The 55990-nt window shown below is 65.8% G+C and carries 52 protein-coding genes, 3 tRNA genes and 2 pseudogenes (1 of these 57 only partly in view); 22 read left to right on the plus strand and 35 right to left on the minus strand.

Annotation, left to right across the window (positions count from 1 at the left end; all coding sequences use genetic code 11):
• Window positions 1-444: 444 nt before the first annotated feature.
• On the plus strand, window positions 445-876 hold the full coding sequence (locus AC5FRZ_RS15255) for a DUF8023 family protein (RefSeq protein WP_493565009.1): 432 nt from the start codon (window positions 445-447) through the stop codon (window positions 874-876).
• Between the two features lie 28 nt (window positions 877-904).
• Here the strand turns inward: AC5FRZ_RS15255 and AC5FRZ_RS15260 are convergent, their stop codons facing one another.
• Window positions 905-1036, minus strand: coding sequence for a hypothetical protein (locus AC5FRZ_RS15260; RefSeq protein WP_493565010.1), 132 nt, complete (start codon window positions 1034-1036; stop codon window positions 905-907).
• A 94-nt stretch (window positions 1037-1130) separates the two neighbouring features.
• Between AC5FRZ_RS15260 and AC5FRZ_RS15265 the strand changes: the two genes are divergently transcribed.
• From AC5FRZ_RS15265 to AC5FRZ_RS15285, 5 genes and pseudogenes are all read left to right on the plus strand, one after another.
• The gene (locus AC5FRZ_RS15265) at window positions 1131-2765 is read left to right on the plus strand and encodes an Env/VP5 family phage fusion protein (RefSeq protein WP_493565011.1); all 1635 of its coding nucleotides are present in this window, start codon (window positions 1131-1133) and stop codon (window positions 2763-2765) included.
• A 195-nt stretch (window positions 2766-2960) separates the two neighbouring features.
• The gene (locus AC5FRZ_RS15270) at window positions 2961-3533 is read left to right on the plus strand and encodes a DUF8063 family protein (RefSeq protein WP_493565012.1); all 573 of its coding nucleotides are present in this window, start codon (window positions 2961-2963) and stop codon (window positions 3531-3533) included.
• Window positions 3533-4323, plus strand: a pseudogene (locus tag AC5FRZ_RS15275) (hypothetical protein). Before AC5FRZ_RS15270 ends, AC5FRZ_RS15275 begins: the two are co-directional and overlap by 1 nt.
• Window positions 4316-5491 (plus strand): annotated as a pseudogene (locus AC5FRZ_RS15280) (hypothetical protein). The pseudogenes AC5FRZ_RS15275 and AC5FRZ_RS15280 overlap by 8 nt, the downstream one beginning before the upstream one ends.
• A 171-nt stretch (window positions 5492-5662) precedes the next feature.
• Window positions 5663-6160: a PD-(D/E)XK family putative nuclease gene (locus AC5FRZ_RS15285; protein WP_493565013.1), complete on the plus strand. Its 498-nt coding sequence runs from the start codon at window positions 5663-5665 to the stop codon at window positions 6158-6160.
• A 1119-nt stretch (window positions 6161-7279) separates the two neighbouring features.
• Here the strand turns inward: AC5FRZ_RS15285 and AC5FRZ_RS15290 are convergent.
• The 10 genes from AC5FRZ_RS15290 to AC5FRZ_RS15335 all read right to left on the minus strand — a co-directional run bounded on the left by AC5FRZ_RS15290 (window position 7280) and on the right by AC5FRZ_RS15335 (window position 14669).
• Window positions 7280-8968: a DUF7845 domain-containing protein gene (locus tag AC5FRZ_RS15290; protein WP_493565014.1), complete on the minus strand. Its 1689-nt coding sequence runs from the start codon at window positions 8966-8968 to the stop codon at window positions 7280-7282.
• The gene (locus AC5FRZ_RS15295) at window positions 8965-9483 is read right to left on the minus strand and encodes a DUF8129 domain-containing protein (protein ID WP_493565015.1); all 519 of its coding nucleotides are present in this window, start codon (window positions 9481-9483) and stop codon (window positions 8965-8967) included. The genes AC5FRZ_RS15290 and AC5FRZ_RS15295 overlap by 4 nt, the downstream gene beginning before the upstream one ends.
• A gap of 127 nt (window positions 9484-9610) precedes the next feature.
• The gene (locus AC5FRZ_RS15300) at window positions 9611-9808 is read right to left on the minus strand and encodes a sigma factor-like helix-turn-helix DNA-binding protein (RefSeq protein WP_493565016.1); all 198 of its coding nucleotides are present in this window, start codon (window positions 9806-9808) and stop codon (window positions 9611-9613) included.
• On the minus strand, window positions 9805-10659 hold the full coding sequence (locus tag AC5FRZ_RS15305) for a DNA adenine methylase (RefSeq protein ID WP_493565017.1): 855 nt from the start codon (window positions 10657-10659) through the stop codon (window positions 9805-9807). Before AC5FRZ_RS15305 ends, AC5FRZ_RS15300 begins: the two co-directional genes overlap by 4 nt.
• Window positions 10656-10919: a DUF7563 family protein gene (locus AC5FRZ_RS15310; protein ID WP_493565018.1), complete on the minus strand. Its 264-nt coding sequence runs from the start codon at window positions 10917-10919 to the stop codon at window positions 10656-10658. The genes AC5FRZ_RS15305 and AC5FRZ_RS15310 overlap by 4 nt, the downstream gene beginning before the upstream one ends.
• Before the next feature lie 191 nt (window positions 10920-11110).
• A tRNA-Ala gene (locus AC5FRZ_RS15315) sits at window positions 11111-11182 on the minus strand.
• Between the two features lie 179 nt (window positions 11183-11361).
• Window positions 11362-11673 carry a 30S ribosomal protein S10 gene (gene rpsJ / locus AC5FRZ_RS15320; RefSeq protein WP_012808023.1) on the minus strand — a complete coding sequence of 104 codons (312 nt, stop codon included), beginning with the start codon at window positions 11671-11673 and terminating at the stop codon, window positions 11362-11364.
• 3 nt (window positions 11674-11676) lie between these two features.
• On the minus strand, window positions 11677-12939 hold the full coding sequence (gene tuf / locus AC5FRZ_RS15325; protein WP_170092723.1) for a translation elongation factor EF-1 subunit alpha: 1263 nt from the start codon (window positions 12937-12939) through the stop codon (window positions 11677-11679).
• Window positions 12940-13188: 249 nt separating this feature from the next.
• Window positions 13189-14139, minus strand: coding sequence for a homoserine dehydrogenase (locus tag AC5FRZ_RS15330; protein ID WP_170092724.1), 951 nt, complete (start codon window positions 14137-14139; stop codon window positions 13189-13191).
• Window positions 14136-14669, minus strand: a complete 534-nt coding sequence (locus AC5FRZ_RS15335; protein ID WP_012808026.1) for an amino acid-binding protein — start codon at window positions 14667-14669, stop codon at window positions 14136-14138. The genes AC5FRZ_RS15330 and AC5FRZ_RS15335 overlap by 4 nt, the downstream gene beginning before the upstream one ends.
• Before the next feature lie 352 nt (window positions 14670-15021).
• Between AC5FRZ_RS15335 and AC5FRZ_RS15340 the strand changes: the two genes are divergently transcribed.
• The 4 genes from AC5FRZ_RS15340 to AC5FRZ_RS15355 all read left to right on the plus strand — a co-directional run bounded on the left by AC5FRZ_RS15340 (window position 15022) and on the right by AC5FRZ_RS15355 (window position 22237).
• The gene (locus AC5FRZ_RS15340; protein WP_493565019.1) at window positions 15022-16881 is read left to right on the plus strand and encodes a tail fiber domain-containing protein; all 1860 of its coding nucleotides are present in this window, start codon (window positions 15022-15024) and stop codon (window positions 16879-16881) included.
• A 243-nt stretch (window positions 16882-17124) separates the two neighbouring features.
• Window positions 17125-19974, plus strand: coding sequence for an ATP-binding protein (locus AC5FRZ_RS15345; RefSeq protein ID WP_493565020.1), 2850 nt, complete (start codon window positions 17125-17127; stop codon window positions 19972-19974).
• Window positions 19971-21830 carry an ATP-binding protein gene (locus AC5FRZ_RS15350; RefSeq protein WP_493565021.1) on the plus strand — a complete coding sequence of 620 codons (1860 nt, stop codon included), beginning with the start codon at window positions 19971-19973 and terminating at the stop codon, window positions 21828-21830. The genes AC5FRZ_RS15345 and AC5FRZ_RS15350 overlap by 4 nt, the downstream gene beginning before the upstream one ends.
• A gap of 50 nt (window positions 21831-21880) precedes the next feature.
• A complete protein-coding gene (locus AC5FRZ_RS15355) occupies window positions 21881-22237 on the plus strand; it encodes a VOC family protein (protein ID WP_170092728.1) in 357 nt (118 codons plus the stop codon).
• A gap of 201 nt (window positions 22238-22438) precedes the next feature.
• Here AC5FRZ_RS15355 and AC5FRZ_RS15360 read toward each other — a convergent pair whose 3' ends face one another.
• Window positions 22439-24628, minus strand: a complete 2190-nt coding sequence (locus AC5FRZ_RS15360) for an elongation factor EF-2 (protein WP_170092729.1) — start codon at window positions 24626-24628, stop codon at window positions 22439-22441.
• 248 nt (window positions 24629-24876) lie between these two features.
• Here AC5FRZ_RS15360 and AC5FRZ_RS15365 point away from each other — a divergent pair, with 248 nt between their 5' ends.
• A complete protein-coding gene (locus AC5FRZ_RS15365; RefSeq protein ID WP_170092730.1) occupies window positions 24877-25629 on the plus strand; it encodes a DUF5781 family protein in 753 nt (250 codons plus the stop codon).
• Window positions 25630-25635: 6 nt separating this feature from the next.
• Here the strand turns inward: AC5FRZ_RS15365 and AC5FRZ_RS15370 are convergent, their stop codons facing one another.
• The 11 genes from AC5FRZ_RS15370 to AC5FRZ_RS15420 form a co-directional block, all read right to left on the minus strand.
• Window positions 25636-26412: an energy-coupling factor transporter transmembrane component T family protein gene (locus tag AC5FRZ_RS15370; protein ID WP_493565022.1), complete on the minus strand. Its 777-nt coding sequence runs from the start codon at window positions 26410-26412 to the stop codon at window positions 25636-25638.
• A complete protein-coding gene (locus AC5FRZ_RS15375; RefSeq protein ID WP_170092731.1) occupies window positions 26406-27110 on the minus strand; it encodes an energy-coupling factor ABC transporter ATP-binding protein in 705 nt (234 codons plus the stop codon). The genes AC5FRZ_RS15370 and AC5FRZ_RS15375 overlap by 7 nt, the downstream gene beginning before the upstream one ends.
• Window positions 27107-27691 (minus strand): biotin transporter BioY, encoded by a 585-nt coding sequence (locus tag AC5FRZ_RS15380; RefSeq protein ID WP_208627307.1) that lies wholly within the window; start codon window positions 27689-27691, stop codon window positions 27107-27109. Before AC5FRZ_RS15380 ends, AC5FRZ_RS15375 begins: the two co-directional genes overlap by 4 nt.
• A gap of 170 nt (window positions 27692-27861) precedes the next feature.
• Window positions 27862-28476, minus strand: coding sequence for a 30S ribosomal protein S7 (locus AC5FRZ_RS15385; RefSeq protein ID WP_012808036.1), 615 nt, complete (start codon window positions 28474-28476; stop codon window positions 27862-27864).
• 1 nt (window position 28477) lies between these two features.
• Window positions 28478-28906, minus strand: a complete 429-nt coding sequence (locus tag AC5FRZ_RS15390) for a 30S ribosomal protein S12 (protein ID WP_012808037.1) — start codon at window positions 28904-28906, stop codon at window positions 28478-28480.
• Between the two features lie 223 nt (window positions 28907-29129).
• Window positions 29130-29555: a NusA-like transcription termination signal-binding factor gene (locus AC5FRZ_RS15395; protein WP_170092733.1), complete on the minus strand. Its 426-nt coding sequence runs from the start codon at window positions 29553-29555 to the stop codon at window positions 29130-29132.
• Complete coding sequence (gene rpoA2, locus AC5FRZ_RS15400; RefSeq protein ID WP_170092734.1) at window positions 29555-30742, minus strand: DNA-directed RNA polymerase subunit A''; 1188 nt, start codon at window positions 30740-30742, stop codon at window positions 29555-29557. Before rpoA2 ends, AC5FRZ_RS15395 begins: the two co-directional genes overlap by 1 nt.
• A complete protein-coding gene (locus AC5FRZ_RS15405; RefSeq protein WP_170092735.1) occupies window positions 30742-33660 on the minus strand; it encodes a DNA-directed RNA polymerase subunit A' in 2919 nt (972 codons plus the stop codon). Before AC5FRZ_RS15405 ends, rpoA2 begins: the two co-directional genes overlap by 1 nt.
• 2 nt (window positions 33661-33662) lie before the next feature.
• Complete coding sequence (gene rpoB, locus AC5FRZ_RS15410; RefSeq protein WP_170092736.1) at window positions 33663-35489, minus strand: DNA-directed RNA polymerase subunit B; 1827 nt, start codon at window positions 35487-35489, stop codon at window positions 33663-33665.
• A gap of 3 nt (window positions 35490-35492) precedes the next feature.
• Entirely contained in the window at window positions 35493-37055 is a 1563-nt protein-coding gene (locus AC5FRZ_RS15415; protein ID WP_153554591.1) for a DNA-directed RNA polymerase subunit B'', read from the minus strand.
• Window positions 37055-37282: a DNA-directed RNA polymerase subunit H gene (locus AC5FRZ_RS15420; RefSeq protein ID WP_153554592.1), complete on the minus strand. Its 228-nt coding sequence runs from the start codon at window positions 37280-37282 to the stop codon at window positions 37055-37057. Before AC5FRZ_RS15420 ends, AC5FRZ_RS15415 begins: the two co-directional genes overlap by 1 nt.
• Before the next feature lie 326 nt (window positions 37283-37608).
• On the opposite strand from AC5FRZ_RS15420, the gene AC5FRZ_RS15425 reads away from it, so the two are divergent.
• The 8 genes from AC5FRZ_RS15425 to AC5FRZ_RS15460 all read left to right on the plus strand — a co-directional run bounded on the left by AC5FRZ_RS15425 (window position 37609) and on the right by AC5FRZ_RS15460 (window position 41691).
• Window positions 37609-37681 (plus strand) — tRNA-Asp (locus tag AC5FRZ_RS15425).
• A 43-nt stretch (window positions 37682-37724) separates the two neighbouring features.
• Window positions 37725-37797: transfer RNA gene (locus AC5FRZ_RS15430), tRNA-Asp, on the plus strand.
• Between the two features lie 236 nt (window positions 37798-38033).
• Complete coding sequence (locus AC5FRZ_RS15435) at window positions 38034-38687, plus strand: hypothetical protein (RefSeq protein ID WP_170092737.1); 654 nt, start codon at window positions 38034-38036, stop codon at window positions 38685-38687.
• A 55-nt stretch (window positions 38688-38742) separates the two neighbouring features.
• Window positions 38743-39042 carry a hypothetical protein gene (locus AC5FRZ_RS15440; protein ID WP_493565023.1) on the plus strand — a complete coding sequence of 100 codons (300 nt, stop codon included), beginning with the start codon at window positions 38743-38745 and terminating at the stop codon, window positions 39040-39042.
• Window positions 39043-39121: 79 nt separating this feature from the next.
• Complete coding sequence (gene crcB / locus AC5FRZ_RS15445; RefSeq protein ID WP_493565024.1) at window positions 39122-39508, plus strand: fluoride efflux transporter CrcB; 387 nt, start codon at window positions 39122-39124, stop codon at window positions 39506-39508.
• Window positions 39508-39864, plus strand: coding sequence for a fluoride efflux transporter CrcB (gene crcB / locus AC5FRZ_RS15450; RefSeq protein WP_208627315.1), 357 nt, complete (start codon window positions 39508-39510; stop codon window positions 39862-39864). Before crcB (AC5FRZ_RS15445) ends, crcB (AC5FRZ_RS15450) begins: the two co-directional genes overlap by 1 nt.
• A gap of 51 nt (window positions 39865-39915) precedes the next feature.
• Window positions 39916-40365 carry a DUF7382 domain-containing protein gene (locus AC5FRZ_RS15455; RefSeq protein WP_493565025.1) on the plus strand — a complete coding sequence of 150 codons (450 nt, stop codon included), beginning with the start codon at window positions 39916-39918 and terminating at the stop codon, window positions 40363-40365.
• A 144-nt stretch (window positions 40366-40509) separates the two neighbouring features.
• Window positions 40510-41691 carry a tubulin/FtsZ family protein gene (locus AC5FRZ_RS15460; RefSeq protein WP_493565026.1) on the plus strand — a complete coding sequence of 394 codons (1182 nt, stop codon included), beginning with the start codon at window positions 40510-40512 and terminating at the stop codon, window positions 41689-41691.
• Here the strand turns inward: AC5FRZ_RS15460 and AC5FRZ_RS15465 are convergent.
• The gene (locus AC5FRZ_RS15465) at window positions 41688-42425 is read right to left on the minus strand and encodes a protein-L-isoaspartate O-methyltransferase family protein (protein WP_153554599.1); all 738 of its coding nucleotides are present in this window, start codon (window positions 42423-42425) and stop codon (window positions 41688-41690) included. The two genes, AC5FRZ_RS15460 and AC5FRZ_RS15465, sit on opposite strands and share 4 nt — an antisense overlap.
• Before the next feature lie 162 nt (window positions 42426-42587).
• On the opposite strand from AC5FRZ_RS15465, the gene AC5FRZ_RS15470 reads away from it, so the two are divergent.
• Window positions 42588-43100 (plus strand): hypothetical protein, encoded by a 513-nt coding sequence (locus AC5FRZ_RS15470; RefSeq protein WP_493565027.1) that lies wholly within the window; start codon window positions 42588-42590, stop codon window positions 43098-43100.
• On the opposite strand, the gene AC5FRZ_RS15475 is transcribed toward AC5FRZ_RS15470, so the two are convergent.
• Entirely contained in the window at window positions 43087-43707 is a 621-nt protein-coding gene (locus tag AC5FRZ_RS15475; RefSeq protein WP_493565028.1) for a protein-L-isoaspartate(D-aspartate) O-methyltransferase, read from the minus strand. The two genes, AC5FRZ_RS15470 and AC5FRZ_RS15475, sit on opposite strands and share 14 nt — an antisense overlap.
• A gap of 1 nt (window position 43708) precedes the next feature.
• Entirely contained in the window at window positions 43709-44365 is a 657-nt protein-coding gene (locus AC5FRZ_RS15480) for an HVO_0476 family zinc finger protein (RefSeq protein ID WP_170092746.1), read from the minus strand.
• Window positions 44366-44501: 136 nt separating this feature from the next.
• Between AC5FRZ_RS15480 and AC5FRZ_RS15485 the strand changes: the two genes are divergently transcribed.
• Window positions 44502-45689 (plus strand): hypothetical protein, encoded by a 1188-nt coding sequence (locus AC5FRZ_RS15485; RefSeq protein ID WP_493565029.1) that lies wholly within the window; start codon window positions 44502-44504, stop codon window positions 45687-45689.
• 167 nt (window positions 45690-45856) lie between these two features.
• On the opposite strand, the gene AC5FRZ_RS15490 is transcribed toward AC5FRZ_RS15485, so the two are convergent.
• Entirely contained in the window at window positions 45857-46807 is a 951-nt protein-coding gene (locus AC5FRZ_RS15490) for an aminopeptidase (RefSeq protein WP_170092748.1), read from the minus strand.
• A 123-nt stretch (window positions 46808-46930) separates the two neighbouring features.
• On the opposite strand from AC5FRZ_RS15490, the gene AC5FRZ_RS15495 reads away from it, so the two are divergent.
• The gene (locus AC5FRZ_RS15495) at window positions 46931-48013 is read left to right on the plus strand and encodes a type II glyceraldehyde-3-phosphate dehydrogenase (RefSeq protein ID WP_170092749.1); all 1083 of its coding nucleotides are present in this window, start codon (window positions 46931-46933) and stop codon (window positions 48011-48013) included.
• 75 nt (window positions 48014-48088) lie between these two features.
• Here the strand turns inward: AC5FRZ_RS15495 and AC5FRZ_RS15500 are convergent, their stop codons facing one another.
• The 8 genes from AC5FRZ_RS15500 to AC5FRZ_RS15535 all read right to left on the minus strand — a co-directional run.
• Window positions 48089-48577, minus strand: a complete 489-nt coding sequence (locus AC5FRZ_RS15500) for a metallophosphoesterase (RefSeq protein WP_170092750.1) — start codon at window positions 48575-48577, stop codon at window positions 48089-48091.
• Window positions 48578-48691: 114 nt separating this feature from the next.
• Window positions 48692-49906, minus strand: a complete 1215-nt coding sequence (locus AC5FRZ_RS15505; RefSeq protein ID WP_493565030.1) for a phosphoglycerate kinase — start codon at window positions 49904-49906, stop codon at window positions 48692-48694.
• 45 nt (window positions 49907-49951) lie between these two features.
• Window positions 49952-50782 (minus strand): DUF8054 domain-containing protein, encoded by an 831-nt coding sequence (locus AC5FRZ_RS15510; protein ID WP_493565031.1) that lies wholly within the window; start codon window positions 50780-50782, stop codon window positions 49952-49954.
• A gap of 225 nt (window positions 50783-51007) precedes the next feature.
• Entirely contained in the window at window positions 51008-51541 is a 534-nt protein-coding gene (locus AC5FRZ_RS15515) for a DUF7974 family protein (protein ID WP_372480111.1), read from the minus strand.
• 98 nt (window positions 51542-51639) lie between these two features.
• A complete protein-coding gene (locus tag AC5FRZ_RS15520; protein WP_170092754.1) occupies window positions 51640-52983 on the minus strand; it encodes an oligopeptide/dipeptide ABC transporter ATP-binding protein in 1344 nt (447 codons plus the stop codon).
• Entirely contained in the window at window positions 52967-54034 is a 1068-nt protein-coding gene (locus AC5FRZ_RS15525) for an ABC transporter ATP-binding protein (RefSeq protein WP_493565032.1), read from the minus strand. Before AC5FRZ_RS15525 ends, AC5FRZ_RS15520 begins: the two co-directional genes overlap by 17 nt.
• On the minus strand, window positions 54034-55077 hold the full coding sequence (locus AC5FRZ_RS15530) for an ABC transporter permease (protein ID WP_208627330.1): 1044 nt from the start codon (window positions 55075-55077) through the stop codon (window positions 54034-54036). The genes AC5FRZ_RS15525 and AC5FRZ_RS15530 overlap by 1 nt, the downstream gene beginning before the upstream one ends.
• A gap of 2 nt (window positions 55078-55079) precedes the next feature.
• Window positions 55080-55990, minus strand: the 3' portion of a protein-coding gene (locus AC5FRZ_RS15535; protein ID WP_493565033.1) for an ABC transporter permease. Its footprint extends 46 nt past the window's final position; the window shows 911 of its 957 coding nt (coding positions 47-957); the start codon falls outside the window, past its right edge; it ends in the stop codon at window positions 55080-55082.

Consider the following 55990-nt stretch of genomic DNA (forward strand, 5'->3'; position numbering starts at 1 on the left):
CGTAGTCCTCGTAGCAACCTACTGAGTGTCTTTCCTCTCCTGCGTTCCCTATAATTTAGGCTATCTTTTTGATCGAGTGCATGCAGATATGGTATGAATGCCCGCTCTATTCCCCCAACCAATGAGTCCGAATGCCATCGCTATACTTCCCACGGATAGAATCTTTTGACTTTCGAGGAAGACAGGTTCAACAAATAGGGAAGGGAGTATTAGGAGAAAACCGATTGCAGCAATAAATTTGTGGATGTTGTCGTAGGGTAGTTCTGGAACATCCATTTCTTGTCTCGGTTTTCTCCCCAATTATCTTCAATGCTTTGTCCAGTCGTTCCAGCGGTGGGGCGATATCTGATAGCCAGTGACACACTGAATTCCCGTGATTCGGTGCTTTCTAGGAGGTCGACTGCACCCGGCGAACACGGTCGCAATCGGCGACCGGGTGCTACCATGTACGGAAAGATCGACATCGAAGACGCGCTGTTCGGCACGGTGTTCGCCGCGAGCGCGTTCGTGACGAACGGAATTGCGACGATCAACATTCTCGGTAACGACCTGGGCGCGGCCATCTGGACGGTCCAGGGGACAGACATCACCTTCGCGTTCCTGCTGACGCTCGTCGCCCTCGTCGGCGCGTACGCGACGAACCGGGTGAACCGCTCCAGCGGGAAGTCCTACGAGATCGATACGGACCTGGCGAACATCGCCCGCGGGGAAGCGCCGGTCGAGACCTACCTCGCGGTGGGCACGGCGATCCTCGTCCTGGTCACGGGGCTGAACATCCTCGGTGCCCAGGAAGTCATCGCCGGTACCGCTGCATTCGGGCTGGTCGTCGTCGCCGTCGAGGCGTCGGGCTACTACGTCATCAGCTACCTCGGGTGATCCTCGTGCAACTCGATACTCTCCTCGGCTACGGCCTGCTCGGCACCATCGGCGTGTCCGCCTCGACGATCGCTTCGGCTCTCGTCGGCCAGCCGTTCCCCGTCGTCGTCCCGACGATCTTCGCCGCCGCCGTCGTCGCCGCCCACCACATCCGAACCAACGACTCCGGCGACGACCGAGCTCGAAGACGCGACCGACCAGGACGTGCGCGATGCCGTCGGCGAGACCGCTGTCGCCATCGACGGAGGCGAGCCATGAACCGCGGCGCGGTCCTCGTCGCGGTCCTGCTCGTCTCTTCGGCGATCGCCCCCGCCGGCCTCGCCCAGACGGCCACCAGCACCGAAACCCAGACCGAGTGGAAAGAGACGCTGGCCGGCAGTCCCGACCGTGCGGCCGTCGACGTTCGCGATGTCGACGGCCAGATCACTGTCGAGTTCGGCACCGACGGCGCTCCCGGCGGTGGCTACCAGCCACTCGCCCGCGAGACCGTCGATACGGCCGCACTCGACCGCGGCTTCGTCACGCTCGAAAACGACGCCTACGAGAACATCGTCGTCACCGCCACCCTCGAAGATGGCGCGACTGGCCAGCCCGAGATCGTCGACGGCTCCGAACAGCCCATCACAGCTACCCAGAAAGTCCTCGGACTGGCCGCCGACACCGATCTCACCTGTGACCCTGCCGAGCGACTGCACGGCATCACCTCGCCGTTCGAGGCTCAGCCCGTCGAGTGTTCTTCTCTTCCCGGGACGACGACCGTAAACACGACGAATACAGACGCTGAGCAGGTGAAGATCGACATCCACGAGGGTGCGTACAATCAAAACGCCGCTTCTCAAAACTACCTCACGACGGTCGATAATCGCCTCACCGATGCCCAGACGATGGCGCTCGTCATCGGTAAAAATGCCTACATCCGGGCACTCAACAACCACAGTAGGGAAGCCGTCGCTACCTCGAAGGCCAAAGATGCCATCGACGAGTACTACGCCAAAATCCAACTCAACCTCATCAACCAGTGGCGGCTCCAGACTTCTCACGGCCAGTACATGTCTGCTGTCGCTGCTAACGAGTCTGGTGTGGATGACCGCTTCGCCAAGCGGATCAACCACACCAACACCCCCGGCTCTCGTGGGACCTACACCCTCGACTCGGTCGATATGGTGGAGTACGGCCATGGCTCCGAAACTGTCACTCTCGCCAATGGTACCTCTGTCAGCGTGCCGACGACGCGCGCTGAGTACCAGATGAGCTATACCGGCGGTGCGAGCCAGCGATATGCTGTGTTCAGCGTGACAGGGATGGAGACAAACGACGATGACGTTGAAGTCCATGGTCTCAACGTCGATGTCCCAAACTCCAACTACGACCAGATCAACTACCTCTACTCTGACGAGTATCACGACGCCTGGAACCAGACAACTGAGCAAAATGCTGCTGCCAAGGCTCAGATAGATACTCTCGTCAACAACACCTACAGCGAATATCAGGCTGGCGATATCAACAACAGCGATCTCGTCGACCCGTACGTATTCCAGCACGAGATGAAGGCCGATGGCAACTATCAGGGCTGGGCCGCCGCACAACTGACCATGCTCGGGACGAACTCGCCCGAGGCGATGGACTCGATGGGGCGGTTCAGCGTCTCAACGGCTGACGGGGACCACACCGGGGTGCTGATGTCTCAGACAAACCCCGAAAGCGGTCAGTTCGTGGTCAACCAGACCTACGACCCGGCCAACATCTCCGGCACGCAGTACGTGGTCACCGACGACCGGATCGTCGAGCTCGACGACTCCCCTTCGAGATTCGGTCTATCGAGACGACCAACGGGGAGCGTCGACAGAACGTCACCATCGAGAAGACGACCTACGAGACCGCCGACGTGAACACCACTCGAGCTCACCAAACTGTACGAGAACCTGGCCTACGAGCGGGCACAGTGGGAAGCTCGTGAACAGGATCTCGGCGGCGGTGGCGGTGGTGGCTTCCTCGGCGGCGGCTCGATCGACCAGACCGTTGCACTGCTCGCACTGGCCGCGCTGGCCGGTGCCGCACTGCTGGGCAACTCCTAACTCACCACCATGCGCTTTCTGACACTCGTCATGCTGGCAGTCGTATCGCTCGCCGTCGTCGCTCCAGTCGCTGCAACGCCGACGGCTGACAGCGCCGCCAACACGACCGATCTTCCGAACCCCGAGCCCACCGCCCAGGGCTCGGACACCGACCCGACCGACACCACGCGGATCGACGAGAACACCGTGTTGGTCGACGCCGAATACCGGGCCAACGAGAGCGTCGCGCTGCTGACGATCCGCTCGAAGTCAGTCCAGACGCTGACCTTCTCCGACGGCGGTCAGTTCCGACAGGGTGGCAAAGTCCCGGTCATCACCGAGCCCTTCCGCGCCGGTGAGACTGCGACCATCGAAGTCTCGGTCACCGAAGTCGACGGCTACGTCGGCGTCGCCATCTCCACCGAGAACACCCGCCTCTACTCCGAGATCGTCAAGCAGCCCTCCGGCGGTGGGCTCGACATCCTCCGCGCACTGTCGTCGCTGCAAGCGTGGCTCGCTGGCGCGACGATCGCGTTCGTCTGGATGGCGATCGCTGGCTACAACGTGATCCGTCGCGAGAACGGCCGGCCGGAGGTGGCCTGATGCCCGCCCCGACCTTCCAGACGAACCGCGACCGGCTCATGTGGCTCCTCGGCGAGTACAAGCTACTCGTCTCGGGCATGATCCTCGGCGTGTTCGGACTGGTGATCTACTACCAGCCACAAGCTCCCGACACCGCCCGCCTGGATCGCTGGTGTTCTGGTTGGGTGGCTGTTGCTCGGCGTTCCCTGCTACCTCGTGGGAGCGAAGATTGCCCGCTGGCTCCGCAACCGCAACTGGATCGAGGTTCACCACGTCAACGCTGCCGAGGATATCGTCCAGAAGCACTACGTCCCGCCGGAACTCTGGCGCGAGAAAGAGATCGACGGCCCCGATCCCTACCCGATCAACGGCGGCAGCGCGTGGGCCGTCCGCGACTACGAGTACCTCGACGACATCGAGCAAGTCCGGGTGCAGGGCGTGTGGCTCGAAGGCTGCCAGGACACCCAAGCTCATGACCTCAAAGAAGCAGATGGAAGACATCCACGGCTGGCTCATCGATCGCGCCGAAGAGCTTGCTGCGATCCGTGGCCGCTGGTCGCGCGGGGCCGTGGAACTCCAGAAGAAGCTCGTCACCGCCGAGAGCGAAGCCAACGAACGCGGCCAGATGATCCAGAAGACCGCCGCGAAGGACACCTTCGGCAGCCTCGTCGAGGACGGCGAAGACTTCGACGACGCCCCCACCATCCACGAGATCGACGATCACGATCCCACTGCTGACGCCGCCGTGGACGATGGGGCGACTGACGTATCGACTCCCGACCAACAGAACCCCCAGATGAACGATGACTGAGGACAACAGCGACCTCTACACCCCGGCACAGTTCCGCGAGTACCAGGACGGCTACGGCCAGCGCGATCCCGACGAAGCACACCCACACGCCGGGATCGTCCGCGACGAAAAGCTGTCGCGGTACCTCGCGATCCTCGAAACGCACTACGACCCACAGAAGGCCGACGACCCTGCGAAGATGCCCGGCCAGGCCAAGGACCTCCAGCACGTTCGCGACATCGTTCGGATCGAAGGCACCGAGACCGCTCGCCGAGCGCTCGAAAACGGCGACATGCAGTCACTCAAGCACTTCACTGGCGACGCCGGCCAGCGGGCCGATATCTCCGGGATCAAGGCCATCGACCGAGCTCCGTGCCCAGATGACTGGCCCCGCCCCGATGTTCTACATGTGGGCCGAACCCGGATCGGGAAAGTCGAACTTCGCCTGTCTGCTCGGGCAACTCTGGAAGGAACATCACCCCAGCGGGCTGGTCGCTTCGAACATCCGCACGCTCGAAGAGACTGACGCCTGGATCGGTGACGACGGCGATCGGCGCGACGGGTGGCTCGCCAACTACGGCGATCTGAACGAGTGGCTCAAGCAGGACGGCGATCCGATGCACAACGAACAGACCAGGAAGCTGTTCATCTTCGACGAAGCCTCTTCGAACGCTGGCGGTGGTGGGAAAGACGGCTACGACACGAAGACGAAGCTGGGGCCGCTCACCTACAAAATCCGAAAGTACGGCGGGTCGTTGATCGTCATCGGCCACGACGGCCGCGACGTGCATCCGCTCGTCCGTGAGCTCGGCGGTCTGTGTTCACAAGGAGGGACTGAAAGAGGCGACCTTCTACGAAGACGTGAAGGGGCGCTCCGGCGAGAACGAGATCCTCTCCGTGTCGGGCATCCCTGAAACGGACTGGCGCTACGACGACAAGGAGCCGACGACGTGGTCCTGGTCCGGCGGCGAGGGAGGACGGCGACGAAGTCGATCCTGAAGCACTCTCTCGGAAGCTTGCGGTCTACACGGTGATCACAGCCAAGGAGGCGAACCCGGAGCAACCAAACCACGAAGTGGCCGATTTCGTGCCTTACAGCGCCGAATGGGTCCGACAACGCTGGAACGAGTATCGACACGACGGCGAGCACCGAAACGTGGTTGGTGAAGTGGAGGGTCTAACCGCATGACTGCGGCCGGATTCGGGCAAACCAACAACAACCAACCCCCCGGCGTACCCCTACTGTTGGCCCATGGCGCGCTCGCTGCCTGCGAGCGCACGCGAGCCATGGGCAGCGGCCGGCAACAACCCGGAGGAGTATCTATATATGACGCGTGGCGAGCGCGTGAGGCGCGGTAGTATGATCGTCTATATCGATACGAAGGTCGGAATCGAGACAGTCATGAACTCGGTCTCGTGGATGGTCGGCTCTGTTGCCGATGCTCTTGGAGAGATCCGACAGGCATTCAGGGAGTCAATAATGCCGAGCCACCGAGCGAATCACTACGGAACCCTCGTCGAGCGGCAAGCGGCCGAGCGGCACAATCTGTCGCTGGACCGGTGCGGCTGGCACGATGCGACGCGATCGGACGGGACACCCGTCGAGATCAAGGCTGCGATGCACCGCCATGCCGATGGCCAGCCCGGTACGTTCAAGCTCTACGACCAGTATCACGAGCAGCTCCGAGCGGCCAACGGCTGGTACGTGTTCGCTGTTTATCGAGTCCGTGGGCGCGGTGTCGAAGTGCTACAGTGGGAGATGCGTCACTCATCACGACTGCCGAAGTTAGGATGGCATGGTGGGGGAGAACATCGAGGAGCAGAGCAAGCTAAGGTCAAGATAAACCAGCTGTTCTGATAGCTGTGGTTTCAGTTGCTCTTAAACGGATTCTCTGCTACAGAGAATATCGGCTCTCGACGTAGGACGGCAAACTCGGAATTGTATGATCCTACTCGATCACACCAAACATCTGAGACAACAGGTACTTGAGCCAATGAATCGGTTTTTGCGATCTGTTCAAGATGCCTTTTCGCTTCTTCTTTCTCTTTGAATAATCTCCGTGCTCGAATTTGACGCGGATCATCTGATTTGACGCAATATGCAAGCCAAGCATAGTCCTCTCCCTGATGACTGGGTGGCATCTGTTAAGACCATCTGGCGGCTTGCCTCCTCTGTGGTTTCTGACTCTTGATGAAGTCGAACTCTTGCGTACTGTTGTGTATTCACTAATTCTAGTACTCCGAAACCAATCAGGTCACGCATGGACTGGGCGAGTTCTGATTTCTCTCCTCTGGCTTCTTTTTCGATTTTTTGCTTGCGAAACTGAAGTCCCATCTGCTGGCAAGAGAAGATCTAAAATGTCCTGATATTGCTGAATTTTCGTATCGCTGAAATCCATACCTGACAATAGCTTCCCTCGTATGTAGATTTGGGGGCGTCTCTTGAGCACTCGCGCAAAGCTGTGCGGTGTATTTTGGATAGTAGCCTTAGCCACAGGTCATCTCACCCCCTCGTAGACGTTGCTGACAAGGTTGGTTGTCGGGGTCCCGTGGCAGCCTGCACCCGGTAAACAGCGCGTACACGCCGGTCAGCCGACTGCACGCTGTCCGCGGTGGCGGTGCGGTAAGGGGCGCGCGTTCTGCGCGCCCCGCACTTGGTGGCCCTGCCTACAGGCACCGCCGTAGGGGGACCCGGCAACCTGCGCGGACGGCCCGGCCCGCGAGACCACCGTTTTCGCGGTGAGAAGCGCCCGCTCACGGGCGATTCGGGATCGTCCCGAGCAGGGCGCTCGGCGAAAAACTGGCGCGAACTCGCCCCGATCGAGGCGGTCACCCCATCGCGACGGCCCGAACGACCGGGCCGAAGACGTACTGGAGACGATCCTCTAAGAATGAGTTATCGAAGGTCGCGTAAGAAAGTCTGGAACGCGAGAGAAGTCACTATCCGCACGACCAGCGACCGGCACGCGAGTCCGCTTCAGCCCGGCGCTGGCTCGTTCAGATCGCGAACACGCACGTCGTAGGCAGTCCGATCACCGTAGGTCAGTTCGCCGATCAGCTCGTCGACGCTCCCCCACTCGTTGAGGTACAGCCACTCCGAGCGGGTCGAGGCGTCGCCGTCAGTGTCGTCGACGGCGTCGCCAGTGTCCTCGGTGCTGTCGCGTTCGTCGCGTTCCTCACGGCGTTCTCGACGCTCTTGGGCGCGTTCGGCGAGATCCTCTTGCGTGTCGTCGGGGTTCGCTTTCGCGAGGATCTCCGTGGCGCGCTTCCAGAGGTCTTTGCTCACGAACGTGACGAGCACCGGATTCCCGCGCCGGGCGACGACGCCGTTCTCGGCGAGTCGGGCAACGTGGTACCGGATCGTCGAGCGGGCGAGCCCAGTCTCTCGCTCCAGGTGATCGTACGTCGCGCCGTTGGAGCGGGCAACGATCTTCAGGATATCGTACACGGCGTCAGTCGACTCTTTCAGCGCTTCTCGGTACACTTCCGTGGCGAGATCCTGATACCGTCGTCGAAGCATTTCACGCCGGCCAATCGGCCGTTCGAACTCGAACTGTTCGGCAAACGCGCCGTCGAAGTAGTCGTCTTCGACGTGATCGGCTCGGTCCAGCCCACCCCAGTAGGCGTGCGTGGCGACGATCGTCCGCAGCTGGTCCAGCACGTCGTCCCAGTCGTCGACGTGGGGGTTCGCGCCCCGATCGACACCGGCGTAGGCGGCTTCGAACTTCGGATGTCGGTAGTAATCCGACTCCGGTCGCTTGTGCCAGTCCTGTGCCTGGTAGATCTTCGTGTGAATGCTGTACTCCGTGCCGTCGAAGCCCAGCAGGTCCCAGCGGTCGGATTCGACGGATACCTCACTCCAGCCTTCTCGATCACGTTCCTGACCGGCCTCGATCTCCGAGCGGCCACCCCACGCAATCAGGTCCTTGGAGTTCTCCAGGGCTTCGACAACACGGGGTTTCTTCTCGACATCGAAGCGGATGTGCGTCTCGGCCTTCGCGATGCGGCGGGACTCGTCGACGCGGTCGCGATCGACGTTCAGGGCGTCGCTGCCGTACACCGCCCGGAGCGCATCGTAGGCCCGGCTCTCTACCTCTTCGGCCTTCTCGGCCCACGTGGTCCACATCTGGAGTCGGGTGCCTTCGCCGTAGGGACACTGCAGAGGATCACGCGAGTTCTGGTAGACGAGATCACGGTACTGAGGCATGATCTCGACCCGGAGCGAGACCGGGCCGGGTTCGAGCGACAGGCCGGCGTCATCGTCGTCGACGATCCGCCGGAGTAGTACGTCTTGCTGGTAGTAGGGACGATAGTCGCCGCCGGTCTCGGTGCCAGCCATCCACTTGCTCGACCGGACGACGAGCCCGTACTCGTGGCCGTCGTCGGGCACCCAGTCGAAGCGGTCTTCGACGCCGCGCTCGGCGATGTACGGCTCGACATCGCGGTTCGCGATGTGCTCCCGCCAGTAGTCGACAGCAGTGGCGTACAGCGTCTCACGCTCGTTCGGCGCGGCCTCGCGGTCGCTGGGCGACAGGTCCGCCAGCACGTTCTGTATGGCCGCACCGTGGGCGACAGGCTTGGGCATCGCAGTGGTCTCGTAGCCGCTGGCGACATCGTCGAAGCGAATGTGATCGTCGCCGGCCGGCTTCAGCGGATCGATACTCACTTGCCACTCCCTCCGTCGGTCGCGACAGCACCCGTCTGGTCACTCTCGTCGGCGCTGGGCTGCTCTTCGAACAGATGCGGGTATCGCTCCCGAAGTGGTCCGAAGATGCGTGTCGAGCTGTACGTACTCCGATCGCTGGCCTCGTCAATATCGTCGCGATCGGGATAGGAGCACTCCACGGGCGCGAGATCGCGAGGGTCGTCTCGCTGCTGTAGGCGTTCCGGCCGCTCGCCGATCTCGTTGAGCCGTCGCTCGCGCTGTTCGAGCGCGTTGATGACCGCCTCACGCGGACCGCCGTCGTCACCACGCTCCAGGGCACGCTCGACGCCGATCCACGCCCGGATCACTTCGATACTGTCGATGGAATCGATCCGCGTGCGAACGAGCTTTTCACGGCTCTTGTCGCCGAGAATACTCCAGTCGAGCCACCGAGCGGGATCTTCGCCGATGTCGTCGGCAACACTGGGGAAGGTCTCGCGAGTCCGACCGCTGGCGCTCTGATTTGTCGACGGCATTACTGGCCCCCTGTGTACCGATCGACGGCCTCGTGTGTCTCACTGAAGCGTTGCACCGTCGCCCACTCGAAGTGGAGAGGCTCGCCTGCCTCGGCGTCGTAGAGACGAGATGCTCGGACGAACTCGCTCACTCCGATTCACCTCTGAGCCGTCGGCGAGCCCGCCGAAGCAGATTTCCGACAGTTCCTTCCGACCGACCGGTCTTGCGTGCGTACTCTCGTACGCCGTAGTCGTCCTGCTCGACGGCTTCGTACACCTCACGCTGGGCGTCTGTAAGCGGTGACAGATCCTCCTCGTACTCGAACAGCGACGACTGGTGCTTCACAGCGACTCACCCCCGAAAGACTCTAGACCAGTTTGCTGGGCCGGTCGGAACGGCACGGCTTCGTCGGGATCGAAGTTCATCACCAGCCGCTCCGTGGCCGGTTCACGTTGGTCACCGTTGATGCTGTAGTGGATCTGGTACTGGCGAGTCGACCAGCCGAATTCTGTGACCGCAGACTCGAGTTCGTCGGGGAGATCGCCATAGGAACAGATCCACTTCCCTTCGAGTTCGGTCAGTGTCGCGACCAACTCGCTGTGATCAAAGGCTCCGTCGTGGGTGTAAAGTTCGTCGCCGGGACCGACATACGGCGGATCGAAGTACACCAGTGCACCCGGCTGGTCGTACTTTTCACAGAGATCCTCGTAATCGAGGCATTCGAGGGTGACGTGCTGAAGCCGGCTTGCTACCTCGTCGAGTGCTTCGGTGGCGTTCCGGAGACGTCGCGACTCGTTACGGATCGTGCTGGCCTTGAAGCCAGAGATACCGTCGAGTTTGGCGCTGTACTGGGTGTAGCGCAGATAGAACCACCGACCAGCCCGAACCACGTCGTCGTCAGGCCGGTACCCGTTGTAGAACTCCCTGGCCCACTGCCCATGCAGTTCCCGAGAGAAGGGAACTGTTCCAAGCCATTTCTGCAGTTCTGCCCGTTTCTGACGGAGTACCTGATAGAAGTGGACGACGTCGCTGTCCAGATCGTTCAGGACTTCGATGTGGCTCGGGGACTTGTTCAGTAGGATCGACGCAGAGCCGCCAAACGGCTCGATGTACACTTCGTGATCAGGGAAGTACGAGAGGATCTCGTCAACGTGGAAGGTCTTCCCACCGGGGTAGGGGAACGCAGAAAGGCTCACAAGGATTCACCCCCGTCGGCGCGTGCATCCACGCGACTGCCCTGGTTCCGCTGTGACTGGTCCTCCGGGTCGGGATAGTCGAGTTCCTTCCCGGCAGCCGTCCCCCGGCAGATACGTCCCATCGAGTCACAGGCTGGGCAGCGGTGGGCGACGTTCTCTTCGTCACCGAAGGTCCGCCGAAAGTCCCGCGAGACGTGTGCCCCACAGTGCTGGCACTCCGATTGTTCGGTAGTCGAGAAACAGACAGGTCGGTTACTCAATACAAATCACCCCCGTTCGAGAAGTGGCCGAATCCTTCGCGAAATCGCCGGACTGCACCCCGGATGATTCGATTTCGTATTGGATTCGATTTGAGATCGACTTTGTACGCTCGACAGTCTTCGAGTAAACTGTCTTCAGGAAGCGAGAGCAGCCGCTTTTCGGGATAGTTCGCCAGGACGAAGTGCCGTTATGGACTCGCCGGGATTTGAACCCGGGGCCTCTTCCTTGCGAAGGAAGCGATCTACCACTGATCTACGAGCCCGCGTTGGCCACTCGCGCGCGGAACGGTTTAAACCCTGCGCGTGAGAGTGGCGTTCGGGAATCCGTCACACAGTGTCGGACGCCGAACGCTGGTTCGAAGCGGACGCGGCGTCGTGGCCGCGTTCAGTCCCGAAAGGCGGCGACGCCGTCTTTCGACCTTCGGACTCGCTGAGCGAGTCCTCAGTCCTCGAGGACGATCTCGATGGAGACGTCGTTCGGGACCTGGATCCGCATGAGCTGGCGCAGTGCTCGTTCGTCGGCGTCGATGTCGATGAGTCGCTTGTGGACGCGCATCTCCCAGTGTTCCCACGTCGCGGTCCCTTCGCCGTCGGGGGACTTGCGGGTGGGGACTTCCAGCGTCTTGGTCGGCAGCGGGACGGGGCCCGAGAGCTCGACGCCGGTCTTGTTCGCGATCTCGCGAACGTCACCGCAGATGTCGTCGAGGTCTTCGGGGCTGGTCCCTGCCAGCCGGACGCGTGCCTGTTGGGACATGCGTTATCGCTCGTTGACGTCGAGGACTTTGCCGGCTGCGATGGTCTGACCCATGTCGCGGATGGCGAAGCTCCCGAGCTCCGGGATCTCGCCCGAGGGCTCGATGCTGAGGGGCTTCTGGGGTCGGATGGTGACGACCGCGGCGTCGCCGTTCTGGATGAAGTCCGGGTTCTCCTCGGCGACCTCGCCGGAGGACGGGTCGATCTTCTGGTCGATGGACTCGATCGTACAGGCGACCTGTGCGGTGTGAGCGTGGAAGACCGGGGTGTAACCGGCCGTGATCACGGACGGGTGCTGCATGACGACGATCTGGGCCTGGAAGGTTTCGGCGACCGTCGGCGGGTCGTCGGCCGGGCCACAGACGTCACCGCGGCGGATGTCGTCCTTGCCGATGCCACGGACGTTGAACCCGACGTTGTCGCCGGGCTCTGCCTTGGGCACCTCTTCGTGGTGCATCTCGACGGTCTTGACCTCGCCGCCCACGTCGCTGGGCTGGAAGGAGACGTTGTCGCCGACGTTCAGGATACCGGTCTCGACACGGCCGACCGGCACCGTACCGATGCCGTCGATCGTGTAGACGTCCTGGATCGGGAGGCGCAGCGGTGCGTCCGTCGGCGGCTCCGGCTCGGGCAGGTCGTTGAGTGCTTCGAGCAGGATGTCGCCGTCGTACCAGTCGGTGTTGTCCGACTCCTCGGCGATGTTGTCGCCTTCGAACGCGGAGATCGGGATGAAGCTGGCGTCCTCGGTACCGAAGCGGACCTGGTTGAGCAGGTCCTCGACCTCGGAGACGACCTGGTTGTAGTCGGACTCGCTGTAGTCGACGAGGTCCATCTTGTTGACGCCGACGATGAGCTCGCCGATGCCCAGCGTGCGTGCCAGGAAGACGTGCTCGCGAGTCTGGGGCGCGACACCGTCGTCAGCGGCGACGACGAGGACTGCGTTGTCGGCCTGGCTCGCGCCGGTGATCATGTTCTTGACGAAGTCGCGGTGACCAGGACAGTCGACGATGGTGAAGTCGTAGGCGTCCGTGCTGAACTCCTGGTGGGCGATGTCGATGGTGACACCGCGTTCGCGCTCTTCGGCGAGGTTGTCCATGACGTAGGCGAACTCGAAGCCGCCCTTGCCCTTCTCCTCGGCTTCTTCCTTGTGCTGTTCGATGACGTGCTCGGGGACGGACCCTGTCTCGTAGAGGAGTCGTCCGACGAGCGTACTCTTTCCGTGGTCGACGTGGCCGATGATGGCCAGGTTCTGGTGTCGGTCGCTCATTGTTGTATCTCACGCGCAGAGGCGCTATATCGGAGTCTTTGCGCGGTAGTTCATAAAACGATTTCGAAAGCGTCCGTAGGCCGTCCCGACGCCGTCCTGCGATTTGGCACGCGGTGACACGGGCCGAGCCCCGTTCGCGGCCCGCTCACACCACCGGAATCGGGGCCGATCGGGGGACAGAGGTGCCCCTGAGGTGCCCAGAGAGCGCGCGCGACACGACCAACCGGGTGGCGAGAAAGAGGAGGTCGGCTACTCGGGAAGTCGCCCGACGTCGGCCAGGACCGCACTCGCCGTCTCGGGGCCGCCGGCACCGCGACCCGAGATGTTGAGTCGTCCGGCGTGTTCCGTTTCGAGCTGGACGATGTTGCGCGTCCCGGAGACGGAGAGCGCGGCGTTTTCCGGAACCAGCCGCGGGCCGACGCGAACGTCGCCGTCGGCGACCTCGCCGATGAGGCGGATCGTGCGGCCGTCTTCCTGTGCGAGTTCGAGGGCGCTGCCGGGGATCGAGCTGATCCCCTCGACCGTGGCGTCGTCGAGCGTGTACTCGCGTCGCTCGCCCGCGAGGACGTTCGCGACGATGACACACTTCAGGGCGGCGTCGGTGCCCTCGACGTCGAACGTGGGGTCGGCCTCGGCGACGCCGAGATCCTGGGCCTCGGCGAGGACGTGTTCGTAGCCTAGGCCCTCGGCGGCCATCCGCGAGAGGATGAAGTTCGCCGTCCCGTTGAGGACGCCCCGCGCCGCGGTGATGTGTTCGGGGTCGAAGTCGTCGATCGTCGACAGGACGGGCATCGCACCGCCGACGGTCGCCTCGAAGAGCACGTCGCCCGCGCTCTCGCGTTCGAGCGCGCGCACGTCGGCGTACCGTTCTGCGACGGGGCCCTTGTTCGCGAGGACGACGTGACGGTCCCGCTCCAGTGCGGCCTCGACGTGACCGAAGCCGGGCTGGGCGTCGCCGAGCGTCGTCGGCGTGGCTTCGACGAGGGCGTCGTACTCCGCTTCGAGAGCGGTCTCGGGCCGGGCCGATCCGACCGTCCCGTCGGCCTCTTTGGCAGCGAGGGCCGCGTCGACGTCGATCCCGTCGGCGTCGACGACCGCCCCACTGGAGTCGGCCAGTGCGGTCACGGTGTGGCCGTAATCGCCCGCGAGTTCCGCGACCGATCGGCCCACCGCACCGGCACCGAGGACTGCGAGTTTCACGCGTCACCACCCGCCGTCAGCGGCTCGACGACAGTCAGTTCCTTCTCGGCGGCGATCTCTCGGACCGCCGCCAGCGCGTTGTCGGCGTTGCCCGCCTCGGTGGCGAGACGGAGTCGTGCGCTCGATACGTCTTCGGTGCCTTCCGGGGCCGACAGCGACAGGTCGGTGACCGTCGCCTCGGTGGCTTCCTGGATGTGTGAGAGCGTGTGAGAGAGGTCCGTGTTCACCAGGTGACCCGAGAGGACGATCGTCAGCGCCTCGCTGTAGCGCTCCGCGCCGGCCTGGATGATGTTGAAGTTCTCCGCCTGGAGGGCCTCGACGATGTCCTCGAATCGCTCGGGCGTGGCCTCCAGGTCGACCTCCACGGGGATGTGCCCCCGTGGCGTCATGTTCCCACGCTCGTGGAAGATAGAGAGGAGGTTGCCGCCGTTGTCGGCGATCGGGTGGAGCGCCCGGAGCAGTTCGCCGGGTTCGTCGACCAGTTCGAGCCGGACTGTGTAGGCTCGAACCTCGTCCTGCGAGTCGCTCATCGACCGCTCACCTCCTTCTGGATACTGCCGCTCATTGTGCAAGCACACGAACCGCGTGCTATAAGAAACCGTCCGTTCGCCGTCGACAGCCAGCGTCCAATCACCCAAGAACGGTCGTGCCGACGGTGAGACAGACGACCCCGATATCGATTTAACGGACAGTACTGCCAGAATCGGCCGGTGCCAGACCGAACACTTGAGGCTTTCGCCAGAACATTCATCATGCTGCTTGGAAACTCTTCACAGGGATGGCGCGAACGACGACCACAGAGAGACGGGTCCGGGATCACGGGCGGGGAGGAGACCGAGGCGAATCGAAACCACGCAGTCGGCGGCTACCGGAGACACCGGGATGACGACGGACGACCTCCGTCGGCGAGTCGAACGACTGGAGGCGATGGTCGCGACGGCGGACGACGAGCCAGAGGGTGAAGACGGTCTGACGCGTCGGACGATACTGAAGGGGCTGGGACTCGTCGGCGTCGGCAGCTACGCCGTCGGGAAGGCACGGGCTGATCCACAGGGCCAGCTCGGGACCGACACCGATCCGGTCGCGACCGTCTACGCCCAGCAGCTCCACGGCGGCCTGACGAGCAACACGGCGGTGAGTTCACTGCTGGGGCCGGGGCTGGGGATCGACAGCGGCTCGCTGTCGGCCGACGTGACCGGCGCGACGAGTACGGGTTCCGGCACCGACATCTACACCGGGACGACCGACGGCGACCTGCAGCTCCGATCGCTCGTCGGGGGCACGAACGTCTCGCTGTCGAGCGCCAGCGGAGCGGTCACGATCGACGCGACGGCCGGCTCGTCGGTGTGGAGCGATCCGGATGCGGACGATCTCCTCGAACCGACCAGCTCGTACAGGGGGATCGATCTGAGTGGCGTCAGCAATCCGCGGGTCGTGACGCCCTGGATCGGCACCACGACGGCGACGGCGTTCGAGGCCTTCGTCGGCACCACCCGCGTCGCCCGGTTCACACCGACTGGAACCGACGGAAACACCGAGACGGCCGCGGGCAACGTCCTGCTGGGCCAGTACGCCCAGATCGGTGACGGGGCGACGGGCGTCGCGGTCGGCGGCGGCGGCAGCCCGACCAACAGTCACGAGAACGTCGCCTACGACAACTACGGGACGATCAGCGGCGGCCAGAACAACACGGTCGGGAGCAACGACGGCGATCCGGTGACGGCGGCCCACGCGACGATCGGCGGGGGGTACAGCAACACCGCTTCGAGCGTGTACGCGACGATCGCCGGCGGAACGGCCAATACCGCGTCTGCCAAGTCCGTGGCCGTCGGTGGCGGTAACGGCAACACCAGTTCGGGCAACTACGCGGCCGTCGCGGGTGGCTACTCCAACAGCGCGCGCAGCCAGTACGGGACGATCGGTGGCGGGTCGACGAACACCGCATCGGGCCAGCACGCGACGGTCGGCGGCGGGAACAGCAACACGGCCGGCGGCGACCAGTCGACCGTCGACGGCGGGCAGAACAACAGCGCAACGGGACCGTACGCGGCGGTTCCCGGCGGCCAGAGCAACGCGGCCGCTGGGAGTCACTCGCTTGCGGCCGGCCGTCGCGCGGCAGCCAACGACGCCGGGGCGTTCGTCTGGGCAGACAGTCAGGACGCCGACTTCGCGTCCGACACCGACTACAACGGCTCCGGCGTGACCGGAACCGACACGTTCCACGTCCGGGCCCAAAACGGTGCCCGCATCGTCAACGGGGCCGGAACGACCTACATTCCGAGCGGGTCGACCGGGTGGACGGCGACGTCGACCAGAGCGGCGAAGACGAACTTCCAGCCGATCGATCCCGACAGCGTCCTCGACGGCGTCCGCTCGCTGGACGTGGCCACCTGGGAGTACAAGACCAGCGACGGCGAGGCCGCCGGAGTCGAGCACATGGGTCCGACCGCCGAGGCGTTCGACGACGCCTTCGGTCTCGGAGAGAGCGAGCGCCACATCAACTCCATCAACGCCGACGGCGTCGCCCTGGCGGCGATCCAGGGACTCGCGGACCGGGCCGACGAGCTGGCGGGCGAACTCGAACGGAGAGACGAACGCATCGACGAACTCGAAGGACGGCTCGCCGAACGAGACGAACAGGTCGACGAGCTGGCGGACGAACTCGAACGGAGAGACGAACGCATCGACGAACTGGAGGCGCGACTGGACGATCTCGAAGCGCTCGTACAACAGGGTGACTGAGACTGACAGCTGTCCGAGCATTGCAGGACGGTTGCAGGGTAGTCTCTCGATTGATAACAACTGCCAATGCTTATAAGTCCGAACGGACGCGTAGTCACTGGTAGCACTATCGACGCTGTCGCGGCGTCGTGTCGGGGTTCTCGCCGACGAAGCCGGCGGGACCGTGACGGCCGACCAGAGAGAACGTACGACTGCGTCGGCGAACCACGCCGACCGCGGCGACAACTGGGATGACCGAATCACATGGAATCATGCACTCGTCGGGCAGTCGTCGCCGGGACGGTCGTCGCGGTGGTCCTCGTCTGGAGTGGACTCGTCCCGCTGTCGGCCGGAGCGGCGGGCGTCTCCGGCCTCGACTGCCAGCCGGGGAGCGAGGGGGCCGTCTTCGCGACCGACAGCGGCCTCGAAGCAGTGTACGACGGCGAGACGCTGGACGGCAATCCGTTCGTCGACGACACCACGCTCGCGTTCCCGAACGTCACGGTCAGTGCGACCGACACCGCGTCGCTTCGCATCGTCGCAGCGACCGACGACGGCGTCTGCCTGCGCTCGATCGAACCCACCAGTGCACCGCTCCGGGTGACGCCGGACGCCGGTGAGATCGTCGTCGTTCGCGATTCGCTGGTGAACCTGAGCTACGGCTCGTTTCAGTACGCACGCTCGGCCGGCGGCGTCGATCTGGCGTACAACGCCAGCGCGCCAGCCGAGATCACGGTCGAGGACGGAGACCTCTCTGCCGGACGCACCGTCGAGGCCGTCGACGCCGACAGCGGGACGAAACTGACGACCGGAACCGTCGGTGCCGACAACACGGTCGACCTCCAGTTGCCGGCGGGACACCGGACCGTGGATCTACAATACGCGTCGACACAGACGGCGACGGCCACGTCGACCGTCCAGCCGGCCGCGACGGCGACTCCGACAGCGACGGATACCGCGACTCCGACGACAACGAACACCGCGACTCCGACGGCAACTGCAACCAACACCACGACGCCGACCGCGACGGCGACCGCGGGGGAGACGCCGCCAGACAGCGACTCAGATACGGGCGGGTCGTCGGCCGACGACGACACTGCGACGCCGACACCGACGCCGGACAGCACCCGGACGGCGACGGAGACCGCGACGCCCGCGAACGCCACGGAGTTTACCGTCCCGGAGTGGACCGGCGAACTGGTGGCCTACGAGCCGACGCCACAGACCCAGCACGTCGGCGGCCTGCTCCCGTTGACGGTGTCGCTGTGGGGACTTGCCCTGTGGCTCGTGGTCGCCCGTCGGGGACCCGAGACGCGCTTGCTCGCGCTCGTCCTCGTCGTCGCCTCCGTGCGAGCGACGAGCGATCTGACCCAGATCGTGCTCGACGGCTTCGTCGGCGTCGAAGCCCCGCTCGCGACGCTCAACCTCCTGCTTGAGTTCGCGACGGCGGTGCTGTTTGCCGGTTTCGCCGTCCAGTACGCCGACCTCGGCGAGCGCAGGACCCGACACGCGAAACGGGCTCTCGGTGTACTCGGGGCAGTCGGAGCCACCGCCGTCCTGACGAACCCCCTCCACGGACAGGTCTTTGCCGACGCGGCCGTCGCAGCCGGCCCCTTCACCTACGTGACGGCCAGCGTCGGTCCGGTCGGCTGGCTCCTGTTCGCGCTCACGACCGGGCTGGTCGCTGCCGGGGGCGTGCTCGTCGCCCGAACCTTCGTCGTCGGCTCGCCGCGAGGAGCCTGGCGACCGGTCGCCGTCATCGGGACCGGGCTCGCCGTCGCGGTCGGCATCGCGGTCCTCGACGTGCTGGAACTGGGACCGGTGACCGGCTACGACTACAGTGCGACCGGCGTCAACTACTTCCTCCTGGCAACGACCGTCTCGCTGCTGGGCTACGGCTTCCAGCGGCTCAAGCCCAGCGGGCAGCGCTCGATCGTGGCCGACCTCGACGACGCGATCGTCATCCTCGACGACGCCTGGCGGGTCGTCGAGTGGAACGGGGCCGCCGAAGAGATCGTCCCGGAGCTGTCGACCGGGCGCTCGTTCGACGCCGTCTTCTCCGAGCCCCTGGCGCGCCCGACCGTCGATCAGACGGTCACCCGCGAGATGAGCCTGCAGGTCGATCGGTGGGTGACCGACCGCGGAACCGACGCCGAGCCGCCGACTGACAGTGACGACCCGACGGACGGAGACTCGAACGGGACGGACGGCCAGACGGCAGCGGAAGCCACCGACCGAGCCGAGACGGCAGACCCTGGAGCAGACGGGACACAGCCGGACAGCAGCGCCGAAGCCCACGGCGAGCCCCCCGACACCGAGCGACGCCACTTCATCGTCAACGCACGGGCGGTGACGACAGAGACCAGCAACGTGATCGGTTACACGGTCCGGTTCGCGGACGTGACGGCGCTGAAGCGCCACATGTCTCAGCTCGAGCGTCGCAACGAGCAGCTCGATCAGTTCGCTGGCGCTGTCACGCAGGATCTGCGCGGCCCGCTGGCCGAGGCACGCGAGGAGACGGAGCGTGTGCGAGCGGTGCTGGCGGACGCCGACGAGCCCGAGGCGATCGACCGACGGGCACTCACGACTGCACTCGGTTCGATCGACGCGGCGCTGAACCGGATGGCCCAGCTCGTCGAAGACATCCTCGGACTGGCTCGCGACCGAGAGTTACAGACCGATCCGGAACCGATCTCGTTCGACGCGATCGTCGAGTCGGTCTGGGACCGCTTCGATCCGGAGGCGGCTACCCTCTCGGTCGAGGCCACCGGCAAGATCAGCGCCGACCGCGAGCACCTCGATCGACTCCTCGCCGTGCTGGTCCGGAACGCGATCCAGCACGGCGGCGAAGGGGTCACCGTCCGCGTCGGCCTCGACGACGACGGGTTCTACGTGGCCGACGACGGCCCCGGTATCGACTCGTCGGTCCGAGACCGCGCGTTCGAAGCGGGCGTGACGACCCGCGACGCTGCGGCCGGTCTCGGGCTCACGATGGCCCGACAGCGGGCCGCCGCCCACGGGTGGGAGATCGCACTCGACGGCGACGCGGCGGGGACGAAGATCGTCGTCAGCGGCTGTGAGACGGAGCTGCCGTCGGAGGTGCCCGACGAATGACCGGCGGCGGGCTGTCCCGAGCAGTCGGAACGGCGCTGTCCGAGGTGCGGTTCGACTACGCCCCGTCGCTCCAGACCCAGCACCTCCTGCTGTTTGCCACGATGGCCCTCGTCACCGTCGGGCTGGCCTACTGGATCACGCGAACGCGACACACGAGGGGGGCCAAGCTGTTCGCGCTCACGCTCGTCGTGCTCGGGGCCCGGCTGGCCTCGGACGTCGCCCACGGGCTCGTCGGCGAGCTCTGGCCGGTCCTGGAGGTGCTGGTCGCGCTGAACCCGGTCCTCGAACTGGGGCTGCTGGTGCTGTTCGTGCGCTTTGCCGGCCGTTACGCCGGTGTCGAGCGAGTGGGGTCCGACCGGGCACGTCGAGCGATGGGCGGCCTCGTCGCCGTGGCGGCGATCGCGATCGCGACCAACCCCGTCCACGGACTGGTGTTCGACGCCGTCCGGCAGGTGTCGAGCCCGTTCACCCACGTCGTCGTCGAGCGTGGCGTCCTCGGGTTCGGCCTGCTGGGGGTCAACGCCGTCCTGTTGCTCGCCGCTGCCGGCCTGCTCGCGTACGCGGTGACGACGGGGTTCCGGCCGGCGTGGTGGCCGGCGATCGTCCTCTCGATCGCGGTCTCGGTCGCGATCGTGGTGATCGCCCTCCAGCTTCGCGTCGGCGGGGCACTGTACCAGTACGACTACACGGCGATCGGATACGCCGGGTTCTTCTTCCTGACGACGCTGGCGCTGGTCGAGCACGGCCTGCGCCGCATCGAGGTCGTCGCACGCGAGGAGATCCTCGACGACATCGACGACGCCGTCGTCCTGCTGGACACCGACGGCACCGTCGTCACGACGAACGCCGCCGCCGAGGGGCTGTTCGGGACGCTCGACGGTGCGGAGGGGTTCCTGGATCGGTTCGACGAACTCGGGAGCGAGCAGCTGGACGGCGACCGAGAACGGACCGCCATCACGATCGACCCCGAGACGACCGAGTGGGACACGCTCCGGAACACGACCAGGACCGCAGGGCGGGGGCCGCGGCACTTCCTCGTCTCCACCGAGTACGTCACCACGCAGACGACGCGGGTCATCGGCCACGTCGTCCGGTTCGTCGAGACGACGGAGCTCGAACGCCGCTCGCGGGAGCTCGAACGCAAGAACGACCAGCTCGACCAGTTCGCAAGCACCGTCTCTCACGACCTGCGCAACCCCCTGAACGTCGCGACTGGCTACCTCCAGATGGCGACCGAGGCCGTCGATCCCGACGACGGCGCGGCCTTCGACGTCGCGGCGGCGCTGACCTACCTCGACAAGGTTGAGGTGTCACTCGACCGGATGGCGACGATCATCGACGACATTCTGGCGCTGATCGACAACGCCGACCCGGTGACCGACACCGAGGCCGTCGACTTCGATTCGGTCGTCTCGGCCGCCTGGTCGACCGTCGACACCCGGTCGGCGACGCTCGAACGGAGCGGCGAGGGGACGATCAAGGCCGACGAGACACGTCTCCAGCGCCTGCTGGAGAACCTGTTTCGCAACGCCGTCGACCACGTCGGCGACGAGGTCACGATCGAGGTCGGGCTGACCGGGGACGGCTTCTACGTGGCCGACGACGGCCCCGGAATCCCCGAGGACGAACGCGAGCAGATCTTCGAACACGGCTACACGACCGGCGACGAGGGGACCGGACTGGGCCTGTCGATCGTCCAGCAACTCGCCGAGGCCCACGGGTGGACGGTCTCGCTCGATCCCGACGCCGACGGCGCGAAGTTCGTCGTCGAGGGCTGTGCGACGACACGCCGTCCGGCACAGACGACGGAGTCGACCGAGCCCGAGCGGCGACACCGTCCCGAACGAGAGCGGTGATCGATACCGGTGTCGACAGCCTTTTTTCCCCGGCGCAATGATTGCTGTGCATGACAGAGCTTCAGTTTATTACCTTCGCTTGTGACGCACCGGAGCGACTGGCGACGTTCTGGGAAGCCGCACTCGACGGCGAACGCCGCGACACCGAGGTCCCCGAGACGGCACTCGTCGACCGCCCCGGCGAGGGCCCTGCTCTCCTCTTCAAGCGACTGCAGTCCGGCACGAAGTGGCGGATGGCGCTCCACCTCGATCTGTCGGTCGAAGACAGAGCCGAGAGCGTCGAGCGACTCTGCGAACTCGGGGCGACCGTCCGCGAGACGAAGACGGAACACCACGACGGGACGACCGCCGAGTGGACGGTGCTGGAAGATCCCGAAGGCAACGCCTTCTGCGTGTCCGAGTACTGACTGTCGAAACAGGTGTCCCGCGGTCCGGCCGCGGTTTCACGGTCTGATCAGCGCTCTGACGAGCGATCGTTCGCTGGCAGTCGGGCTTTTTTCGCCACCGGGAGAGCCAGCTCTCCCGAGTCACTTCGCACCACTCAGTGAGACCGCGTTTTTCGAGGAGCGGTCGCCGGAGGCGACCCGACGCCGAAAGAGGTGGTTTGCCTAGAAGTAGTCGATCGTCTCGGGCAGTTCGAGCTTCATGCCCTTGCGGGTGCGGATCTCGTCGATCTTGTCGGGCTGGAGGTTGTCGGCCATGACCTGGAAGCCGGCGTTCTCGGTGTTCCAGGAGGCACGGCCCTCGGTCGCCGAGCGGATGTCCGAGGAGAAGCCGATCATCTCGTCGACGGGCGCGACGCCCTCGACGACCATCAGGTCGCCTTCCTGGTACATGTCGTCGACGCGGCCACGACGGCCCTGGATCTCGCCGGAGGCAGCGCCCATGTGCTCGTTGGGCACGTCGATGCGGACGTTCTGGATCGGCTCCAGGAGGCGGATCTCGGCGTCGATCAGGGAGTTGTGGACGGCCTCGCGCATGGCCGGGATGACCTGTGCGGGACCGCGGTGGATGGCGTCCTCGTGGAGGCGGGCGTCGTGGAGGCGGATGAGCGATCCCTGGACCGGCTCTGCGGCCAGCGGACCGTCGTTGAGCGCCTCTTCGAGGCCCTCGATGAGCAGCTCCATCGTCTCGTTGAGGTGCTGGATCCCCTTCGTGTCGTCGATGAAGACGTTCGTCCCGTGGATGTGCTCGACGTTCTGGGACGTCTCCTTCTCCATGCCGGCTTCCTGCAGCGCTTCACGGCGCTCCAGTTCGGGCATGTCCATGGAGGCGTCGCCGAGCTTGATGGCGTCGACGATGTCCTGTTCGAGCGGTTCGACGCTGATGTAGAAGCGGTTGTGGCGGTTCGGCGAGATGCCCTCGACCTCGCGGGAGGCCTGCTGGGGAGCCTCGCGGTAGACGACGATCGGTTCGCCGGTGTTGACCGGGATGCCCTGGTTGCGCTCGATGCGCTGGGTCTGGACTTCGAGGTGGAGTTCGCCCTGCCCGGAGATGAGGTGCTCGCCGGTGTCCTCGTTGATCTCGATCTGGATGGTCGGGTCCTCCTTGGAGACCTGTCGGAGCGTCTCGATGAGCTTGGGCAGGTCGTCCATGTTCTTGGCCTCGATGGACTTCGTGATGACCGGCTCGGAGATGTGGTCGATAGACTCGAAGGGAGTCATCTCGACGCTGGAGACGGTGGAACCGGCGATGGCGTCCTTGAGGCCGGTGACGGCGGCGATGTTGCCGGCCGGCACTTCCTCCACTTCCTCGCGTTCACCGCCCATGTAGATCCCGACGCTCTGGACGCGGTTCTTGCCCGCGGTCCCGGAGACGTACAGCTCCTGGCCCTTCTCCAGGGTGCCGGAGAAGACACGACCGGCGGCGATCTCGCCCGCGTGGGGGTCGACGCCGATGTCGGTGACCATCAGGACGATCTCTCCGTCCTCGTCGACGAGCTTCATGCTCTCTGCGACCTCGGAGTCGGCGTCGCCACGCCAGATGCGCGGGATACGACGGGGCTGAGCGTCGATCGGGTTCGGGAAGTGCTCACAGACCATGTCGAGCACGACGTCCGACAGCGGCGTCCGCTCGTGGAGCTCCTGGCGCTTGTCGGCGCGTTCGAGTTCCATGATCTCGCCGAAGTCCATCCCGGTCCGCTGCATCGAGGGCATGGAGACGCCCCACTTGTACAGCGCAGAGCCGAAGCCGACGGTCCCTTCCTCGACGGAGACCGTCCAGTCCTCGTCGATGTCGTCCATCTCCTCGGTCATGCCCCGGATGAGCTCGTTCACGTCGGCGATGACGCTCATCAGGCGCTTTTGCATCTCCTCGGGCCCCTCCTGCAGCTCGGAGATGAGTCGGTCGACCTTGTTGATGAACAGCGTCGGCTTGACACCCTCGCGGAGTGCCTGTCGGAGGACGGTCTCGGTCTGGGGCATCGCGCCCTCGACCGCGTCGACGACCACGAGCGCGCCGTCGACGGCGCGCATCGCTCGGGTCACGTCACCGCCGAAGTCGACGTGGCCCGGCGTGTCGATGAGGTTGATGAGGTGGTTGGTGTCCTCGTACTCGTGGGTCATCGAGACGTTCGCCGCGTCGATGGTGATCCCACGCTCTTGCTCGTCCTCTTCGGTGTCCATCGCGAGCTGCTCGCCTGCGGTGTCGTCCGAGATCATCCCGGCACCGGCCAGCAGGTTGTCCGTCAGCGTCGTCTTCCCGTGGTCGACGTGTGCCGCGATAGCGATATTCCGGATGTGCTCCGGAGTGTTCATCAGTGTCTCGCATTCCTGTACAATTTTCTTACGTCGGCCCATTATACGGCATAGTATCAACAGCACCGTCAAAAGAGTGCTGTTTCGGTCTGAGTGCGTCAATTCGGAGCACGACGACCGGAACCCGCCAGGGAGCGAGTGCGACGACGAGACCGAGACGGTGTGTTCCGCCGTCGAGGCGGAGAGTACAGAAGCCGACGCTCGTCGGCGTCGATCCGTGCTGGGACGACGATCGCCAGGTTCGGACAGCCGACAGCCTCATACGCAGAGAGCGCGTGGTAGGAACACACATGGACGTCCACGTTCGGGGTGGTCCAGCCGCGCCGTTTCTCAGTGCCGCCGACCTGTTCGCCACCGAGTACGAGATCGACGGCGACGTGACGGTCCGCGTCCGCGACGATCCGAACGAACGGACCCGCGTGAGCCACGACGAGGAGAGCCACTGTCTGACGATCTCACGGCAGGCGGCGACGAGCGCGATGGCCCGCGAGCTGGCGCTGCACGAGTTCGCACACATGCACCGCTACGAAGAATCTCACCCCTCACACACCCAGTCGACGCGAGAGGCGATCTACCTGGCGCTGGCGGGCCAGAGCGTCGAGCGACGCACCCTCTCACACTGCTACCAGATCGCCAACCACATGAAAGACATCTACGCCGACGACGTGTGGCTCGACGTGGTGCCGGCGGACAAACTCGTCGCCTTCCTCGAATCGAGTCTCGCGGCCGCCGTCGCGGACTCCCCGCGAGAGCGGGGCACCTGGGACCGACTGACCCCCGCGACAGACCCCGACATCAACGCCGTCAACGCCGCCTTCGCGCTGGCGCTGGTCGAGCGCCACGACCTCGTCGGCCCGGAGCATCCGATCTACGACCTCGCTCACGCCGCCGCCGAGGACGCCCCACAGGTCGGTTTCGAGGAGTTCAAACGGCGATTCCGCACGCTGGCTCGCGACACCGACGAGAGCGAGTACCGCAAGGCACTGGTCGACGTGACTCGGGCCTACGCGGTCGCGAGCAACGGCGACAGCGCCGCCGACTGATACGGTTCAGTGGAGATGCTGACCGGCGATCGTCGCCACGCGGTAGACGATCACCGGGAAACCGCTCCAAAAGCCCGTACGAACCAGCGGCGACAGCGCCAACACGACACCGAGCCCGGCGACCGGATAGTCCATCCGACCGAACGTCAGTGCCGGTAGGGTCGGGTTCCAGGCGAAACAGCGGGCCCGCAGCGCGACTGCCAGCCGGTCGGAGCGAGCCAGCGCCCGCTCGATTCCCTGGACCGCGAGTCGTCGTGCCCGGTCCGTCACCGGCCGGTCGGCCCCGCCGCGGGCCACCATCGCCGTCCGGATCCGCCGGAGATCGGACACGACGAGCGGGAAGAACCTGACGACCAGTCCCGTGCCGACGCCGAGCAACTGACCGGCTCGTCCGGGGACGAGACGTTCGACGGCACCACGGGTCGCGCGCACGGGCGTCGTGTAGACGTAGACGGCACTGACGGCCAGCACCGGCGGGATTCTGGCGACGGCCCGAAGCGAGGCCAGCGCCGGTTCGACACGAAACCACGGCGGTCCGATCGCGATGCCGGCGATCACCGGCCCCAGCGCGAGCACGAGGAAGACGACCCAGTAGGCCCTGGCGACTCGCCGGGGATCGAGTCGACCGGCGAGCAGTGCGAGCGCGGCCAGCGCGTAGACGCCGGCCAGCCAGGAGAGAGTCGTGTCCGCGAAGGCGGCGACGGCGAACCCGGCCTGAAAACACAGCTTCGACCGCGGATCGAGCCGGTGGGCGAACGTCTCGCCGGGTCGGTAGCTCAGCATCGCGGATCACGGACGCCGACGCCATCCAGTTCGTCGAGCACCGCCGAGGGCGGCCCGTCGAGTGCGATCTCGCCGTCGACCAGAGCCACGATGCGATCGGCGATCTCGGTCAGGTCCCGCAGGTCGTGCGTGACGACGACGACGCTGGTCTCGCCGTTCGAGAGAGTCGCGAGGTGATCGAGGACCGAGCGACGCGCCGCCAGATCGAGGCCGGTCAGGGGCTCGTCGAGCACGAGGTGGGCGGGTTCCATCGCGAGCGCCCCGGCGATTGCCACCCGGGCCTGCTCCCCGCCAGAGAGGTCGGCGATCCGGCTCTGGCGCTCGCCGGTGAGTCCGACCGCGGCGAGCGCGCGATCGACGCGGTCGTCGATCTCCGACCGTTCGAGACCGAGGTTCTCCGGCCCGAAGGCCACGTCCGCGCCGACGGTGGCGGCGACGAACTGGTCGCGGGGGTGCTGGAACACCATGCCGACGCTCGTCCGGGCCGTGACCGGCGCTTCGTGTGCGTCGTGGCCGTCGACCTCGACGGTCCCCGCCTCGGGCGTCAACAGGGCGTTGAACTGCCGGACGAGCGTCGTCTTGCCGGAGCCGTTTGGCCCCACCAGCAAGACGCTCTCGCCGTCGTCGATCGTCAGGTCGACGTCGTCGAGGACGACCACGTCACCCCGACGAGCGGTCAGGCCCCTGACGGCGATCATTCACGGACGAGGTAGCCACCGCGTACGATCGCGATCGCGACGGCGACCTTCAGGAGGTCGAAGGGAACGTACGGTGCCATGGTCGCGGCGGCCCGTTGCACCGACAGTCCGAGAGCCCAGGACATCCACGGGACGCCGACGGCGTAGATGACGACGACCGCGGCCACCAACGCGAGCACCTGGGTCGCCAGGCCGATCGTCTCCAGCGACCGAGGCGTAGTCCGCCGATGGGCGATCCCACCCGCGACGACAGCCCCGAGCAGGAACCCCACGAGGAAGCCACCGGTCCCCTGCCCGACGAGGACGTAGCCAAGTCCCGCGTTCCAGTTCGAGAAGACGGGAGCGCCAGCGATCCCCACCAGCAGGTACAGCGCGAGTGCCAGCCCGCCCCACAGCGGCCCCAGCAAGAGGCCGGCGAAGAATGCGCCGAAGGGCTGGAGTGAGAACGGTGGCAACGATCCCGGCAGCGGGATCGACACCTGTGCCAGCGCCGCCGTCAACGCCGCCAGCAGCACTGCCGTCGCGAAGTGCTCGACCGTCTCGTCGCCGACGAGGGCGACAGAATCGTGTTGCTGTGCCATATCGTGGCTTGCTACGTCAACAGAGATATACCCCGTGGTTTACGACGCCGTCACGGCGGTGGCGTCGCCAGTGCCGGCCGTCCGTGCCGACGATCGCGACCGCCGCGAGTCCAACAGCCACGGCTGGCGGCGTGACGGGGCGTGTCAGAAAAAACTGCGCGCAGAGAGGATTACCGGGCTGCGGCCGCGACGCGTTCCTTCTCTTCTTTCTGGTTGACCGCGTAGGTCTGGACGTCGTTGTTGGCCGCGCCGATGAGCTGCTGGGCCAGCGCGTCCTCGGCGTCCGTCGTCGTCTTGAACGAGTCGCCGTAGACGCCTTCGGCGAGGAACTTCAGCGCCTGGTCGACGCGGCGCTGGGGCGCGACGTCGACGGCCTTCGGGACGGAGATGCCACCGTACTTCAGGCGGACGGTCTCCTCGCGCGGGGCGCTGTTCTCGACGGCCTCGACGAGCACCTGCACCGGGTTCTCCTCGGTGCGCTCGTGGATCGTCTCGAAGGCGTCCTTGACGATGGTGGTCGCCAGCTGCTTTTTGCCCGTGTTCTCGTCGGTCTGCATCAGGCGGTTGATGAGTCGCTCGACGATGCTGATCTCCGACTTCTTGAACTGCTTTTCGGAGTGGCGGCCCATCGTGTGAGCGATCGGCGTCACCGTCACGTAGCGCTCGGTCGAGGGGTCCGAGAACTCGATCTCGGTCACGTCCCACTCGCCGAACAGCTGTGCGGGGGCGGCCTCGTCGTCGGTGCCGGCAGGTGCGTCCGGCTCGGGAGCGTCGTCTGCCGACATGTTATCGCACCGGCTTCTCCGCGTTACCGCGAACCAGTTCGATGAGCGAGACGCCGTTGACCTTCTCGACCTTGTAGTTGACTCCAGAGATGTCACCCATGGCACGACCCTTCGCGCCACCGATGCCGGCGATCGTCACTTCGTCGTGTTCGTCGATGAAGGAGATCGCACCGTCGCCGGGACAGAACGCCGAGACCTGCTTGCCGTTCTTGATCAGCTGGACCCGAACACACTTCCGGATCGCGGAGTTGGGCTGTTTCGCTTCGATACCGATCTTCTCGAGCACGATCCCTCGACCCTGGGGCGCACCTTCGAGCGGGTCGGACTTCTGGCCCAGCCCGCGCTCGCGGCGCGCGTAGTCAGAGTCGGACCACCGGTGGTTCTGGCGGTCCTTCTTGAGTTTGCGTGCGGCGTATTTGCCGTTCGCCATATAGGCTTGCGTATCCCTCGGAGCTACTTAAGACTCCTCTTTCGTCGGCGCGAAACGGACGGAGAACGGGTGGTAGCGACTCGCACGCGGGCAGTGAAAGAGACGACGCGAGCGATCGACCCTCGCGGCTTCTCCGGGCGCGTAGACGGTGCCAGCCGACAGCGTCGCCAGAAAAGGGTCTCACGGCCGCCGAGACGCGTCCTCGCCGGCCGAAACGTCGCGGCTACGTCAGTTCGATACCGTCCACGTCGAAGTGGCGTTTCGCGAGCCGGCGGGCGGCGTCGATGTTCTTCCCGTCGGCACCGATCGCGACGCCGCGGTCTTCCTGTGCGACCTCGACGTAGGCGATGGTGTCGTCGTTCTCCGAGATCGTCACGTTGTACACCGCGGCCGGCGCGAGCGTGTTCGCGACGAAGTTCGCAGCCGTGTCGGCGTCCTCGATCAGCTTGACCGCGCGGTCGAGTTTCGCCTCGATGCGATCGACGACGACGCCGCCGGGACCGATCGCGTCGGCCATCTCGCCGGCCTTGACGACGTAGATCACGCGGTCGTTGTCGTCGTCGATCACGCAGTCCCGGACAGTCACGTCTGCCTCGGTCTCGAACAGCGCGATCAGCCGGCGCGCTTCGTCCGAGAGTTCGACGGGCATCAGTCCTGGCTCGCGCCCATCCGAAGGTCCACGTCGCCGGTGCCGAGCTGGACCGGCTTGCCGACGATCACGTTCTCGATGACGCCTTCGAGCACGTCGACCTCGCCGTGGATCGCGGCGTCGAGCAGGTGGTTGACCGTCACCTCGTAGGCCGCACGCGCGAGGACGCTCTCCTTGTTGCCCGAGATACCGTGGCGACCGATCGACTCGATCTCGCCGCGGTTGGTCATGATGTCGGCGACCAGCATCAGGTGCCGGATGTTCACGTCGTCGAGCCCCTGCTCTTCGAGCGTGTGCATCGTCTCGTTGATCAGCGTCTCGCGGGCCGCCTCGATGCCGAGGTTGCGGTAGATCTCGTGGATGTTGTTACACGTCGTCCGGGAGGCGTCGATCCCCTCGATACCGAGCACGTCGCCGAAGGCCGACCCCTCGGTGTAGAGGACGAACTCCTCGCCCTCGTCGGTCTCTTCTTTCCGGATGACCACGCGGGAGATGTCCTCGATCCCCTTGAAGACGACCTCGCGAAGCTCTTCGACGAGTTGGAGGAGGTCGCGATACGACGGCTCGTCGGGGCCGAACTCGATCATCGTGCCGGCCTGGCGGGTCTGGACGCCCAGCTTCGACTCGATGGTCTCGGCGATCTCCTCGGCCACGTCCTCGACCTGGTCGACGGTGGGCCACCGCTCCATCAGCGTCTCCTCGTTGAGGTCGATCTGGACGAGCATGTCCGCGACGTTGGTCGAGATGTCACCCAGCGCGAGGATGCGCGTGGCCTCGATCTTCCAGACGACCTCGTGGGCCTTCTCCCGGTCGGTCGCGTACTCGTCTTCGAGGTGGACCGTCATCATCGGCGTGTCGGGCGTCTTCCGGGCGTCGACCAGCTCGATGAGCCGCGGCAGCCCCTGGGTCACGTCGATCTCTGCGACCCCGGCGTAGTGGAACGTGTTCATCGTCATCTGGGTACCGGGCTCGCCGATCGACTGGGCCGAGACGGTCCCGACCGGGTCCAGCGGATCGACGCGCGTCTCCTGGTAGCGCGACTGGACGGCCTTGGCGATCTGGTCCGCCTCTTCGACGGTCACGTCGCGCTCTTCGATCGTACTGTACACGTCGTCTTTGAGCCGTCGCGGGAGGTCCGTATCCTCCACGATCGCCTCGATGTCGTCGGTTACGTTTGCTCGCGTCATCAGTCGTCACCCTCCGCCATCCACCAGTCGTCGGTGTGTTCCGACAGGTTGGTGGGTTCGGTGCGTTCACCGAGGAACTCGCTTTTGATGCTCTCGGAATCGAACTCGGCGTCGAGAACGCTGTCCGCGATCTCCTCGACGTCGACCGGCGTCTCCTCGTTCGAGGAGACCTGCACCGGCGAGGTGCCGTCCTCGCCGAACTCGAACTGGACGATGTTGTCCGAGGTGTCTCGGACGGTGCCGTCGTACTGGGCTTCGAGTTCCGAGAGCGCGTTGATCAGACGGCGCTGGAGGTAGCCGGACTTGGAGGTCCGGACTGCCGTGTCGACCAGCCCCTCGCGGCCACCCATCGCGTGGAAGAAGAACTCCTTGGGGTTGAGGCCGGAGCGATACGACGCCTCCACGAAGCCGTGGGCGTCCGATGAGAGGTCGTCCTGCTTGAAGTGTGACAGGGTGCGGTCCTCGTAGCCGCGGTTGATCCGCTCGCCACGGACCGCCTGCTGGCCGACACAGCCGGCCATCTGGGTCAGGTTGAGCATCGACCCACGCGCGCCGGACTCGGCCATCACGACCGCCGGGTTGTCGTCGTCGAAGTGATCCCCGGCGATGTCACCGGCGGAGTCACGGGCCTTGCCCAGCGTCTGCATGATCTTCATTTCGAGGGTCTCGTCGACCGTCCGACCGGGCAGCGACTCCAGTTCGCCCCGCTCGTAGGTCTCGATGAGTTCCTGGACGCGGTCGTAGGCGTTGTCGATTGCCTCGGTGATCTGGGCCTCTGCGGCCTCCGGGACGGACTCGTCGTCGATCCCGATCGAGAACCCGAAGTGCATGATCGAGCGCATCGCCAGCGCGGCGATCTCGTTGATGAAGATGCGCGCTCGGGTGTTGGAGTACTCCTTGGTGATGGTGTCGACGATCTCGCCGCCGAACCCACCGACTGCGCTGTCGTCGATGGTCCCCTCGACGAGCTGTCCGTCCTCGATGATCACGTCGTCGCCGGCCTCGCTGGTGAACGTCAGATCGAGGTCGTCGGGCAGCAGCTCCGAGAAGATGTCCCGACCCGTCCAGTAGGGCGTACCGTCGTCGTCGATCCCAGATTCGGGCGGGAGTTCGTCGATCCGGGTCGCACGCAGCAGGTCCAGCGCCTGGGTCTCGTTGAACTCCGGATTGGTGTGGGTCAGCAGGTAGGTTCCACTGATGTGGTCCTGGATCGCGCCGATGATGTTCTCACCGAAGCGCGGGCTGAGGATCTGTTCCTGGACGCGCATCAGCACGCGAGCCTCGGCACGGGCCTCCTCGTTCTGGAGGGCGTGCATGTTCATCTCGTCGCCGTCGAAGTCCGCGTTGTACGGCGGACACACCGTCGTGTTGAGCCGGAACGTCTTGTAGGGCATCACCACGACCTCGTGGGCCATGATGGACATCCGGTGCAGCGACGGCTGGCGGTTGAAGATGATGATGTCGCCGTCGATCATGTGACGGGACACTTCCCAGCCCGGTTCGACCTTCTCGGCCAGCTCCTCGCAGTTCTTCTCGGTGACCTTCAGTCGGCGGCCGTCGGGCCGCTTGACGTAGTTGGCACCGGGGTGGGCCTCGGGCCCGTTGGCGACGTAGCGACGAGCGTTGTCGAGGTTGCGCTCGTTGACGTTCATCGTCTGGGTCATCTCCTTGGCCACGCGGTCGGGGACGCCGACCTCGTTGAGCGAGAGCGTCGGGTCCGGGGAGATGACGGTCCGGGCCGAGAAGTTCACGCGCTTCCCGGACAGCGAGCCACGGAAGCGACCTTCCTTGCCCTTCAGGCGCTGTGAGAGGGTCTTCAGCGGCCGGCCAGAGCGGTGGCGGGCCGGCGGCGTGCCGCTGATCTCGTTGTCCATGAACGTGGTGACGTGGTACTGGAGCAGTTCCCAGAGGTCCTCGATGATCAGCTGGGGCGCGCCGGCCTCGCGGTTCTCCATGAACCGCTGGTTGATCCGGATGATGTCGACCAGCTTGTGGGTCAGGTCGTCCTCGGATCGCTGGCCGTTGTCCAGCGTGATCGACGGTCGCGCGGTGACCGGCGGCACGGGCAGGACGGTGAGGATCATCCACTCGGGGCGAGAACGGGCGGGCTTCATGCCCAGCACCTCGATGTCCTCGTCCGGGATGTCCTCGAACCAGTCCCGGATGTCGCTGGGCATCAGCTTGTTCTCGTCTTCCTCGGTGAGATCTACGTCCAGCGCCGACTCGATGGCCCGTCGGTCGTCCTGTCGAGGGCGGAACTCGCCGGAGATGATCTCTTGAACGCGGGAGGGGTCGATACCCGTCTCGTCGGCCAGCTCCGAGGGCGTGGTCCGTTCGCGGCCGGCCTCCTCGTCGGGCTCCATCGCGGCGACGATCCGCTGGGAGTACTCCGAGGAGAGCACGTCCTGGACCTCGTAGTAGGTCGTCGGCTTCTCGTGTTTGATGTCGTACTGGGGCTCGCCACAGAACGGACAGCGGTCCTTCTTGCGGGCTTGCCGGATCGCGGCCTTCGTCACGTCGTTGACGTCCTTGCCCAGCTCCTCGGATCGTTCGAGGCGGTCCTCGAACTCCTCGCGTTCGCGTTCGTCGAGACAGAGCCGCGAGCACTCCCGACAGGTCCCGCGCAGCAGGCGTCGGATGAGCTTGTTGAATCCGACGTGGATGACGGGCGCTGCGAGTTCGATGTGACCGAAGTGGCCGTTACACGACCCGCTGTGTTTGCCACAGGTCTTGCACTCGAGCCCCGGGTCGATCACGCCCAGACGCGGGTCCATCAGTCCCATGTCGATCGGGAACCCGTCGTCGTCGTAGGTGTCGGCCGTGATGACCTTCGTGGCGCTCATGTCGCGGTACTCCTCGGGATCCATCAGCCCGAAGCTAATGGAACTGATCGACTTGGGTGTCTGTTGTGCACTCATCGTTAGACTGCGTCTTCCAGTTCGATGCGCGGTGCGATTCCGAGCGCCTTCATCTCGTCGAGCAGGAGCTTGAACGCGTACGGCATCTCGACCTCGTGGATGTCGGTCTCTTCCTCACAGTTGGGACAGTAGATGCGGCGTTGCTCGACGTTCTCGACGGCGGTCATGCCACACTCGCCACAGATCTTGATCCACTCGCGGTCGGACTCGTCGAGGAGCCGTTCCTTGAGGACCATCGCCGCCCCGTGGCCGATCAGCACGTCCCGTTCCATGTGGCCCACGCGCAGGCCGCCCTCACGGGCACGCCCTTCCGTCGGCTGACGGGTCAGCACCTGCACCGGCCCGCGTGAACGGGCGTGCAGCTTGTTCGAGACCATGTGGTACAGCTTCTGGTAGAAGATCGTCCCGACGAAGATCTCGGCTTCGACCTTCTCGCCGGTGACGCCGGAGTACATGACCTCCTTGCCGGAGGACTTGAATCCGCGATCCTCCAGCGCGCCGCGCAGTTCCTCCTCGTCTTCGCCCGTGAAGGCGGTGCCGTCGACGCGCCGGCCTTCGAGTGCGCCGACCTTCCCGCCCAGCATCTCCAGTACGTGGCCGACCGTCATCCGCGACGGCAGGGCGTGTGGGTTGAGGATGAGGTCGGGCACGACGCCGTCCTCGGTGAAGGGCATGTCCTCCTGGGGAGCCAGGTGACCGACGACGCCCTTCTGTCCGTGTCGGGAGGCGAACTTGTCCCCGAGCTCGGGGATCCGCTCGTCACGCACGGAGACCTTCGAGAGCTTCGAGCCGTCCTCGCCTTCCATCAGCGTGACCGTGTCGACGACCCCGCTCTCGCCAGAACGCATCGTGACGCTCGTCTCGCGGCGCTTCTGGGGGCTGAGACCGCCCATGTCGTCCGGCTCTTCGAGGAACCGCGGCGGCGAGGTCTTGCCTAGCAGGACCTCGTTTTCCTCGACGTTGGTCTCGGGGTTGACCAGCCCGTCCTCGTCGAGGTGCGTGTACGCCTCCTCGCCGCGTGCGCCTCGTACCTCGTCGTCGGGAATCTCGAAGCGGTCCTCCTGACCGCCGGGGTAGCGCCGTTCCTCGCCCTCGTAGGTCCGGAAGAAGTGCGAGCGAGCGAGCGCACGCTCGACGGAGCCCTCGTTCATGACCAGGGCGTCCTCGATGTTGAACCCCTCGTAGCTCATCACGGCGACCGTGAAGTTCTGAGCCGCCGGGCGGTCGTCGTAGCCGATCTGTTCCGTGGTCTGGGTCTTGACCATCGACAGCTGCGGGTAGTGCAGCAGGTGCTGGCGCGTGTCCGGGCGAATCCGGTAGTTCGCGCTCGGCAGCCCCAGCGACTGCTTGATCATCCCCGACCCCATCGTAATCCGGGGCGAGGCGTTGTGTTCCGGATACGGGATCATCCCGGCACCGATCCCGAACATCAGCTGTGGGTCCACTTCGAGGTGGGTGTGGTCCTCGGTCACGTCCTCCTCGCTGACGGCCACGAGGATGTCTTCCTCTTCTTCGGCGTCGATGAACTCGACGACGCCGCGTTCGACCAGTTCTTCGAAGCCCAGTTCACCGTCTTTGACCTGCTGGACCTCCGATTCCGTGATCAGTGGTTCGCCGTCCTCGACGACCAGCAGCGGGCGACGGGCCCGGCCGGCGTCGGCGTTGACGATGACTTCGTCCGTCCGATCCTTGACGGAGACGTTGACCATCTCCGAGACGTCCCCGCGTCGGCGGGCCTGTCGGATCTGATCTGCGAGCTGTTCGGGGTCGGGATGTGTCCCGACCAGACTGCCGTTGACGTACACTTTGGCGTCGCGTCCCTGACTCATGATTTAATCGTCCGCTGGCTGCTCGATTCGCTCGATCCCGGGGATCCCCTGGACCCCCATGTCGGCGAGTTCCTGTTTGAGATCCTGTTCGTCTTCGACGTTCTGCGAGAGTTCCATCGCCTGCGCGAAGTTCTTCACCAGACCACAGTTGGGTCCTTCGGGGGTCTCGGACGGACAGATCCGGCCCCACTGGGTCGCGTGCAGGTCACGCGCCTCGAAGTGGGGCTGGCTCCGAGAGAGCGGCGAACGGAGACGCCGCAGGTGAGAGAGCACGCCCATGTAGTCGGTCCGGTCGACCAGCTGGCTCACGCCCGAGCGGCCGCCGACCCAGTTGCCCGTCGCGATCGGGTGTTCGAGCCGTTCGGTCAGCACGTCCGACCGGACGACCGTCGACACCGAGAGCTGACGGTTGCGCATGTTCGCCCGTTCGAGCTGGTACTTCACGTCACGTGCCAGCTTGTTGAGCGCGGTCCGGAACAGGTCTTTCATCAGGTCGCCGCTGACCTTCAGACGCTTGTTGGAGTAGTGGTCTTTGTCGTCCGCGTCGCGTCGACCGAGCGCGAGTTCGAAGCAGGCTTCCGCCATCCGGCAGAGGTAGAAGGCCTTGTTGATGCGCACGTCCTCCTCGTCGACGCCCTCCTCGTGGAGGTGCGGGAGGAGATAGCGGTCGATGACGTAGTTGGCTCGCTTGAGCTGGTAGTTCTTGCCCTGACCGGAGGCGACGCGCTCCCCGAGGGTCTCGATCGCGCCCTCGGTGGTCTGGACGTCGGCGGCCTCCAGGTTCTCCAGCATGAACTTCACGATCTCCGGGTCGTCGCTGACGCGGTGGACGATCTCCTCGTCGGACTCCAGTCCCAGCGCACGCACGAGGGTCACGAAGTTGATCGAGCCCGAGACGCTCGGGAAGGAGACTTCGAGGATGCCGTCTCGCGTTCGTTCACAGAGGACCAGCGCGCGGTAGCCACGCCGCTGGGAGAAGGTCTTGGCGACCTGTACGTCGTCGCCGTACTTGGTGTCGTGTTCCGCGAGGATCTTGTTGGGCGCGAGGTCCTCGCTGGTCATCAGCACGCGTTCCGAGCCGTTGACGACGAAGTAACCGCCGGGGTCGGCCGGGTCCTCGCCGATGTCGATCAGCTCCTCGTCGGTGAACCCGTTGATGTTGCACTTGTTCGAGCCGACCATGATCGGCATGCGGCCGATCTTGGTCTCGGTCTGGTCGACGACGACTTCCTCTTCCTCGTCGCCGCCACGGACGATCGCCATCTCCATGAAGACCGGCGCGGAGTAGGTGATGTTTCGCAGCCGGGCCTCCTGTGGGTAGAGCAGTTCCTCGCTGCCGTCGGCCTCGCGGACGCGGGGCGTGACGACGCGTACGTCGCCCAGTTCGACGAAGACCGGCTCCTGGCCCTCCTTGTCGCCGATGTCGGTCTCGATCGTCTCCTTCTCGTCGACGACCTGCTGCATGCCACGGTCGAGGAAGGAGTTGAACGATCGGAAGTGATGCTCCGCCAGGCGCTCCCGCGAGAAGTACTCCCGAGAGATCGCACGTCGGTCGTTGACGTCCATCAGGACACCACCAGTCGGTACACGACTGCCTGATCGGTCGTTCGCGAATCACGGACGATCTTGATCACGTCGCCGACCTCGGCCTCGTCGGGGGTGGCCGGGTCGGTGCGCTTGATCTTCGGCAGGTCCGTCTTTTTGATGTTGTACTCCTCGAGCACGTCGTCGAGAACGTCCTCGTCGACGATGCTGTGGTCTGGAACGAGTTCGTGTTGGCTTACGTCTACCATGTGTGTTGTTGCCGGCGAGTGGAGAAGGTGGCTGTCACGAGATACTACAGGTCGTTATTAGCGGAACGCATTTAACCCTTGCCAAGTCCGTCTGCAGTAGCTATCCGACACCGGACCGGCCGTCGCGTCACCTCACACTATGCGAACGACCTTCATAGTCGTTTGGGTCCGGGAAAGGACGGACGGCTCCGGACGGGAGACGGCGACAGACGAGCGTTTGAGCGGCCTCGAATCTCGTCGCCCGCCCGCCCCACGACACTACAACCCAATGACGGCGCGTTTGGAAAGCCTTAATACCATCACCAGGATACGATGAGATGCGTCGTGCCCGGATGGTGTAGTGGCCCATCATACGACCCTGTCACGGTCGTGACGCGGGTTCAAATCCCGCTCCGGGCGCTTCTGCTGTGAACAGACCGCCGAACAACTGAAAATGCGTCGTGCCCGGATGGTGTAGTGGCCCATCATACGACCCTGTCACGGTCGTGACGCGGGTTCAAATCCCGCTCCGGGCGTTCTACTGCGAACTCGCCCTTCTAGCGGAGCCCCTCGCCGTCAAGCGACGGAGACCGAATCGATCAACACCTAGCTATCGCTCACAGAACACGTGGCGTAGAGGGGAGAAAGTCCCCTCACCCTGTCATAGGTCCGTCCCACCTCGGGAGGCGGACACAGATGTGATCGGACGACGGCGATAAATGCTTTGCGGGGGTGGGGAACTGTTTAGTGTCGGCGCACGAATTTCGCCCGTATGGAGGACGTGGACCGCGAAGCGATGCCGCGGGCGATCGTCGAGGAGTTTCTGGCACGCGAACGCGGGACGCGCGCGCTGCTGGACGACCTCGAGAAGTTGGCGATCGAGGGCCGGACCGAGGAGTTGCACGACCGCATCGAGAACCTCGCCGAGAACGACGAGGCGGTCTTTTACACCGTCGCGTTCAGCCTCGCGGACTCGGTGCAGTTCTTCGGCGACGTGGAGGCCCAGCTCGACGTGACCGCGGCCGATCGGCTCCGGGAGCTGGCCGAGACGTACCCGACGCTGGCAGAACCGTTCGCCGTCGTTCGAACGGAGCTGTCCGAAGACCGCAAGAACCCGGTGACTAACGTCAGCTACAGCGTCGCCTACCACCGTGGGATCGAGTCGCCGATCGTCACTTACCGCCCACTCTCGGGCGGGCGAGAGCTCTACGAGTCGCGAGCGACGCCGTCGGAGGTGCTGGGCACGGCCGCAGACCTCGTGGCGGCGACGACCGACGCGCTCGACGTGGCCATGGAGAGCGATCACTCGGTCAACACGGAGGAACTGAGCGAGCTGATCGACCGGCGCGAGCGACTGGAGACGGAGCTGTCGCGTCTGCGTGACGATCTCGACGAACTCCGGCGGACGCCGATCGACGGGGAGTAGCGAGGCGACACCGGATGCGTTTATGTGTCCACGGACAGAAGCACGGAGCGAGCACATGGGACTGGACCGACTGGCCGAGCAGGTCGAGAAAGAACGGCGTGACCTCCAGATTCTCGAAGCCGTCATCGAACACGGTCCGATCGGGATCGTCCGCCTCGCCGAGGAAGCCGAGGTCCCCGAACACAAGGTGCGGTACTCGCTGCGGATGCTCGAAAACGACGAGCTCGTCCAGCCGACACCAGAGGGTGCAATTCCCGCCGACGACATCGAAGCGCGGATCGCGGCGATGAACCAGGGGATAGAGCGACTGCGCGACCGGACCGAGACGATGAAGACGATTTTCGACGAGGAGTGAGCGGCCGGACGCTTCGACAGCGATATACTCCTTCGCGAGAGCAGACCCATCGACCGTCGACGGCCACGACGACAGCCAGATGTCAGAGAGTCCCACACACCACACGGTCGAAACGCTCGCCCTCGTCGGCGTCGGCGGGTTCGGCGGTGCGATCGCGCGATACGTCGCCGGGCAGTTCGTCGCCGGCCCCGCCGGGACGATGCTCGTCAACACCGTCGGAAGTTTCGCGCTCGGCATCCTCGTCTACGAGGCCGTCCACCTGGGACGGCTCTCCACCGCGGCGCGGCTGGCCGCGACGACCGGCTTCCTCTCGTCGTTTACCACCTACAGCACCTTCGCGGTCGAGACGGCCGGCCTGGCTCCGGCGTGGGCGCTCGCGAACGTCGCCGGGAGCTACGCGCTGGGGCTTGCCGGCGTGCTCGCCGGGCGTACGCTCGTCCGCAGAGCTGGCCGGAGGGGTGGGTGATGGTCGCCATCGAACCCGCGGTGCTCGTCGGAATCGGCGGGGCGCTCGGCGCGCTCTGTCGTCACTCGCTGGCGACGGCCGTCGACCGGGAAGCGATCCCGCTGGGAACGCTGACCGTCAACGTCGTCGGGAGTTTCGTCCTCGGACTGGTCACCCTCGCCACACCGAGCGAGGGCGTCGCGCTGCTGGTCGGTGTCGGTGCCTGCGGAGCCTTCACGACGTTCTCGTCGTTCGCGGTCGAGACGGTCCAGCTGTGGGAATCAGGCCGCCCTCTCGTTGCGGTCGGCAACGCCGTCGCCAACCTCGTGGGCGCGCTCGCGGCCGTCGGTCTGGCGTGGCTCGTCCTCTCGCTGTGAGCCCGGAGCCGAGGCGCGGGTTTATGTACCGGGACGGGACCACGACTCGCCATGTTCGTGGAACTGTGGCGCGACGACCGGGCGATCGAAGGACTGCCGATCAGACTCGTCATCGCCCTCGTCGTCGGCGTCGCGAGCCTGAGCGTCATGATGAACACCATCTCGGGACTGGACACGATGACCGTCAGCGAACTCGACGTCGACCCCTCGAAGGAGGTGGTCGGAGAGGGCGAGACGGACGTGACGCTCACGGTCGTCGATCCGGACGGCCAGCCGGTCTCGGACGCGACGGTCGTCGTCACCGGTGGCACCGCGACGATGGACGGTGCGGTGACCGCGACGACGGACTCCAGGGGCAACGCCACCGTCACGATCACGCCGCAGTTGGGGCCAAACCAGCAGGAGGGGACGGTGACGATCGACGTGAAACCCCCCGCCAGCGGCGGGTACAGCGACCGGCGGCGCAACACCCGAATCCTCGTCGTCGAGGACGGCGGCTAGGCTGCCATCCGCGAGTCGCCGCAGCGACTGGCGTCCTCACCCTCGTGGTCCGACCCGGCGGCGTCGGTCGGTAAGCGAGGGTTACGCGCGCCGACGGAGAGAAACGACTCTATAATTATCCGGTCGTGGGCCAACGACCACCGCATGAACCTCGCCGCAATCGGGTTCGGTAACGCGGGTGGCAAGATCGTCGACAGATTCCTCGCCTTCGAGGAGCGGTCTGGGCGGTCGCTCACGACGGAGGCGCTCGCGATCAACTCCGCGGAGATCGATCTCGCGAAGTTGGACGTGCTCCCGCCGGACCGTCGGCTCATCATCGGCCAGACCGACGAGCGGGTGAAGGGACGGGGCGTCGGTGCCGATCCGGAGTTGGGCTCGGAGATCGCTCGCCAGGACCTCACCGAGATCGAGCGCCAGCTGGACACCGTGCCGATCCACGAGACCGACGGCTTTCTCGTGGTCGCCGGGCTCGGCGGGGGAACCGGGAGCGGTGGTGCGCCGGAACTCGCCGAGCGGCTGGGTCAGATCTACGACGAACCGATCTACGGGCTGGGGGTGTTGCCAAGCGCCGACGAGGGCGGTCGTCCCTCGCTCAACGCCGCCCGCTCGCTCCAGGCTTTCGCCGACGCGACGGACAACCTCATGGTGTTCGACAACGACGCCTGGCGACAGACCCAGGGGTCGGTCGCGGCGGGGTACGACCGGACCAACCGAGAGATCGCGCGGCGGTTCGTCACGCTCCTGGCAGCCGGCGAACTCGACGGCTCGCAGGTGTCGGAATCCGCGATGGACGCCAGCGACATCCGCCGGACGCTGGCGACCGGGGGCCTCAGCACGATCGCGTTCAGCCAGGCAGACGTCGAGGCCGAGACGAAATCGAAACAGGGACTGTTGGGCCGCCTGCGGTCCAACGGCGAGAACCACACCGACGAGGGCGACCTGGCGAAGAAGATCCACGGGCTCGTCCGGAAGGCCGTCCAGTCGCGACTCACCTGTCCGGCAGACGTCGCCTCCGCCGAGCGCGCCCTGATCGTCGTCTCCGGCCCGCCACGCGAGGTCTCACAGAAAGGACTCCAGCGGGCCCGCCAGTGGCTCGAACGCGAGACCGACAGCGTCGAAGTGCTGGCCGGCGACGACCCCCGGACCGACGCCGACGCGCTCTCGGTGGCCGTGTTGCTGTCGAACGTCACCGAGGTGCCACGCGTCGACGAGCTCCAGGAGCGGGCCGTCACGGCACAGGAAAACAGCCAGCAGCAAGCCGCCGATCGCAGAGCGGAGATCGACGAGTTGCTCACCGACGAGGAGAACGAACTCGACCCCCTCTAGTAGTCGTCCCAGTCGATCCACTCTTGCTCCCAGCCCGCCCGTGACTGGGCGGCCTGCTGGGCGCGTTCACGGTCCTCACGGTGGGTGCGGTTGCGCTCGACGGTGTCTGCCTGCTCGCCCTCGACGAGCATCGGCTGGAAGGCGACCCCACCGAGGCGGCGCTGACTGCCGTCGGCCGCGACGACCGTCAGCGTCTGCTCGGCCGCACCGAGTGGCATGACCAGGCGACCGTCGTCGGCCAGTTGCTCCCGGAGCGCGCGCGGCGGTTCGACGGCCGCCGCCTCCAGCAGGATCTTGTCGTAGGGCGCGTACTCGGGGAGTCCCTCGGCCCCGTCGCGACGATCCACGAGGACCGCCTCGTAGCCGGCCGTCGCGAGGTTCGAACGGGCGTCGGACACCAGTCGGCGCGTGATATCGATCGCGTGTACGCGCTCGGGGCCGACGATCTCGGCGACGAGCGCGGCCGTGTAGCCGACGCCGACGCCGACGATCAGCACGTCGTCGTCCGCTTCGGGGGCCAGCGCTTCGAGGAGTCGTGCCGCGGTGCTCGGTGCGAGGACGCGCGTCCCGAACCGTTCGAACGACCGGTCGGAGTAGGCCGCTCGGTCGTCCTCGACGAACGCTTCCCGCGAGACCGTTCGCATCGCGTCGGCGAGACGCGGTGTCTGCAGACAGCCCTTGCTCTCGTGGGTCAGGCTGTCGACCATGTCTTCCCGCAGCACCGCCTGTTCCATACCCGAGGTTCCCGCCGGACGTATATGAATGGCCCGCCCCAGAGTGGCGCGAGAATCGACGGCAGAGCCGAGGCTACGTGGACCGCCAGAGGCCGAGCCCGAGGTGCTCGCTCCGTTCGTCCGTAGAAAGATTCACGAGTCCATCGGTCGAAGGCGACCACGATGCCGGGCACACCCGAGCCGGTCGTCGGGAGCGCAGTCGTGACCCTGGGGCTCGCGGTCGCGGCCGGGACACTCGTCGCCGTGGTGCCGCTGGTCGTCGGCCGGCGGCCGTCACCCCGGCGATACGCCGCCGTCGGCGGGGGCGTGTACGCGCTCGTCGTCGGGGGCCTCTGGGCCGTCCCGCGGATCGGCGTCGCCGGGCTGGGGTGTTCGCTCCCGGGAGACGCGGGGACGTGTGGCCCGTTCGCACTCATCGGCGTCCTCGTCCTCGCCGGACAGGGGGCCGTGGCGCTGTACACCCACGGCGAGTACGGCTACGTCGTCCCGCTCGGCGCGACGGCGTCGGTGACGCTGGTGCTGGCGTGGTCGTTCCTGCGGATCGGGGGCGAGAGCGACCCGATGACACTCTACGCGCTCTTTTTCGGGCCGGCGGCGGTGGGCGTCACGTGCGTCCTCGGCGTCTGCGAGGGGATCGTCCGACGGCGGCGTGGAACCGCGGTCACTGCATCGTGACGAACCGGACGCTGCCGTGGCGCTCGCGTTCCAGCTCGCCGTCGGCCCGCTTTCGAGCACGGACGAGCGTCTGGGGGCGTCGACCGAGCGGGCCGAGCACCACGCCGCCGGGCCGGAGCTGTTCGACGACCGCTCGGGGGAACTGCGCTGCGCCACAGGTGAGGTACGCCCGGTCGTACGGCGCGTGCTCGGGCCAGCATTCGCGGCCGTCTCCCCTCCTGATCGCGACGGTGTCGTAGCCGAGATCGGCCAGGCGCTCGCGGGCCGTCTCGGCGAGAGTGGCGTGGTACTCGACGCTGTACACCGTGTCCGCGAGTTCGGCGGTCACGGCCGCGTGATAACCACAGCCGGTGCCGATCTCCAGAACCCGGTCGTCGGGGGCCAGGTCCAGCAGGTCGGCCATGATCGCGACCATGTGGGGGGCGCTGATCGTCTGCCCGTCCCCGATCGGGAGGGGGCGGTCGTCGTAGGCCCGTTCGCGGTGCTGCTCGGGGACGAACTCGTGGCGGGGGACCGATTCGAGCGCCGTCAGCACTCGCTCGTCGTCGATGCGGTCGCTCTCGGCGAGGCCCTCGACGAGCGCTCGTCGCCGAGCCGCCCAGTCCATGCTACCACGCCGACCAGGCGGTGGTCGACTCGTCGCGGACGTACAGTCGCTTGATGTCTTTCGCGAGGGCGCTGTCGCGGTCCTGGTCGTACTGCTCGCGGTCGTAGCCGTGCGCGTCGTCGCGGACGTGGAACCCTTCGACGGTGAACTCGTTGTCGCCGAACTCGTCGGTCGCGCCGACGGTGAACTCGTAGTCGCCGGGGACGTTGAGCTTGAAGCTCTCGGTGCTGTCGTGGCGGCCGTCTTTGGGGTGCATCGTCACGTCGACGGCGACGTTCCCGACCGCGCGGGTCCAGATGGTCTCGACGTCTTCGGCGGTCCCGGAGTCGACGCGTCCACCTTCATCCAGTTCGACGGCGGTGATCCGCACGGTCATCAGGGCCTCCTCGGCGTCCAGCAGGAACTCTTCGCCCTTGGCCAGTTCCTCCTCGGCCGGCACGTCGACCTGTGCGCTGAACGATTCGCCGTCCTGTGAGACGACGACGCGGCGCTGTACCTCGTCGTCGTCCGGGAGCTGTTCCTTGTGGGTGTGGTCACATTCCGTACAGCGAACCGTCACGTGGCTGCCGGGGCTGAGCACCTCGTGGACGGTCTCGAAGGCCGGCGAACACGCCGGGCACGGCAGGGCGAGGCGATCGCCCGGTGTCGCGTCTGTCATAGGCGAGCGTACTCGGGCCGAACGTAAAGGGTCGTCGTCCCGGCCGTCTGGCCGCCTGTGACTGCCGGCCGGGGACGCACAAAACGAGATCGAACCGTACAGAAGGGCCTTACAAACGGCGGCCGACGACAGACGTATGGCACCGATACGCCGCCGCCGAGCCCTCCAGCTGGCGGGCGGGAGCCTCAGCGCGCTCGTCGCCGGGTGCGTCGGCGGGTCACCGTCCACTGGTACCGACGAGCAGACCGACACGCCGACCGACGAACCGACAGACGAACGGACAGAGACGCCGACGGACGAACGAACAGAGGCACCCACGGCCGCGACCGAAGTGACCGGGAGCGAGCAGGTCCGGTATCCGTCGGGCCCGTCAGAGCCCGACTGGGCGGGAGCGGACGCCGTCGGACACGTCTCGCTGGCGGCCTCCCGAGAGCGGGCGCGAGCGCTGCTCGCGCCGTTCGAGCTCCCCGAAGAACGACGCGAGCCGGTGGTTGAGTTGCTCCGGGAGACCGACTTCGAGCGGTCGCTGCTGGCGCTGGTCGAGACCGTCGGCCCGAACGGCTGCTACCGGACCGTCGAGCTCTCGAACCTCGCGCTGAGCGACGACCGACTCGTCGGCGACGCGAGCGCGGTAGACGAGAGCGACGGCGAAACGGCCTGCACCGAGGCGCTGACCTACCCCGCGACGCTCGTGCGGGTCACCTTCGACGGGACACCGCCAGAACGGGCGACGTTCACGATCACGGACGGCTGGGGCGAGAGTGCCGACGTGACGGGGACGGTCGAGGATCGAATCGGTCCGGACCCCGACGATCTGGCCGGTCACGTCCGCCCGGACGACGACCCCGTCGTCCGAGAGCCGCTGTCCTGTGACCGCGAGGGGTTCAAGCGCCACGAAAGCTGGGTCGACGATCCACCGTGGGGACTGGCCACCGACGACGACGGCGCGCCGACGTTCGCGCTCCGGGTCGACCGACTCGAAGCCGCCGTCGGCGAGACGGTCACGGTCACGATGACCAACGTCAGCGACAGCGTCCTGAGCACCGGCAACCGCCACAAGTACGGCTTCCAGACCGAGACCGAGTCGGGGTGGGAAGACGTTCGCGGCGCGACCGACGGCGACCCGCTGCCCTACACCGACGAGGCGATCGGTCACGCCCCCGGTGACGGGTTCGAGTGGACGCTGGCACTCACCGAGGAGGGTCTCGTCGCGGATCACGTCCACGCCGACCGACTGGTCGTCTGTCCCGACCTCGAACCGGGTCGCTACCGCTTCGTCTTCTGGGAGCCCGCCGTCGCCGTCGCGTTCGACCTCGTCGAGTGATACTACCGGCTGTACATCTGTGACCGATTTCGCCACCCCGGGGTGGCGAAGATCGTCACGAAGTGACAGCCGGCAGTATGAGGCGGGCTGGTGGTGTGTCGCCCCGGCTCACTCCTCCCGAGGAAGTTTCACTTCCTCGCCGTCCTCGCATGTCGCTTCGCTCCCGCTCACTCTGCGTGTGGCAGTTCCACTGCCACACCGTCAGCAAACACGGTCGGTTCTCGCAGAATGCCGTCGAGGTGGATCGGCGCGGTCGTGTCCCCGCCGATGGCGTGATCGTCGCCGATCGCGATGTGGACGGTGCCGCCGGCCTTCTCGTCGAGGAGCACCGAGCCAACGAGGTCCCGGACGGCGACGTTTGTCCCGATCCCGAGTTCGGCGAGGTTGTAGGCGGCGTCACCGACGGCTTCGGCGGCCTCCTCGATCTGCTGGCGGACGGCGTCGTCGCCGATCTCGGTGACGAGCCCGTCCTCGACGGTGAACTCCAGCAGTTCCCCCTCCAGTTGCCCGTGGGGCATCATCGTCCCGTCGACGACGAAGGTACCGTCGGCGGTCGTCGGGCTACAGAACACCTCGCCGGCCGGGAGATTCGACATCTCGCCGGGCTCGTGGACGATGCCGGTGTCGAGTTGCCACTCGCGGTCGCCCAGCCCGAAGGTGATGTCGGTCCCCTGGGGGGAGGTGACTCGGATCTCGTCGGCCCCCTCGACCTGTGCGAGGACGTCTCGACAGTGGCCCGCGATCGCCTCGTAGTCGGCGTCTAATCCCATCAGGAACACGCCTTCGGTGATGCCGGGGAGCGTCGCGACGCGGGCACCGGCCTCGTTGGCCTCGCTGCGGGCCTGCGTGTGGCTCAGGCTCTTGGTCGTCGGTGCGAGCACGACATCCGCGCCGGCCATCGCGGCGGCGACCGGTTCGGGTGGCTCCTCGCCGTGTTGCTCGCCCGGCGGGTACCGGAGGAAGACGGTGTCGTCGCTGATCTCGCTGGCGACGCGGTACAGCGCCTCGCCGATGGCCTTGCGCTTCTCGTCGGTGACGACGGCACAGGACTCCGTCGACTGGAGGTTCAGACACTGCTCGACCGCGGTTCTGGCCGGCTTTCGAAGCGACGAGTTCATGCACGGTAGTGGCCGCCCGACCCACCTAAAGGTACCCGGCCGCGAACAGGGTACTCCGAAGCGAGTACGTTTCTATCACTAACAATCATAAAGAATATGGTCGCCACCGGCGAACCTCCGTGTATGCTCCGCGTGGGCATCAACGGCTTTGGCACCATCGGAAAACGGGTCGCCGACGCCGTTCGTGCACAACCAGATATGACGGTCGCCGGGGTCGCCAAACGAACACCCGACTACGAGGCCGAGATCGCTCGTGATCGGGGCTACTCGCTTTTCGCCGCCGCAGAGACGACGCCGTTTACTGCGGCTGGAATCGACGTCGCAGGGCAGGTCCGCCAGCTCGTGGCTGCGAGCGACGTTGTCGTCGACGCGACGCCGGCCGGCGTCGGCGAGCGAAACCGTGCGCTGTACGAGGAGTTAGAGACGCCAGCGATCTACCAGGGCGGCGAAGACGCGAGCGTCGCGCCCGTCAGCTTCAACGCCAGGGCGAACTACGACGAGGCGGTCGGTGCCGACGCCGCCCGCGTCGTCTCGTGTAACACGACCGGGCTGTCACGCGTCCTGGCACCGCTGGAGGAACGCTACGGGATCGAGAAGGTGCGCGCGACGCTGGTCCGACGCGGCGGCGACCCCTCACAGACCGGGCGTGGACCGATCAACGACACGCTGCCCGACCCCGTTTCGATCCCCTCCCACCACGCACCGGACGTCAAGACGGTCTTCCCGGAGCTGTCGATCGACACCATGGGCATGAAGGTGCCCGCGACGCTGATGCACACCCACGCGATCAACCTCACGCTCCGGGCGACGCCCACCGCCGAGGACGTTCGCGAGCTACTGACCGCGGAGGGGCGACTGCTCGTGATCCCGGAACGGCTGGGCATCGACGGCGCGGGCAAGCTCAAAGAGTACACCCGCGACGCGGGCCGACCCCGCGGCGACGTGTGGGAGAACTGCATCTGGGCCGAGTCCCTGACCGTCGAGCCCCTGTCGGACGACCGTGCTGACTGCTACCTGTTCCAGGCGATCCACCAGGAGGCCGACGTGGTCCCCGAAAACGTCGACGCCATCCGGGCGATCGCCGGCCTCGCCGACGGCCCCGAGAGCGTCGAGCGCACCAACGAGGCCCTGGGGATCGGCTGCGGGCTCGCGGGGATAGAGCCCGACACGACTGTGCCGACCCGCGACGCCGCGAGCGACGACTGATACTGCCAGCAGTCACTTCGAGATTCGCCGCTGAGGTCGCAAAATTCGTTCACAGACTGACAGCCGGTCGTCCGCTCAGAGCCGGTGGAACTCGATCTCGCCCGACTCGGTGTCGAGGACGGCGACGTGGAGCGGTTCGGGTGCGGTCTCGATCGGGATGCCACCGGGGTTGATCCGGACGGTGCCCCCGTGTTCTTCGAGCACGCGCTCGTGGGTGTGGCCGTGCAGGACGTAGTCGTAGTTGCCACACTCGACCAGCGCGTCGACGATCGCGGGGCTGGTACCGTGGTAGACGGCCACCTCGACGCCGTCCAGGGTCAGCTCACCCATCTCACCGAGGTAAGTGCCGAACTCGTCGATCTGGGCGGCGAGTGCCCACTCGCCGTCGTTGTTCCCCCGGACCGCGTAGAAGTCGAACTCGTGCTCGAAGGGGGCAGCCGAGAACGGTGCGACGAAGTCACCGCAGTGGACGACGGCGTCGACGCCGACGGCGTCGAACTGCTCGATCGCTGCCGCGACGAGGTCCGTGTCGTCGTGAGTGTCCGAGACGATCCCAACGTGCATACACGATATGCTGGGCCGGGCGTGGAAATCGGTGTCGATCAGCCCGGCGCGGCGCTCACGCGGTCTGGCGTCCCGCCCCGGTAACGAGGGCGACGCGGTCGTCCGGACGGGTCGTCACTCCCGCTGGAGGACCTCGACGCCGATCAGCGAGGCCCCGGTGAGCGCGCGGATGTACGCCCCGCCCGCGATCGAGACGTGCCCGAAGTCGTCCTCGCTCATGCCGTACATCTCGATCGCTCGGGAGGTGTCGCCGCCACCGACCACCGAGAAGCAGTCGGTCTCGGCGATCGCTTCCAGCACCGACACGGTCCCGACGGAGAAGCGCTCTTCCTCGAAGACACCCAGCGCACCCTTCACGAAGACGGCCTCCGAGTCCCGGACCACGTCGGCGTAGTGCTCGGCCGTGTCCGTGCCCACGTCCATGAACGAGACCGTCTTCTCGTCGATGTCGGCTACGTCCATCTCGGTGCGGTCGCCGTCCTCGTCGGCGTAGGCCATGTCCGTCGCCAGCGTGATCTTCTCGCGGTTCTCTTCGAGGATCTGCTCGATCAGCTCGTGGTTGTCCTCCCACTGAGAGTCGTAGAGATCCAGGTCGGGATCGAGGTCGAAGCCCACGGGCGCGCCGTCGGCCCGCAGGAACAGTTCGCCCGCGATCCCGCCCAGCAGGAAGTCGTCGACCGTGTCGCCGAGGTGGTCCATCACGTCGATCACGTCGGTCGCCTTCGTCCCGCCGACGGCCATCGTCACCTGCCCGTCGAACTCCTTCTGTGCGATGGCGGTGTTTGCCTCGTACTCGGTCTCCATGACGCGGCCGGCGTATGCCGGGAGCACGAGCGGGAAGCCCACCAGCGAGGCGTGCGAGCGGTGGGCCGCCGAGTAGGCGTCGTTGACGTAGGCGTCGAACTCCGGGGCGAGCGTCCGGACGAACTCCGTCTCGGCCTTGACCTCGGGGTCTTCCTCGGGCAGTTCCTCGTCACACATCCGGGTGTTCTCCAGCAGGAGCACGTCGCCGCCTTCGAGGGCGTCGATGGCGGCCAGCGCGTCCTCGCCGAAGGTGTCGGCGACGAAGTCCACGTCCCCGCCGATGTGTCCGCTCAGGATGTCGGCGTGCTGTTCGAGCGAGACGAACGTGTCCCGGCCGGGACGGCCCTGGTGGGCCATCAGCACAGTCTCGAAGCCACGGTCCGCGAGTTCCCGAACCGTCTTCGCGTGGCGTTCGAACCGGCGGTTGTCCTGCACCGCGCCGTCCTCGACCGGCGAGTTCAGGTCGAGGCGGACGAGGACGCGCTGTCCGTCTGCGAGGTCGTCGAGCGTCTGGAACGCTGCCATACGCGAGGAGAGAGGCGTCCGGGAGAAAAAACCGCCCGATCCCTATTAGCGGGTGAGCTTCGCTTCGTGGTTCTCGTCGAGTTCGCGCAGTCGATCGCCACACGAGCCACACTCCGCGGCGATCACCTCGTGGAGCCCACAGCAGGACTCGACGGTGTCTGCCGTCGTCGTGATCTGGCCGCCACACGCGGGACAGTCGTCCCCGAGCGTGCGCAGTTCCTCGCGGATGGTCCCGCGCTGTTCGACCGGCACGTCGGCCCAGCGGTCGGTCCACGCTGCCATCGCCGCGTCGGTCGCCACGTCTGCGAGCAGCGCGGCCTCGCTCGGCCACTTGCGAATCCGGTTGTCGATCTCGATGGCCGGGTAGTCGCGGTCCGTCGTCGCGACCGAGTCGGGAGCGGCGTCGAACAGGGTCGCCAGCGTCGCCGGTTCCCGCAGCGAGTCCCGGTTGGCGTCGACGTGCTCGTCTCGCAGCGCCGCGAAGTCCTCGGTGAAGCGGTCGCCGTCGTCGCGGGTGACGACGCCCTCGTCGACGAGGAACTGTTCGGGCTCGACGGCGTTCTCGCGGTGGTACTCGATTTTCTCGATTATCTCCCACTCCTCGTCGTCCGCCTCGTGGTCGTCGAAGCGCGCACGGATCGACTCGGGGAGGTACCGCTTGGTCAGCGTCGGCGTCCCGGGGACGAGATAGCCACGCAGGTAGATCGACACCAGCGAGGCGACGAAGACCGCGACGCCGGCCGGCGGGACGACGACGCCGACGAGCGTGCTCACCACGGCAGCGATGACGACGTTGACGGCGGTACAGGGGACACAGCGGTTCTGACCGGTGTACTCCGGTCGGCGAACGCGCTCCACCACAGAGAACTCTGTCATAGAGGGGTTTGGTGGTCGGCCGTCAAAACTGGTCGGGCTCTCACTGCCGCGATGTTCAGATAAGAGAAGGAAACTGGAGAGAACGCACCGAAAGCCCTCGCGGTGCTCGACCACTCCGGGACTCGCTGCGCTCCAGTAGGTGCTTGCGTCGTCCGGGACGGATCGAGCCGAGGGCGTTCGGTGTTTGCAAGTCAGAAGGAGCAACGGCGTATCTGAACACTACCCTCACCGCACGAGTCGAACGACACACTCGTCGGCGAGAGGCCCACTCTCGTGACCGTCGACGTTGACGTGTGCGCCGAGGGCGTACTCGCCGGGGTCGGCCGGCTCCCACTCGCGCTCTGTCACCCGGAACCGTCCGCTCCACTCGCCGGCAAACTGCTTGCGTTCGCCCCGATCGAAGTGGAGTTTGCCGTCCTCGTCTGGCGGGTCGTACTGGTCGACGTGGGACGCTTCGGTGAGGCCGTCGACCGTCCAGGCCCACAGCACCGGCGACCGCGTCGTCAGCGTGATCGGGATCGGCAGCGCGTTTTTCATCGTCACGCGAAAGGGGATCGCACTCCCGAGTTCGTACTCGGTCTGGGGCGTCTCGATCGACAGCGAGATCGCCCGGCGGCGGATCGCCCTGGGGACGAGCCACCGGCTCAACAGGCTGCTGTTGACCGAGCGAGCCGACTGTGGTCGGTACTCGTCGTCATCGTCGTCCGGAGTAAAGGGGTCCACGTCGTCTGGCGGTCCCCCACCGAGCAGTCCGCGCATCGACTGTACGGCGGGTCGGAACGAGCAAAAACCTTGGCGTCCCGGCCGCGTCCAGTCGTCCCGACCGCGACGGTGCGATCACCGCGCGGACGGCGAGGTCAGTCGCCCGCGAGTTCGCCGTCGCGGAGGACGGCCGGTGGATCGGGATAGTCGTCCTCGTACAGCAGACAGGCGATCTGCTGGCCGTCGCCGGTGTGAGTCAACGGCGGGTCCCGTCGTTCACAGGGCGACTCGAAGGCCTCCGTCGCACGGCTGCGCGCGCCGTCCAGATCCGCCTGGGCCAGGTCGTCGACCAGGTCGGACAGCACCGACTCGACCTGGGAGTCCCCGACCTGCTCGGGGAGCCCGAACTCCTCGCGGACGAGCTGGTCCAGTTCGTCCCGGCCAGCGTCGTGCGGATCGGTGTCTTCGTCGGCCGGAATCGCCGTCAGAGACTCCAGGGAGTCGGTCTCGGAGAGCCGGATCTTCAGGTCCATGACGGCACGCCACACGGACTGGTCGAGATCGTACTCGTCTGGCTGGATCACCCGCGGACACCGCGTGTGGAACCGACAGCCGCTTGGCGGGTCGATCGGCGACGGGACGTTGCCCGACAGCAGCGTCTGGTCTGCCTCCCAGAGCGGGTCGGGCTCGGGAATCGCCGACAGCAGCGCTTCCGTGTAGGGGTGGTGTGGCGGGTTGAACACCGACTCGGTCGAACCGACTTCGGCGACCTCACCGAGGTACATCACCGCGATCCGATCCGAGATGTGTTCGACGACGCTGAGGTCGTGGGCGATGAAGACGTAGGAGAGGCCGAACTCCTCTTGGAGGTCTTCGAGCAGGTTCAGAATCTGGGCCTGGACGGACACGTCCAGTGCCGAGACGGGCTCGTCGCAGATGATGACCTCCGGATCGACCGCCAGTGCTCGCGCGATGCCGATACGCTGGCGCTGGCCCCCGGAGAACTCGTGGGGGTAACGGTTGGCGTGGCTGGGGTTGAGCCCGACCGTCTCGAGGAGTTCGTAGATCCGCTCCATGCGAGCGTCGCCGCTGGCGATGTCGTGGATGTCCAGTGGCTCGCCGATGATGTCGCCGACGGTCAGGCGCGGGTTCAGGCTCGAAAACGGGTCCTGGAAGATGTACTGGAGGTCGGTGCGCAGCGATCGCAGCTTGGAGTTCGAGACCTCGGTGAGGTCGATCTCCTGTTCGCCGTCGTGGTAGTACACCGACCCCTCGGTGGGTTCGACGAGCTGGAGCATCGAGCGGCCGAGCGTCGTCTTCCCGCAGCCACTCTCACCGACGACACCCAGCGTCTCGCCGGCTTCGAGTTCGAGATCGACGCCGTCGACGGCTCTGACCAGCTGTGGCTCGCCGAGCAGTCGGTCGACGAAGCCCTCGTCGCTCTCGTAGTACTTCGTGAGCCCCTCGGTTCGGAGGATCGTTCTACTCACGCTGATCACCCGGTGTGATCTGTGGCTCCTCGCCGTCGACTTCGACGGTGTAGTCCAGCCCGCCGGTCAGATCGCCTGTGTACTCCAGGCAGGCGGCGGCGTGTTCGTCCGGGTCGCCGCTGGCCTCGTGACCGGTCTCGGGATCGACCAGCACCGGGTCTTTGCGGGTGCAGGCCTCCTCCGCGTACGGACAACGGGGGTGGAAGCTACAGCCCGTGGGAACGTCGACGAGGTCCGGCATCGTACCGGGAATCGTCTGGAGGCGCTCTCGGGTGTCCCCGATCCGGGGAATCGAGCTCATCAGCCCGACCGAGTAGGGGTGTTTCGGGTCGTAGTACAGCTCCTCGACCGGTGCCTTCTCGACCGGGCGACCGCCGTACATCACCATCACGCGATCGCACACCTGTGCGATCACGCCGAGGTCGTGCGTGATCAGCTGGATCGACGTGTCGAACTCGTCGGCGAGGTCCTCGAGCTGGTCGAGGATCTTCGCCTCGATGGTCACGTCCAGGGCGGTCGTGGGCTCGTCGGCGATCAACAGGTCGGGATCGCAGGACAGCGCCATCGCGATCACCGCTCGCTGTTGCATCCCGCCGGAGAACTCGTGGGGATAGTCCGAGTAGCGCGCTTCCGCCTCGGGGATCCCGACCTCGTCGAGGAGGCGGATCGTCCGCTCCTTTGCCTCCTGCTCGCCGTAGTCGAGGTGGTGTCTGATCACCTCGGAGATCTGTTCGCCGACGGTGTAGACGGGGTTGAGTGCGGTCTGGGCGTCCTGGAAGATCATGGCGATCTCGTTGCCCCGGATCGACCGGACGCGTTCTTCGCTCATCTCCAGGAGGTCCTCGCCTTTGAACAGGATCTCGCCGCTCTCGATCTGGCCGGGGTCCTCGATCAGGCGCATCAGCGACATGGCGGTGACGCTCTTGCCGGCACCGCTCTCGCCGACGACGCCGAACTTCTCGCCGCGTTCGATCGTGTACGAGAGGTCGTCGACGGCCCTGACGACCCCCTCTTCCGTGTAGAAGTTCACGGTGAGGTCGTTGATCTCGACGAGGGACATCAGTTACCACCTCCCTGTTCGACGTCGACGTTGCTCTGGGCGTCCAGCGCGTCGTTGACGCCGTCACCGATCATGTTCATCGCCATCACGAAGATGAAGATGGCTCCACCGGGGAAGACCGTCGCCCACCACGGGATCGAACCGCCCGGCCCCTGGATGAGCGTCTCGCGGGTCGCGTCGAGCATCGTCCCCCACTCGGGGGTGCCCGGCGGGAAGCCGAGACCGAGGAAGCCAAGCGCCGCCACGCCGATGACGACGGTCCCGATCGACAGCGACGCCTGGACGATCAGGGGCGCGATGGCGTTGGGAACGATGTGTCTGAAGATCACCGACCGGTCACGGGCACCGAGTGCCTGTGCAGCCGTGACGTACTGGTTTTGCTTGACCGAGAGGATCTCACCGCGTATCAGTCGTGCGTAGCCGGCCCAGCCGGGGAAGGCGAAGGCCGCGACCAGTTGCCAGTAGCCACCACCCAGGATGGCGATGATCACCAGCGCCAACACGAGCGCCGGGAAGGCAAAGACCGTGTCGACGATCCGCATCATGACCTCGTCGACCCAGCCGCCGTAGTAGCCCGCAACGGCACCGTAGACGAGCCCGAAACCGGCGGTGATAAAGACCACGACGAAGCCGATCGAGATGCTCGCGCGGCCGCCGACCAACACACGGGAGAACATGTCGCGACCCGAGGCGTCGGTCCCCATCGGGTGGGCCAGCGACGGCGGGTCGTACGCCTCGACGTTCAAACCGGGTTCGAGGAAGAGACTCTTCTGCGGCTCGAAGGGTGCGAGCGAGATCGGCTGGACGGTGATGCCGGCGATCTCGACCGGCCGCGCGAACGTCGTCAACACCACCATGATCGCGACGACCGAGAGGCCGATCATCGCCGTCCGATTGCTCTTGAACTGCCGCCAGGCGCGGTGCCAGCGCCCCTCCGTTCCGCCACCCGTTCCACCTGCTGTCCAGTCGGACAGTGGCTCCCGTTCGGTCACCTGTTCCGTGTCGAAACCGCTGATCTGTATCCGTCCTCGTTGCGTAGACATAGTTAGTCGTATCTGATCCGTGGGTCCAGCATCGCGTAGACGATGTCTGCGAGTAGGTTCGCGAGCACGAGTGCGACGCCGGTAAACAGCGTGATCGCCAGGATGAGATTGACCTCGCGGGAGGTGATCGCCTGGACGAACTCTCGGCCCAGTCCGGGCCAGCTGAAGACGACCTCGACGACGACCGAGCCAGCGACGATGTTGGCGGTCAGGAACGCCGCGACCGTCGTCACCGAGATCAGAGAGTTACGCAGAACGTGCTTGAGGATCACCGTTCGCTCGGGGAGCCCCTTCGCGCGCGCGGCAGTGACGTACTCCTTGTTGAGCTCCTCGGCCATCGACGAGCGCATGATCCGCATCAGCGTCGAGGCAGAGGCGGTCCCGATCGTGATGCCGGGCATCACGAGGAACCACAGCGTGTCCAGACTCAACAGTCCCTTCCGCGGGGGCAAGACCGGCCAGATGTTGAACACCAGCGCACCGAACAGGATCAGCATCAGGCCGAGCCAGAAGTTCGGGATCGAGATGCCCGAGAGGGCGATGAAGCGACTCACGTGGTCGCCCAGCTCGTCCTTGTTGACGGCCGCGTAGATCCCCGTCGGGATGGCGATGACCAGTGCGAACACCCATCCGAACAGCCCGAGCACGATCGTTTCGGGCAGTCGGTTCATGATGACGTCGTTGACGCTGACACCTGAGCGGGTGATGACCGGACCGAGATCGCCCTGTAGCACGTTCCCCATCCAGCGCAGATACTGCTCCCAGACCGGGAGGTTGTATCCGTAACGTTCGCGCAACGCCGCCTCTTCGCCCGGACCGACATCCGGGTTGAACGACACCAGCACGTCGATCGGGTCGCCCGGCGTGAGATGTACCATGCCGAACGTGACGATCGAGACACCGAACAGTATCG

It is taken from the genome of Halomicrobium sp. HArcht1-1 (genome assembly GCF_058933285.1).

Coding starts and splice junctions, on each gene's coding strand:
- AC5FRZ_RS15360 (WP_170092729.1), bottom strand. CDS start 24,628: ATGGGCCGACGTAAGAAAATTGTACAGGAATGCGAGACACTGATGAAC.
- rpoA2 (WP_170092734.1), bottom strand. CDS start 30,742: ATGACGCGAGCAAACGTAACCGACGACATCGAGGCGATCGTGGAGGAT.
- AC5FRZ_RS15335 (WP_012808026.1), bottom strand. CDS start 14,669: ATGAGCGACTCGCAGGACGAGGTTCGAGCCTACACAGTCCGGCTCGAA.
- AC5FRZ_RS15525 (WP_493565032.1), bottom strand. CDS start 54,034: ATGTCCCTCGTCGAGATCAACGACCTCACCGTGAACTTCTACACGGAA.
- AC5FRZ_RS15370 (WP_493565022.1), bottom strand. CDS start 26,412: ATGCTGAGCTACCGACCCGGCGAGACGTTCGCCCACCGGCTCGATCCG.
- AC5FRZ_RS15355 (WP_170092728.1), top strand. CDS start 21,881: ATGACAGAGCTTCAGTTTATTACCTTCGCTTGTGACGCACCGGAGCGA.
- AC5FRZ_RS15270 (WP_493565012.1), top strand. CDS start 2,961: ATGCGCTTTCTGACACTCGTCATGCTGGCAGTCGTATCGCTCGCCGTC.
- AC5FRZ_RS15490 (WP_170092748.1), bottom strand. CDS start 46,807: ATGAACTCGTCGCTTCGAAAGCCGGCCAGAACCGCGGTCGAGCAGTGT.
- AC5FRZ_RS15340 (WP_493565019.1), top strand. CDS start 15,022: ATGACGACGGACGACCTCCGTCGGCGAGTCGAACGACTGGAGGCGATG.
- crcB (WP_208627315.1), top strand. CDS start 39,508: ATGGTCGCCATCGAACCCGCGGTGCTCGTCGGAATCGGCGGGGCGCTC.
- AC5FRZ_RS15395 (WP_170092733.1), bottom strand. CDS start 29,555: ATGCCCGTCGAACTCTCGGACGAAGCGCGCCGGCTGATCGCGCTGTTC.
- rpoB (WP_170092736.1), bottom strand. CDS start 35,489: ATGAGTCAGGGACGCGACGCCAAAGTGTACGTCAACGGCAGTCTGGTC.
- AC5FRZ_RS15440 (WP_493565023.1), top strand. CDS start 38,743: ATGGGACTGGACCGACTGGCCGAGCAGGTCGAGAAAGAACGGCGTGAC.
- AC5FRZ_RS15475 (WP_493565028.1), bottom strand. CDS start 43,707: ATGGACTGGGCGGCTCGGCGACGAGCGCTCGTCGAGGGCCTCGCCGAG.
- AC5FRZ_RS15530 (WP_208627330.1), bottom strand. CDS start 55,077: ATGTCTACGCAACGAGGACGGATACAGATCAGCGGTTTCGACACGGAA.
- AC5FRZ_RS15465 (WP_153554599.1), bottom strand. CDS start 42,425: ATGGAACAGGCGGTGCTGCGGGAAGACATGGTCGACAGCCTGACCCAC.
- AC5FRZ_RS15350 (WP_493565021.1), top strand. CDS start 19,971: ATGACCGGCGGCGGGCTGTCCCGAGCAGTCGGAACGGCGCTGTCCGAG.
- AC5FRZ_RS15505 (WP_493565030.1), bottom strand. CDS start 49,906: ATGGCAGCGTTCCAGACGCTCGACGACCTCGCAGACGGACAGCGCGTC.
- crcB (WP_493565024.1), top strand. CDS start 39,122: ATGTCAGAGAGTCCCACACACCACACGGTCGAAACGCTCGCCCTCGTC.
- AC5FRZ_RS15515 (WP_372480111.1), bottom strand. CDS start 51,541: ATGCGCGGACTGCTCGGTGGGGGACCGCCAGACGACGTGGACCCCTTT.
- AC5FRZ_RS15435 (WP_170092737.1), top strand. CDS start 38,034: ATGGAGGACGTGGACCGCGAAGCGATGCCGCGGGCGATCGTCGAGGAG.
- AC5FRZ_RS15265 (WP_493565011.1), top strand. CDS start 1,131: ATGAACCGCGGCGCGGTCCTCGTCGCGGTCCTGCTCGTCTCTTCGGCG.
- AC5FRZ_RS15420 (WP_153554592.1), bottom strand. CDS start 37,282: ATGGTAGACGTAAGCCAACACGAACTCGTTCCAGACCACAGCATCGTC.
- tuf (WP_170092723.1), bottom strand. CDS start 12,939: ATGAGCGACCGACACCAGAACCTGGCCATCATCGGCCACGTCGACCAC.
- AC5FRZ_RS15390 (WP_012808037.1), bottom strand. CDS start 28,906: ATGGCGAACGGCAAATACGCCGCACGCAAACTCAAGAAGGACCGCCAG.
- rpsJ (WP_012808023.1), bottom strand. CDS start 11,673: ATGTCCCAACAGGCACGCGTCCGGCTGGCAGGGACCAGCCCCGAAGAC.
- AC5FRZ_RS15480 (WP_170092746.1), bottom strand. CDS start 44,365: ATGACAGACGCGACACCGGGCGATCGCCTCGCCCTGCCGTGCCCGGCG.
- AC5FRZ_RS15455 (WP_493565025.1), top strand. CDS start 39,916: ATGTTCGTGGAACTGTGGCGCGACGACCGGGCGATCGAAGGACTGCCG.
- AC5FRZ_RS15375 (WP_170092731.1), bottom strand. CDS start 27,110: ATGATCGCCGTCAGGGGCCTGACCGCTCGTCGGGGTGACGTGGTCGTC.
- AC5FRZ_RS15460 (WP_493565026.1), top strand. CDS start 40,510: ATGAACCTCGCCGCAATCGGGTTCGGTAACGCGGGTGGCAAGATCGTC.
- AC5FRZ_RS15485 (WP_493565029.1), top strand. CDS start 44,502: ATGGCACCGATACGCCGCCGCCGAGCCCTCCAGCTGGCGGGCGGGAGC.
- AC5FRZ_RS15385 (WP_012808036.1), bottom strand. CDS start 28,476: ATGTCGGCAGACGACGCTCCCGAGCCGGACGCACCTGCCGGCACCGAC.
- AC5FRZ_RS15470 (WP_493565027.1), top strand. CDS start 42,588: ATGCCGGGCACACCCGAGCCGGTCGTCGGGAGCGCAGTCGTGACCCTG.
- AC5FRZ_RS15510 (WP_493565031.1), bottom strand. CDS start 50,782: ATGACAGAGTTCTCTGTGGTGGAGCGCGTTCGCCGACCGGAGTACACC.
- AC5FRZ_RS15365 (WP_170092730.1), top strand. CDS start 24,877: ATGGACGTCCACGTTCGGGGTGGTCCAGCCGCGCCGTTTCTCAGTGCC.
- AC5FRZ_RS15295 (WP_493565015.1), bottom strand. CDS start 9,483: ATGCCGTCGACAAATCAGAGCGCCAGCGGTCGGACTCGCGAGACCTTC.
- AC5FRZ_RS15405 (WP_170092735.1), bottom strand. CDS start 33,660: ATGAGTGCACAACAGACACCCAAGTCGATCAGTTCCATTAGCTTCGGG.
- AC5FRZ_RS15500 (WP_170092750.1), bottom strand. CDS start 48,577: ATGCACGTTGGGATCGTCTCGGACACTCACGACGACACGGACCTCGTC.
- AC5FRZ_RS15255 (WP_493565009.1), top strand. CDS start 445: ATGTACGGAAAGATCGACATCGAAGACGCGCTGTTCGGCACGGTGTTC.
- AC5FRZ_RS15495 (WP_170092749.1), top strand. CDS start 46,931: ATGCTCCGCGTGGGCATCAACGGCTTTGGCACCATCGGAAAACGGGTC.
- AC5FRZ_RS15345 (WP_493565020.1), top strand. CDS start 17,125: ATGGAATCATGCACTCGTCGGGCAGTCGTCGCCGGGACGGTCGTCGCG.
- AC5FRZ_RS15285 (WP_493565013.1), top strand. CDS start 5,663: ATGATCGTCTATATCGATACGAAGGTCGGAATCGAGACAGTCATGAAC.
- AC5FRZ_RS15415 (WP_153554591.1), bottom strand. CDS start 37,055: ATGGACGTCAACGACCGACGTGCGATCTCTCGGGAGTACTTCTCGCGG.
- AC5FRZ_RS15380 (WP_208627307.1), bottom strand. CDS start 27,691: ATGGCACAGCAACACGATTCTGTCGCCCTCGTCGGCGACGAGACGGTC.